This window comes from Citrobacter braakii (genome assembly GCF_002075345.1).
Taxonomy (GTDB): domain Bacteria; phylum Pseudomonadota; class Gammaproteobacteria; order Enterobacterales; family Enterobacteriaceae; genus Citrobacter; species Citrobacter braakii.
In genome coordinates this window covers 287,867-345,537 of sequence record NZ_NAEW01000003.1, presented here as the reverse complement: position 1 = coordinate 345,537, position 57,671 = coordinate 287,867, and the positions used below count along the sequence as shown (strand labels likewise).

Here is a 57,671-nt window from a genome sequence, read left to right as displayed (position 1 = left end):
GATAACGAAACAAATTTTGGCGGAACGTGTCCCTGCTTCGAGGGTTTCTTCGATATAGCCAAAATCCATCAACAGATGGCGAATGCCCATTACGGCGTGATATGCCAGCGCAATCAGGATCCCCCACAGAATTAACTCCACAAAGAAGTTATTCATAATGGATGACGCCGCGAGGAAACCTTCAGGGGAGGAAAGGCTGGTACCCAATAACCACAACAGAATCCCGACCGCCACGAAGGTGATCACTCCGGATACGCGATGGAGAATGGACGCTATCGCCGTGATTGGGAACCGGATCGTTTGTAGATCCAGATTGACAGGTCTTTGTTTTTTCACATTTCTTATCATGAATAACGCCCACATGCTGTTCTTATTATTCCCTTTGGACTTCGGGTACAGAAGATGAAGACACCTGTAGCCTGAAAGACGACGGGATTTCCTTCCTCCGGTCTGCGTGCGGGTCAGACAGCGTCCTTACTATAACTACGCGTCATATAAAACACTGCTTCCAGATGCTAAAACGACACGTTACAACGCTGGTTGGCTCGGGATTGCAGGGTATTCCGGAGACCTGGCGGCAGTATAGGACGTTCACAAAATCATTACAATTAACCTACATATAGTTTGTCGGGTTTTATCCCGAACAGTGACATAGGTCACGATAACAACATTATTTTAATTTTTAACCATCTAATTTGACAATCATTAAACAAAGTTGTTACAAACAACACCAGAAAAAGCATATAATGCGTAAAAGTTATGGGGTCACTCTTTCACCGGACATTTAGTTATGTAACAGTGTGGAAGTATTGACCAATACAGTCAGGACAGTTATTAGTGATAGACAGGTTTAATAATTCGGATTGCTAAGTTCTTGATTTGCAGTTTATTCGCCATGAAAAGACCGTTTTACCTGCAAGCGCCCATAGCTCTGTACCCAGGTTATCCCCTCTTTCGCAGAGCGGCGAGCCAAATAACAAACTGGTAACGGTTCATTGATGTACGAAGGCAAATGTGAGTTCCAGCAGTCTTAAGCAATAAGGCGCTAAGGAGACCGTAAATGGCTGATACTAAAGCAAAAATCACTCTAAATGGTGACTCTGCTATTGAACTGGATGTGCTGAAAGGTACGCTCGGTCAAGATGTTATTGATATTCGTAGTCTTGGCTCAAAAGGGATGTTTACTTTTGACCCAGGTTTCACCTCTACCGCATCCTGCGAATCCAAAATTACTTTCATCGACGGTGACGAAGGTATTTTGCTGCATCGCGGCTTCCCGATTGATCAGTTGGCGACCGAGTCAAACTATCTGGAAGTGTGTTATATCCTGCTGTACGGCGAAAAACCGACGCAGGAGGAGTACGACGAGTTCAAAACCACAGTCACTCGCCATACCATGATCCACGAACAGATCACCCGCCTGTTCCACGGTTTCCGCCGCGACTCTCACCCGATGGCCGTTATGTGTGGTGTTACCGGGGCGCTGGCTGCGTTCTACCACGACTCGCTGGATGTGAATAATCCGCGTCACCGTGAAATCGCCGCCTTCCGTCTGCTGTCCAAGATGCCGACCATGGCAGCGATGTGCTACAAATACTCCATCGGGCAGCCGTTCGTGTACCCGCGTAATGACCTCTCCTACGCCGGTAACTTCCTGAACATGATGTTCTCCACGCCGTGCGAAAAATACGAAGTGAATCCGATTCTGGAACGCGCAATGGACCGTATCCTGATCCTGCACGCTGACCACGAACAGAACGCCTCAACCTCTACCGTTCGTACCGCCGGTTCTTCTGGCGCTAACCCGTTTGCCTGCATCGCGGCCGGTATTGCTTCCCTGTGGGGACCAGCACACGGCGGCGCAAACGAAGCTGCGCTGAAAATGCTGGAAGAAATCAGCTCTGTTAAACACATTCCGGAATTTGTTCGCCGCGCGAAAGACAAGAATGATTCCTTCCGCCTGATGGGCTTTGGTCACCGTGTTTATAAAAACTATGACCCGCGCGCCACCGTCATGCGTGAAACCTGCCATGAAGTACTGAAAGAACTGGGCACCAAAGATGATCTGCTGGAAGTGGCGATGGAACTTGAACACATTGCGCTCAACGACCCGTACTTCATCGAGAAGAAACTCTACCCGAACGTAGATTTCTACTCCGGCATCATCCTGAAGGCGATGGGTATTCCGTCCTCCATGTTTACCGTTATCTTCGCCATGGCGCGTACCGTGGGCTGGATTGCACACTGGAACGAAATGCACACCGACGGCATGAAAATCGCTCGTCCGCGTCAGCTGTACACCGGCTACGATAAGCGCGATTTTAAGTCTGATATTAAGCGTTAATTGTCTGCCGGATGGCGCCAGCGCCTGTCCGGCTTACAGCCATTAATTCTCCCGGGTCGGACAAGGCATTGAAGCCAGAATCCGACCTGTTTTTTTTGATGCATATTATTTTATTCTCATCATGCTTTCTCTATGATTTACTGAGATTTCCGTCATTTCACTCAGGAGCATGGGATGCCTGTTTTGCAGTGGAGCCTGTTGTTTCTGCTATCGCTCCTTCTTTCCCTGTTCTTTTTGTTTATACACCTTCCAGGACCGCTGCTGCTCGGTTCGATGATCGTCGGCATCATATTCAGTATGCGCGGCATCTCACTGCACCCTCCCCGCTGCACATTTCTTGGCGCGCAGGCGATTCTCGGCTGCATGATTGCCCAAAACCTGACGGGCTCAATCTTAACGACCCTTACGGCCCACTGGCCGATGGTGATTATCATCCTGCTGGCGACCCTTATCAGCAGCGCGGTAATCGGCTGGCTGCTGGTTCGCTACAGTAACCTACCGGGAAACACCGGTGCATGGGGCTCGTCACCTGGCGGTGCGGCGGCAATGGTGGCGATGGCGCAGGAATATGGTGCCGACATCCGGCTGGTGGCGTTTATGCAGTATCTGCGCGTACTGTTGGTGGTTGGTGCGGCGGCACTGGTCACCCGAGTGATGATGGGCGACCAGGCCCAAACGGTCAGTGAGCAAATCGTCTGGTTTCCGCCGCTGAGCAGCAATCTGTTCAGTACCCTGGCGCTGGCCGCCGTTGCCGGTACGGCCGGGCGTCTATTGCGTATCCCCTCTGGCGTCATGTTGCTACCGATGCTGGCAGGCGCATTGCTGAATGCTGGTGGCGTGATGGTGATCGAACTGCCGGAATGGTTGCTGGCGATTGCCTATATGGCCATCGGCTGGCAAATCGGTCTGGGCTTTGACAAGCAGATCTTTTTAATGGCGTTGCGCCCCTTACCTCAAATCCTCTTGTCCATTTTTTCACTGATGGCGATCTGCGCCGCTATGGCCTGGGGACTGGCGCATTACATGCAGATAGATTTTCTTACCGCCTATCTGGCGACCAGTCCAGGCGGCGTGGATTCTGTTGCGGTGATTGCCGCGGGGAGTCACGCCGATATGGCGCTGATCATGGCGATGCAAACCCTGCGGCTATTCAGTATTTTATTGACTGGCCCGGCGGTGGCGCGGTTTATTTCGCTACACGCGCCAAAGCATCCCGCTTAGTGCTGACATCCTGGACACCAGTAAAAGGGTCGTGAAGAGAGCGTCGTTTTTTCGATGATTCCGCCACAGCGCTCACAGGCTTCACCATCCCGGTGAAAGACCTTAAAGCGAAACAGCGCGCCGTGATGTTTATTCTCATCCACCAGCCCGCGGGTGTTATAGGACAAACGAGGAATATCAAGCAGCGCATGCGCCAGCGCATCCAACTGCTCATCTCCGAGCGTCGACGCTTTATGCTGTCCGGTCAGCCCTACCTGCCAGAGAATCTCTACCCGCAGGTAGTTACCTAATCCCGCCAGAAACGCCTGGTCCAACAGAAGGCCAGAAAACTGGCGATTGCGAAAACGCGGGGATAACAGACGCGCTTTCACGTCATCGGGCGTTAAACGTAAATCCAGGACGTCCGGCCCAACCCGTTGCAGGAACGGGTGGGTAGCGAGCTGTTCCGGCGTCAGCATGTCGATATCAGAGGCGCTATAGAGCAGAATAGTTTTGTCGTGTGTTTGCAACCTGACACGCAGTACCCGCGAAGTCTGCGGTATTTTTCCGGTATCCACCACTCGCCACACACCATAGAGCTGATTGTGGCTGTACAGCGTCAATCCATTAGAAAAATGGGTCAGCAATGCTTTACCCCGCGTTTCAAGCTGGGTAACACTCTGCCCAATCAGTTGAGATTGATACGGTTTTAGCTGCTCAAAGGCAAACCAGACATCGGTCAGGGGTTTGCCTTTAACTGCCGCCTCCAGGTTATCCGCCGCGCGGCGGATCTCCGGGCCTTCAGGCATAATACTGTCCTTTTTTAATGTGTTGCACCGCCCGTCACTGCGATATCACTCTCCACCTGCAACGCGGTGGCAATCGCGACTTCCAGCGCCCGGCGCACCGTGTCCGCAGCCATACTTGGCGCCCCGGGGTGCTGTGCAGCCTGTTGCGGCAAATAAGGAATATGAATAAATCCTCCCTTCACCGCCGGAACGTCACGTAGTTTATGCAGCAGGCCATACATCACGTGGTTACACACGAAAGTGCCCGCGGTCTGGGAAACCGAAGCCGGAATTCCCGCGTTGCGCATGGCAACAACCATCGCTTTGATCGGCAACGAACTAAACCACGCCGCCGGACCATCGGCCACAATCGGCACATCTACCGGCTGTTGACCCTGATTATCCGCAATACGCGCATCGTCAACGTTGATCGCCACGCGCTCCACGGTGATATCCGTGCGCCCACCCGCCTGCCCCACCGCCAGCACCAGTGATGGCGACAGCGCGTCAATCGCACCATTGAGTACGGCAAGAGACTCGCCAAAGACGCACGGCAGTTGGCGAGCAACGATGCGGCATCCGCCGATGATAGCATTGTCGAGGCCCGAGACCACTTCCCAGGAAGGGTTAACTGACTCGCCGCCAAAGGGTTCAAATCCCGTGATGAGTACTGTTTTCATCCTGTCTCCTTACAAGAACATCAGGAAATACATCAGGAACACGTTGACCAGCAACAGCAGTATGCCGGTTGGCACCTGCGCTTTAATCACCGCGTTTTTATCCGGCAGCTCCAGCAGCGCTGCAGGAACAATGTTAAAGTTTGCCGCCATCGGCGTCATTAACGTCCCGCAATAGCCAGAGAACATACCAATTGCCGCCATTACTGCCGGATTGCCGCCGTGCTGCAGCACGAGGATCGGAATCCCAATTCCAGCGGTCACGATCGGGAAAGCGGCAAACGCATTGCCCATGACCATCGTCAGCAATGCCATGCCGAGGGTGTACACCGCCACTGCGATAAAGCGGCTATCCACCGCCAGGTATTCTTGCGTCAGCCAGGAAATACCGCTGCCTACGCCCGCTGCCGTAAACAACAGCCCGAGCGTGGCCAAAATCTGCGGCAGGATGAACGCCCAGCCGATGGAGTCCAGCAGACGGCGCGCCTCCTGAATCGGTTGATGAACCCGCTCATGGGTCATTTTTATCGCCATCGCCAGACCAATCAACGAGCCTGCGGTCATGGAAAAGAGCGTCACCAGCGTGGCGTGATTACCCGGCCCAAACAGCGCATCCTGTAAGCCCGGAATATGGTTGAACATCAGCACGCCAATAACCGTTACCACCGGAATTGCCAGCGCCGGGAAAAACAGGCGATTACCCAGGCGACTGGCGCTTTCTTCGCGCTGTTGCTGCGTTCGTTGATGGTAGCTTCCCAGCTTCACGCCGCCAAAACCGGCGATCAGGGCCAGCACGACTACCGCGACGCCAACGGCAATATGCACCGTGCGTTTGTCGCCAAACAGCGAGTATGTCCAGTCGCCAAGCAGAAACAGTACGCCGTATATGCCCCAAAACAGGCCGGTGGTGAAGCGACGCGGGTTCGCTTTGTCCTGCCAGGACATCAGCGCCACAATCAGTAATACCGCTCCCGCCAGCCAGTAGAGATAGCTTTGTTGAAAATTCATTTCGCTCCCCCTTTCGCTGCGGCATTCGCTTTCGCCACCTCACGTTGCAAATAGCTATCCAGACGCCACAGACGCGTACCGTGGATCAGGAATGCACAAATTGCCGTTGGGATCCCCCACAAGGCAATATGCAGCGGTTCGGTCTGGATCCCACCAGACTCCAGCATAAAGTTGTGCATAAAAATGATGGCGCCGAAGGCAACAAAGATATCTTCACCGAAGAACAGTCCGACGTTATCGGTCGCAGCTGACATGGCGCGCAGACGATAACGTACCACCCCAGGTATCTCGCCGTGATTTTTCTCTGCGGCTCCTTCCGCCATCGGCGCCAGCAGCGGACGCACCATCTGCGGATGCCCCCCCAGACTGGTCAACCCTAACGCAGCGGTCGCTTCGCGAATGAACAGATAGACAATAAGCAGACGACCACTGGTGGCGCTGCGGATTTTTGCAATCCACGCCTGAGCACGCTCTTTGAGTCCGTGGCGTTCCAGCAGGCCAATAACCGCCAGCGGGATCAGCAGGATAAATGGCAGGTTGCGGGTGTTAAGAAAACCTTCACCCAGCTTCTCAAGGATAGTGGCTACCGGCATATGCGCCGCCAGCCCCGTGACGATCCCGGCAATAATGACCACCAATACCGGGTTAAAACGTAAAAGAAATCCGACCACGATGACGGCGATCCCCGTCAATGGCCAGAGAGAAATTACCTCTCCCATAATTCAGTCCTGTATATGTTGTTGTGTAATATATTATTGTTTTGTATGAATAAATTTATGCGCTAATTTGAATATTGCATGCATTGAATGCGGCTCGCAAGCGACGGGCAAAAGCGAGTGCGTGCTCACCATCCCCGTGAATGCATACCGTCTGGGCTGTCACGCTCGCCCACGTTCCACTCTGGCTTTTTACTCTGCTGGATTGCACCATTTCTAGCGTTTGCGCCAGCGCCTGCTCTTCATCCTCAATCAATGCGCCCGGCTGGCTGCGCGGCACCAGACTGCCATCCGCCTGATAACCCCGATCGGCAAAAACCTCCTGACGTGTTACCAGACCATAGCGTTCTCCGGCACGAATCAGTTCGCTTCCCGCCAGTCCTACCAGAACCAGCGACGAATCGCAGGCATACACCGCTTTAGCAATAGCATCCGCCAACTGAGGATCTTTCGCCGCCTGGTTATAAAGCATACCGTGCGGTTTAACATGACGCATTACGCCGCCCTGCGCACGCGTGATGGCAGCCAGCGCACCAATTTGATACAGCGTCTGCGCATACACCGTTTCCACAGGCAGGGTCATGGCGCTACGGCCAAAATTTTCCCGATCCGGAAAACTCGGATGCGCGCCTATCGCTACGCCATTTTTTAGCGCTTCGCGCACGCTTAAAAGCATCGTCTGCGCATCACCGGCGTGAAACCCACAGGCGATGTTGGCTGATGACACCAGTTGCAGCAGCGCTGCATCGTTAGGGCATCCCTCACCGAGGTCTGCGTTGAGATCAATTTTCATTGTTAAGTCGCCATGTTAACTGTTCCAGATAACGCTGCCGATCGTGGCGCGCCTTAAGCGCTTCCTCCAGCGAACACTGCACAAAATGGATCGGCTGGCCGAGCGGGATCTGCGCCAGATGATACATATCTGCTTCGATGATACAGGCGATACGCGGATAGCCGCCCGTCGTCTGAGCATCGTTCATCAGCACGATGGGCTGACCATTATGCGGAACCTGCACTACGCCAGGGAGCAAACCATGCGACAATAGCTCGCGATCGGTCGTACGCGTCAGCGACTGCCCCTGCAAGCGATACCCCATACGGTTGCTTTGCGGACTCAGTTGCCACGGGGAGCGCCAGAAAGAAGCCTGCGATACTTCGTCAAACTCCTGGTATTCAGGCCCGGGCAGCGCACGAATATGGTTGCCCCACATCAGCTGTTTTACGCCCTGCGGCCCGCTGAATTGCCGGGTCGATGCGCCAATTGGCAGCCGATCGCCATCGCGCAGCAGACGCCCTTCCAGCCCGCCAATTCCGACTTTGAGATCGGTACTGCGCGAGCCCATTACTTCGGGCACATCAAAACCGCCCGCTACCGCCAGATAGCTGCGCATGCCGTGATGTGGACGTTTTAGCGTCAGACGCTGCCCGGCTTTCACCGGCAGCCGCCATCCGCTCCATACGGGAGTACGATCCAGGTGCGCTTCACATCCCGCACCGGTCAGGGCAAACCAGCCATCGGTTTCAAATTCCACCACCAACTGCCCCAGTGTGATTTCCAGCGCAGCGGCATTCGCATCATTACCCACCAGCAGATTAGCAACGTTCAGCGCCGGTTTATCCAGCGCGCCACAGTGACTGATTCCGGATTGACGAAAACTATGGCGTCCCCCGTCCTGTACTGAGGTGTACATGCCAGCGCGAATGATGTTTAACATATCCCCTCCTTCTGCGGGACAAAACGCACGGTATCGCCAGCCCTTAACAGAATCGGCTCCTGCCGTTTTGGATCAAATAACGCAACGGAGGTACGGCCAATCAATTGCCATCCGCCTGGCGTGGAAAGCGGATAGACCCCCGTTTGGGATCCGCCAATACCCACAGAACCTGCCGGAACAAGCAGACGCGGTTCCGCACGCCTCGGAGTATGGAGCGGTTCAGGTAAGCTCCCGAGATAGGGAAATCCCGGCTGAAAACCGATAAACCACACCACATAATCAACCGACGCATGAAGTTCGACGACCTGCTTGTCGCTTAATCCACTGTGCCGGGCGACCTCTGCCAGATCGGGGCCGAACTCACCGCCATAGGTCACGGGAATTTCAATAAAGCGCGAGTCCGGCTCCAGCGCCTCACTTTCTTCCCACCAGCGCTGCAGGCGTTCAATCGCATCCAGCGCCAGCGTTTTCGGGTCGCGCAGGGTAACCGTGATATTGTTCATTCCCGGAATAGCTTCCAGCACATTCGGGGCATCAACCAGACGCTGGGCCAGACGCCAGATGCGTTTCTGAGTCGCCAGCGTAATGGGAGGTTCCAGCTCAAGAACCACCGCACTTTCACCTAACAGATAACAACGCGCTCGCTGCACTTTCGTCCCTCTTTATTACGCTGGATTAGGAATATCGATAAAGGTTACGTCCAGATCGGTATTTTCATTCAGCCATTCGCTCAATGCGCGAATGCCGCCGCGTTCGGTCGCATGGTGACCAGCAGCATAAAAATGCAACCCTTGCTCGCGGGCTGAGTGAATGGTTTGCTCTGAAACCTCACCGGTGATAAAGGCATCGACACCAAACCGGGCTGCGCTATCAATGAAACTCTGACCGCCCCCTGTACACCAGGCGACGCGCTGAACTTTTTCCGGCCCGGTATCACCGCACCATAACGGTTTACGGCCTAAACGCGCTTCAATCCACGATGCCAGCTCCAGCCCCGGAACCGGCATGGAGAGTTCTCCCCATGGCACCAGCGGCTCGATTTCACCCATGACGGTGATCCCCAACAGCGCTGCCAGTTGCGCGTTATTACCCAGTTCCGGGTGAGCATCCAGCGGCAGGTGCCAGCCATACAGGTTGATATCATTTTCCAACAGCGTTTTCAGACGATGGCGCTTCATACCGCGAATAACCGGAGATTCGCCTTTCCAGAAATAACCGTGATGAACGATGACCGCATCCGCCTGCAGACGTACCGCCTCGTCCAGTAACGCCTGACTTGCGGTCACGCCGGTCACGATTTTATGCACCGTCTCTTTGCCCTCAACCTGCAAACCATTCGGCGCATAGTCGCTAATGGCGGCGCTGTTCAGTTTGTCGTTGATCAGTTGTTCCAGTTCGGTGTTTTTCATCATCGTCCTCGTAGTCATAAATTCTGCCTGCCCAATCAGCAACACAGCTTAGGTTAAAATAGCGTCCCCGCTTGCGTTCGTCGATAGACATTTCACTGACACATCAAGAAACAATCACACCCGATTTGAACGCAATTTGCTTACCCCCACGCGATCTAATTCATGTATATTTATGCAATCAGACAGCATATTGCAAAAATAATCAGATCTGTATCAAAGTTAAAACTTTAAGGAAACACACTCGCGCAGCACGTTCAGCCTGTCGCGAGGCATTTACTTCGAGAAAAGAATGAATAAACAAGCATCTCAACCACGGGCGATTTATTACGTCGTTGCGCTACAAATTTGGGAATACTTCAGTTTTTACGGCATGCGTGCATTGCTGATCCTGTATCTCACTAACCAGCTTAAGTACGACGATAATCACGCATATGAACTGTTCAGCGCCTACTGCTCGCTGGTCTACGTCACGCCCATTCTTGGGGGATACCTGGCCGATAAAGTGCTCGGCAATCGAATGGCGGTGATGATCGGCGCATTTTTAATGGCTGTGGGGCATCTGGTATTGGGCGCCAGCGAAATGGCCCCGGCGTTCCTTTATTTGTCGCTGGCGATTATTGTCTGTGGCTACGGTCTGTTTAAATCCAACATCAGTTGCCTGTTAGGCGAGTTGTATCAGCCTGAAGACCCTCGCCGTGACGGTGGATTCTCTCTGCTCTACGCTGCCGGTAATATTGGTTCAATCATCGCGCCTATTGCCTGCGGCTACGTGCAGGAAGAGTACAGCTGGGCGATGGGCTTTGCGCTGGCGGCGATTGGCATGCTGGCGGGGCTGGTGATTTTCGTATGCGGTAATCGCCATTTCGCCCATACCACCGGCGTCAACAAGGCCGTCTTGTGTGCGAAAAAATATATGCTGCCAAACTGGGCCTGGTTATTAGTTCTGCTGGTTGCAGCACCGCTGCTGATTACCGTTCTGTTCTGGAAAGAGTGGTCCGTTTACGCACTGATCGTTGCTACTGTTATTGGTCTGGCGGTTCTGGCGAAGATTTACCGCCAGGCGCAGACCCAGAAACAGCGTAAAGAACTGGGGCTTATCGTTACGCTGACCTTCTTCAGTCTGTTGTTCTGGGCCTTTGCTCAACAGGGCGGCAGTTCGATTAGCCTGTATATCGACCGCTTCGTTAACCGAGATATTCTGGGATATTCCGTCCCTACCGCGATGTTCCAATCGGTTAACGCCTTTGCCGTTATGCTGTGCGGTATCGTGCTGGCCTGGGTGGTCAAAGAAAGCGTTAGCGGTAATCGTACCGTCCGTATCTGGGGTAAATTTGCCCTTGGCCTCGGTTTAATGAGCGCCGGATTCTGTATTCTGACCTTGAGCGCCCGCTGGTCTGCGGCTTACGGTCACTCTTCCATGCCGCTGATGGTATTGGGGCTGGCGGTCATGGGCTTTGCCGAGCTGTTTATCGATCCGGTGGCTATGTCTCAGATTACACGTATCGAGATCCCAGGAGTGACCGGCGTATTAACGGGTATTTACATGCTGCTTTCCGGAGCCATCGCCAACTACCTGGCCGGCGTTATCGCCGATCAGACCTCACAAGGTTCGTTTGACTCAGCGGGCGCTATCAACTATTCCATCAATGCATATATTGATGTCTTTAGCGAAATAACCTGGGGCGCGCTGGCCTGTGTGGTGCTGGTGCTGCTGATTTGGCTGTACCAGTCGCTGAAGTTCAGAAATCGTCCGCTGGCGGTAGAGTCCTGAGTTTACAGGCCCGATGATGGGATAAGATTCGGGCCTGTTTTTCTGGAGATTATGAATGGTTTACAGCCAAATCCGCTTCTGAAACACCGGTCACCAGTTTTACCATTTCGCGTTCTATTCCCTGTTCCAACATGGTTTGCGCTATACGTAATGCCGCTTCTTGTTTTCCTTGTTGTAGTCCTTGTTGTAGACCTTCCTGTAATCCATCTAACCGTAACCGCTCTGCAATAGTCATCAGCCTCTCCTTGTGTTGGGGGATCCGTTGTGTCATCTCTTGCATAAACTCATTAAAGCGAGATTCATCGCCAGATTGTAGAATGTAATTAAACATCGCTTGTAATTGCGTGTCATTAGCGCATCCAGTAAGTAGCAGCGTGGTCAGTTGCTCTACAAGCGCTATCACCACATTCTCATTCTGCTGGAAGGCATTACGCTGAAATCCACCATGCCTACTCTTTACGCGCCGCCTCATAGGCCGCCAGCGTCGCCAGTCTTGCCTGTTTATGATCGACAATCGGACGAGGATAGTTAAGCGTAACCTGCGCTTTTTCAGCCCATGTCCACGGGTCATGAATGGCTTTACCCGGCACATCGCGCAGTTCCGGCAGCCACTGGCGGATAAACTCACCGTCGCGGTCAAATTTTTCGCCCTGAGTCGTGGGGTTAAAGATACGGAAATACGGTGCGGCGTCGGTCCCGGTTGAGGCCGCCCACTGCCAGCCGCCGTTATTGGCCGCCAGATCGCCATCGATCAGTTGCGACATAAAATATTGCTCGCCTTTACGCCAGTCGATCAGCAGATCTTTCACTAAAAAACTGGCCGTAATCATGCGTAATCGATTATGCATCCAGCCCGTGGCGTTGAGCTGACGCATCGCCGCATCCACAATCGGGTATCCCGTGTTCCCTGTTTGCCAGGCATGCAAATGTGCCGGATTATTCTGCCATTGCACGCGATCGGTCCAACGGATAAACGGTTGATGCCGACACAGCGCCGGATGGTAAGTCATCAGATGACGATAAAATTCACGCCAGATAAGTTCGTTCAGCCAGACGCTGCCTTCCCCTCCTTCAAGCGCCTGCGGCTGCTCCGCGAGCAGTCGATTCAGGCACTGGCGCGGCGACAATCCCCCTGTCGCCAGGCTCGCGGATAATCGACTGGTACCGTCAACCGCAGGGAAATCACGCTGTTGCTCATATTCTCTCGCGGCCTGCTGGCAAAACTGGCGTAATTGCGCGATAGCCAGTTTTTCTTCTGCCACAAACCGCTGCGTATCAAAATCTTGCTGCGGATAGCTCAGCGTTATTGATGTTAACAGAGCGTCAAGAGCGCCGCTTTCTCTCACCTTCGGCGCACTAACGCATTCTGGAACACCCTCTTTAATCCGCTTCAGCCAGGCATTTTTAAACGGTGTAAAGACTTTATACATCTCGTGATTGCCGGTCATGACCGCCCCTGGAGGCAGGATCACGCTGTCGTCAAACCCTTCACACACCACATGGGGTAGTACCTTCTCAACGGCGACATCACGCTGACGTTCGTTTATTTCGTATTGATAGTTATAAAACAATCGGCTGACGCTATGCTGTGCGCAGACGTTTTTGACGGTTTCCACGCTGGTCGCAAAATCTGCAACTTCATCAAACAGAAGCGGGATGCCTTTTTCCGCCAGCGCCGTCTGCAACGCATTCAACTGCGCACTCACAAATGCCGCCTGACGTGGGGCCATTTCGTGCGCCTTCCACTGCTCAGGAGTAGAGATATATAGCGCGATGACCTGCGCAGTACGATCCCGACAAGCCGCCGCCAGCGCGAGGTTGTCATGCAGACGTAAATCACGTCGAAACCAGACCAGATGGGTGGTCATAATACTCCCGGATATAAATTAATCATTGCCACTCGTTATCTATTACACCGACAAGTGTAGACGTCGGCGCATAAAAAAAACCGCCACATTACTGTGAGCGGTTTTCTTGAGCAAGAACGATAACTTAGTAGAAATCGCAGGTGGCTTTTTCAGCCTGCTCCATCCACACCGGTTTATCACTGGTTTTAGACCAGACGCGGTGCAGGTAGCTGTAAAAACGAGCGCGGTCTTTCCAGAACAGCATGACCGGTAGCGCCAGCACGCCCGCCACTACGGCAAAGGTACGGCGCAAGAAAACAATGTGTGCTGGATATTCTTTATAAAAGTCCATAATCCTCTCCCATATATCTGTTCGGTGAATAGCACCGGAAAAATAAATTTGGTTAACTGATGAAAATAATACCGCCTTGTGTGTAATTTTGCTACTCATCCGACCACTTATTTTTATCTATTGATGCTCCGTTTAGCATAAAACCGTAATTAAGTTACATAAAGGTTAAATTAATACTAACCATTAGTTAAATAATGGTTTTTGCCATTTTTATACTTTTTTTACACCCCACCCGCTGATTTTTGCGAAATCTTTGCAAGCAAAAACCTACGCTCTGGTTATCACATTTATGCCACTGGAGGTGCACTGTGAGTGCAGGCGTGATAACCGGCATTGTGCTGGTCTTTTTATTATTAGGTTACCTGGTCTATGCCCTGATCAATGCGGAGGCGTTCTGATGGCAGCCCAAGGATTTTTACTCATTGCCAGTTTCTTGCTGGTGCTATTTGTCATCGCCAGACCGTTGGGATTTGGGCTGGCTCGACTGATCAACAATACGCCCCTGCCGGGTCTGGTTGGCGCGGAGCATTTACTCTGGCGCGGTCTGGGCATCTCGCAGCAGGAGATGAACTGGCGGCAGTATCTGCTGGCTATCCTTGCTCTCAATGCGCTGGGCCTGCTGGTCCTGTTTTCGATGCTAATGGCGCAAAACTTGCTGCCGCTAAATCCCCAGCAACTGCCAGGGCTTTCGTGGGATCTGGCGCTCAACACGGCGGTGAGTTTTGTCACTAATACCAACTGGCAATCCTATGCTGGCGAAACCACCTTAAGCTATTTCAGCCAGATGGCTGGATTGACTGTGCAGAATTTCCTGTCTGCGGCGACCGGAATTGCGGTGATTTTTGCCCTGACCCGCGCTTTCACACGCCAGAGTATGAACACGCTGGGCAACGCTTGGGTCGATCTGGTTCGCATTACGCTGTGGATCCTCGTCCCTATTGCGTTGCTCATTGCCCTGTTCTTCATTCAGCAAGGTACGTTGCAAAACATATTGCCTTATCAGCCCATCACCACCCTTGAAGGGGTGAAACAGCTGCTGCCAATGGGGCCAGTCGCCTCACAGGAAGCGATTAAGATGCTCGGCACTAACGGAGGGGGATTCTTTAACGCTAACTCATCGCATCCGTTTGAAAACCCAACCGCACTAACCAATCTGGTACAGATGCTGGCTATTTTCTTAATTCCCACCGCGCTGTGTTTTGCCTTTGGTGATGTAGTGGGCGATCGTCGTCAGGGGCGGACCTTACTGTGGGCCATGTCACTGATTTTTGCGGTCTGCGTTGCCGTCGTGATGTGGGCCGAAGTTCAGGGCAACCCGCACCTGATGGCATTCGGTGCCGACAGCAATATCAACATGGAGGGCAAGGAGAGCCGCTTTGGCGTGCTGGCCACGAGTCTCTTTTCCGTCGTCACCACGGCAGCATCCTGCGGGGCTGTCGATGCGATGCATGACTCCTTTACCGCACTGGGCGGCATGGTACCTATGTGGCTGATGCAGATTGGTGAAGTGGTCTTCGGCGGTGTGGGTTCAGGTCTGTACGGCATGCTGCTGTTCGTGCTGCTGGCGGTATTTATCGCCGGGTTAATGATTGGCCGTACGCCGGAGTATCTGGGTAAGAAAATCGACGTGCGCGAAATGAAAATGACCGCGCTGGCGATTCTGGTCACCCCTACGCTGGTCCTGCTCGGGACAGCGATCGCCATGATGAGCGATGCCGGGCGCAGCGCCATGCTTAATCCAGGTCCTCACGGCTTTAGTGAAGTCCTGTATGCCGTGTCGTCTGCCTCGAACAACAACGGTAGCGCCTTTGCCGGATTAAGCGCCAATAGCCCGTTCTGGAACTGCCTGCTGGCCCTGTGCATGTTCTTCGGTCGCTTCGGCGTGATCATCCCCGTGATGGCTATTGCCGGGTCGCTGGTCAGTAAAAAGATCCAGCCAGCAAGCCCAGGCACGCTACCTACCCACGGCGCGCTGTTTGTCGGGTTGTTAATCGGTACGGTGTTACTGGTTGGCGCTCTCACCTTTGTTCCTGCCCTGGCGCTTGGCCCGGTCGCAGAATACCTGTCATTACACTGAGTGATGCGGAGCACATTACTATGAGTCGCAAGCAACTGGCGCTGTTCGAACCCTCTCTGGTCGCACAGGCGCTGATGGACGCAGTGAAAAAATTAAGCCCACATACCCAGTGGCGTAACCCGGTGATGTTCATCGTCTGGCTGGGCAGTTTGTTAACGACACTGTTAACGGTAGCGATGGCAACAAACCATATGCAGGGCAATCCGTGGTTTACCGGCGCGATAAGTCTGTGGCTGTGGATTACCGTACTGTTTGCCAACTTTGCTGAGGCGCTGGCGGAAGGTCGCAGTAAAGCTCAGGCTAATAGCCTAAAGGGAGTCAAAAAAACCGCCTTTGCCCGCAAACTTCGCGAACCCAAATACGGCGCGGCAATGGATCACGTTCCTGCCGATGATTTACGGAAAGGGGATATCGTGCTGGTGGAAGCTGGCGATATTATCCCGTGTGACGGCGAGGTCATTGAAGGTGGCGCATCAGTAGATGAAAGTGCCATTACCGGTGAATCCGCGCCTGTGATTCGTGAATCCGGTGGCGATTTCGCCTCCGTCACCGGCGGGACCCGCATCCTCTCCGACTGGCTGGTTATCGAATGCAGCGTAAACCCCGGTGAAACGTTCCTCGACCGGATGATCGCCATGGTTGAAGGCGCGCAGCGGCGTAAAACGCCCAATGAAATCGCCCTGACGATCCTGCTGATTGCCCTGACCATTATCTTTTTGCTGGCGACCGCCACGCTATGGCCGTTTTCCGCCTGGGGTGGTAGTGCGGTCAGCATCACGGTGCTGGTTGCCTTGCTTGTGTGCTTGATCCCTACAACGATAGGCGGACTGCTCTCAGCGATTGGCGTCGCCGGGATGAGCCGCATGCTGGGCGCGAATGTCATCGCTACCAGCGGACGTGCAGTAGAGGCGGCAGGTGACGTAGACGTACTGCTGCTGGATAAAACCGGCACCATTACGCTGGGTAACCGTCAGGCTTCGGATTTTCTGCCCGCCCACGGCGTGGACGAAAAAACGTTGGCCGACGCCGCACAGCTTTCATCGCTGGCCGATGAAACGCCGGAAGGCCGCAGCATCGTGATCCTGGCAAAACAGCGCTTTAATCTGCGTATTCGCGACGTGCAATCGCTGCACGCTACCTTTGTGCCGTTTACCGCCCAAAGCCGGATGAGCGGCATCAACATCGACAACCGAATGATCCGCAAAGGGTCGGTCGATGCCATTCGTCGGCACGTTGAAGCCAACGGCGGCCACTTTCCCGCCGATGTGGAGCAGAAGGTCGAAAGCGTCGCTCGCCTTGGCGCAACGCCGCTGGTGGTTGCCGAAGGCTCCCACGTACTGGGCGTGATTGCGCTGAAAGATATTGTGAAAGGCGGGATCAAAGAACGTTTTGCTCAACTGCGCAAAATGGGGATTAAAACGGTGATGATCACCGGCGATAACCGCCTGACCGCTGCCGCGATCGCCGCTGAGGCCGGAGTGGATGACTTCTTAGCTGAAGCCACGCCGGAAGCCAAGCTGGCGCTGATTCGTCAGTATCAAGCGGAAGGTCGTCTGGTGGCAATGACCGGCGACGGAACCAATGACGCTCCTGCCCTAGCGCAGGCCGACGTTGCGGTCGCCATGAACTCTGGAACCCAGGCAGCGAAAGAAGCAGGTAACATGGTGGATCTCGACTCCAACCCCACCAAGCTGATTGAAGTAGTGCACATTGGTAAACAAATGCTGATGACGCGCGGTTCGCTGACCACTTTCAGTATTGCCAACGACGTCGCGAAGTATTTCGCTATTATCCCGGCCGCCTTCGCCGCCACCTATCCGCAGCTCAATGCGCTGAACGTGATGGGACTGCATTCGCCAGACTCGGCGATCCTCAGCGCGGTTATCTTTAACGCGCTGGTTATCGTCTTTCTGATCCCCCTGGCGCTAAAAGGCGTGAGCTACAAACCTTTGTCCGCATCCGCGATGTTGCGCCGCAATTTGTGGATCTATGGTCTGGGCGGTTTGGTTGTGCCGTTTATCGGTATCAAAGCGATTGATTTACTGCTGACCCTGCTGGGTCTGGTGTGAGGTTTCAGATGAGTGGATTACGTCCTGCATTATCAACATTGATTTTCCTGATGCTTATCACCGGCGGGGCTTACCCGTTGCTGACGACCGCGCTGGGGCAGTGGTGGTTTCCCCACCAGGCTAACGGTTCGCTTCTTAGCGAAGGTCAGATTGTTCGCGGCTCTGAGCTCATCGGGCAACATTTTACCGCTGCCGGTTATTTTCAGGGGCGTCCGTCTGCCACAGCTGAAATGCCCTATAATCCAATGGCTTCAGGCGGCAGTAATCTGGCAGCCAGCAACCCGGAACTGGATAAACAGCTGCAAAGCCGGATTGCCGCACTGCGTGCCGCCAACCCGCAGGCCAGTCCTGCCGTCCCGGTAGAGCTGGTAACGGCTTCTTCCAGCGGGCTGGATAACAACCTGACGCCAGCCGCGGTGGCCTGGCAAATTCCCCGCGTGGCGCAGGCTCGCAACCTCAGCGTTGAAGAGGTTACGCGGTTGGTTGCACAATATACGCAAAAGCCGTTGGTCAGTTTTATCGGTCAGCCGGTGGTGAACCTGGTGGAACTTAATTTAGCGCTGGATAAGCACTGAGAAAAAGGACATGCATAACGAACCCTTACGCCCCGACCCCGATCGCCTGCTGGAGCAGACCACGGCCCCGCACCGGGGAAAACTGAAAATTTTCTTCGGTGCCTGTGCTGGCGTCGGCAAAACCTGGGCCATGCTGGCAGAGGCCCAGCGACTGCGGGCGCAAGGGTTAGATGTGCTGATTGGCGTGGTGGAAACCCATGGACGCAAAGAGACCGCCGCGTTGTTGGACGGCCTCAGCATCTTGCCGCTAAAGCGACAGGCGCGTCACGGCCGCCATATCAATGAGTTCGATCTCGACGCGGCGCTGGCCCGCCGTCCGGCGCTCATTTTGATGGATGAACTGGCGCACAGTAATGCGCCAGGCTCACGGCATCCTAAGCGCTGGCAGGACATTGAAGAGCTGCTGGAAGCCGGGATTGATGTCTTTACTACCGTTAACGTGCAGCACCTGGAAAGTCTCAATGACGTGGTCAGCGGCGTTACCGGCATTCAGGTTCGTGAAACCGTACCCGACCCTTTTTTCGATGCCGCCGACGATGTGGTGCTGGTCGATCTCCCCCCCGACGATTTGCGCCAGCGCCTGAACGAAGGCAAGGTTTATATCGCCGGTCAGGCAGAAAGAGCAATTGAGCATTTCTTTCGCAAAGGTAATCTGATCGCGCTACGTGAACTGGCCCTGCGCCGCACGGCTGATCGGGTAGACGATCAGATGCGCGCCTGGCGAGGACGTCCGGGAGAGGAGAAAGTCTGGCATACCCGCGACGCTATTTTACTGTGCATTGGGCACAATACCGGCAGCGAAAAACTGGTACGCGCCGCCGCACGTCTGGCGGCGCGTCTCGGCAGCGTCTGGCATGCGGTGTATGTCGAAACGCCAGCGCTGCACCGACTGCCCGAAAAACAACGCCGCGCAATTTTAAGCGCTCTGCGGCTGGCTCAGGAGTTAGGCGCAGAAACAGCTACCCTTTCCGACCCCGCCGAAGACAAAGCGGTCATCCACTATGCCCGTGAGCATAATCTGGGAAAAATTGTACTCGGGCGTCCGACTTCGCGTCGCTGGTGGCGTAGCGATTCCTTTGCCGACAAACTCGCTCATCGCGCACCGGATCTCGACCTGATGATTGTTGCGCTCGATGAGCCCCCTTCACGCCCTGTGCTGCAAACGGCTGATAGCCGCACCTTTAAGGATAAATGGCGGGTACAAATTCAGGGTTGTGTGGTTGCCGTTGCGCTGTGCGCCATCATTACGCTAATCGCCATGCAGTGGCTAATGGCCTTTGACGCCGCCAACCTGGTGATGATCTATTTATTGGGTGTGGTGGTTATCGCACTCTTTTACGGACGCTGGCCATCAGTGCTGGCAACCTTTATTAACGTCGCCAGCTTCGATCTCTTTTTTATTGCCCCACGCGGGACGCTGGCCGTTTCAGACGTTCAGTATCTGCTCACCTTTGCCGTAATGCTAACGGTAGGGCTGGTTATTGGTAATCTGACCGCCGGGGTGCGTTATCAGGCGCGGGTTGCGCGTTATCGTGAACAGCGTACGCGTCATTTGTATGAGATGTCGAAAGCGCTGGCCGTCGGTCGGAGTCAGACGGATATCGCCGCCACCAGTGAACAGTTTATCGCTTCAACGTTTCAGGCCCGCAGCCAGGTTTTACTGCCCGGTGAGAACGGCAAGCTGGCCCCGCTCACCCATCAACAGGGCATGACGCCGTGGGATGACGCCATTGCCCAATGGAGCTTTGACAAAGGGCAACCGGCCGGTGCAGGCACCGACACGTTACCGGGCGTGCCGTATCAGATTTTACCGTTAAAAAGCGCCGATAAAACGCATGGGCTGCTGGTAGTCGAACCGGGAAATTTACGCCAGCTTATGATCCCCGAACAGCAACGCCTGCTGGAAACCTTCACTCTACTGGTAGCCAGTGCGCTGGAGCGCCTGACGCTGACCGCCAGCGAAGAGCAGGCGCGGTTTGCCAGCGAGCGCGAAAGCATTCGCAACGCCCTGCTCGCTGCTCTGTCCCACGATTTGCGCACGCCGTTGACGGTGTTGTTCGGTCAGGCGGAAATCTTAACGCTGGATCTGGCCAGCGAGGGATCGCCGCACGCGCGCCAGGCCAGTGAGATTCGCCAGCACGTTCTGAATACTACCCGACTGGTTAATAACCTGCTGGATATGGCGCGAATTCAGTCTGGCGGCTTTAATCTTAAGAAGGAGTGGTTAACGCTGGAAGAGGTGGTCGGCAGCGCCCTGCAGATGCTGGAGCCCGGTCTCTCTGCCCCGATAAATCTGTCGTTACCTGAACCGTTAACACTGATTCACGTCGATGGTCCGCTCTTTGAACGGGTGCTGATTAACCTGTTGGAAAACGCCGTCAAATACGCGGGTCCACAGGCGCAAATCGGTATTGATGCCAGCGTCGATGGCGCACATCTGCAACTGGACGTCTGGGATAACGGGCCGGGTATTCCGTCGGGTATGGAACAGCGCGTTTTTGACAAATTTTCCCGGGGAAATAAAGAGTCATCGGTGCCCGGCGTTGGGCTGGGGCTGGCAATTTGTCAGGCTATTGTGGACGTGCACGGCGGTACTATTTCGGTCCACAATCGCGCGCAGGGAGGAGCCTGTTTTCGTGTTACACTGCCCCAGGAAATTCCCCCTGAACTTGAAGATTTTCATGAGGATATGTGACGAACGTACTGATTGTTGAAGATGAACATGCCATTCGCCGCTTTCTGCGCACCGCGCTGGAAGCCGATGGCCTGCGTGTATATGAAGCGGAAACGCTGCAACGTGGTCTGTTGGAAGCCGCCACGCGAAAACCCGATCTCATCATTCTCGATCTCGGCCTGCCGGACGGCGACGGCATTGATTTTATTCGCGACCTGCGACAATGGAGCGCGATTCCGGTGATTGTGCTTTCAGCCCGCAGTGAGGAAAGCGATAAAATTGCTGCGCTGGATGCCGGTGCCGATGACTATCTCAGTAAACCCTTTGGTATTGGCGAGCTACAGGCGAGATTGCGCGTGGCATTGCGTCGCCACGCCAGCGGTGCGTCTCCCGAACCGGTGGTACATTTTTCCAACGTCAAAGTGGATATTGCCGCGCGCCTCGTTCACCGTGGTGACGAGGAAATTCATTTGACGCCGATTGAGTTTCGTCTGTTAGCGGTTCTGCTAAATAATGCCGGGAAGGTACTGACGCAACGCCAGTTGTTAAATCAGGTTTGGGGACCAAACGCCGTCGAACATAGTCACTATCTACGTATTTATATGGGACACCTGCGCCAGAAGCTGGAACTGGACCCGGCCCGTCCGCGTCATTTTCTGACCGAAACCGGAATTGGCTATCGGTTTATGCCGTGAATTCTTATTCATTTTTTCTGATTAATTAATAAATATATTTTTCATTACTCACTCCACTGCATAATACTTATTATGCAGCCAGTAGAATATTGTAAAAAAATAATAAAATACAAATAAATAACATATAAACAACAAAACAGCATCTTGTCCCGCACTATGCATAAATGGCGACTAAATATTTTATAAACGATCGTTTTTTATTGATCTTCTTCACAGTTCATAGCCATTTCCTGGATAAAATACCCGCACCTTCCACTTATCCAGTAAAGGTAACTAAAATGGAAAATAATAGCCGTACAATGCCACATATAAGGCGAACAACGCATATTATGATGTTTGCCCACCGCAACAGTTTCGACTTTCATTTCTTTAATGCCCGTTAGTCTTCCGACTAAGGGCACTCAAGTATACAGGTCTTCCTGACTCTCTGTATCGCAGGCTAACGCCTGTATCCGCAGTGCTCTCCCTGCATAACCCTGTATTACCTGTGACCGGACCGGTTAGGGTTTATTGCATCTTCAAAAAAGCAATTTACTGATTTATTTATCAGCGGTATGACTTTGCTTTTTTTTCCGGAGTTATCAATTTCTCATTTGAGAAATTGAGGACCTGCTATTACCTAAAAATAAAGAGATGAAAATGTCAGAATTAAAAATTGCCGTAAGCCGTTCCTGTCCTGATTGTTTTTCTACGCAGCGTTCTTGCGTAAATATCGATGAAAGTAATTTTATTGATGTTGCTGCTATCGTGTTATCCATCAATGATATTGAACGTGGAAAACTCGATGAAATTGACGCCACCGGCTATGGAATTCCTGTTTTTATCGCCACCGAAAATGAAGAACGTGTTCCATCTGAACATCTGCCGCGGATCTCAGGTGTATTCGAATGTAATGAAGCCCGTACCGCCTTTTATGGCCGGCAGTTAGAAACCGCCGCCAGCCATTATGAAACGCAGTTACGTCCGCCGTTCTTCCGTGCGCTTGTCGACTATGTCAATCAGGGTAACAGCGCCTTTGATTGTCCTGGTCATCAGGGGGGCGAGTTTTTCCGTCGCCATCCTGCGGGTAATCAGTTTGTCGAATATTTCGGCGAAACACTTTTCCGCTCCGATTTGTGTAATGCCGATGTCGCAATGGGTGATCTGCTGATTCACGAAGGCGCTCCCTGCATCGCACAACAGCACGCAGCTAAAGTTTTCAACGCGGATAAGACCTACTTTGTACTGAACGGGACCTCCTCATCGAACAAAGTGGTGCTTAACGCATTGCTCACCCCAGGCGATCTGGTGTTATTCGACCGCAACAACCACAAGTCAAACCACCACGGCGCGTTATTGCAGGCCGGGGCAACGCCGGTATATCTGGAAACCGCGCGTAACCCGTACGGCTTTATCGGCGGGATCGACGCGCACTGCTTTGAAGAAGGCTATCTACGTGAACAGGTGAGTGAAGTTGCGCCACAACGTTCGAAAGATGAGCGTCCGTTCCGTCTGGCCGTGATTCAGTTAGGTACCTACGACGGCACAATCTATAACGCCCGTCAGGTGGTGGATAAGATCGGTCATCTGTGCGACTACATCCTGTTTGACTCCGCGTGGGTTGGCTATGAGCAGTTTATTCCGATGATGGCCGATTGCTCTCCGCTGTTGCTGGATCTTAACGAAAATGACCCCGGCATTCTGGTCACCCAGTCAGTGCACAAACAACAGGCAGGCTTCTCTCAGACTTCGCAGATCCACAAAAAAGACAGCCATATTAAAGGCCAGTCTCGCTACGTGCCTCATAAACGAATGAATAACGCGTTCATGATGCACGCCTCCACCAGCCCGTTCTATCCGCTCTTTGCCGCACTGGACATCAACGCCAAAATGCATGAAGGCGTCAGCGGGCGCAACATGTGGATGGACTGCGTCGTCAACGGAATTGATACTCGTAAGTTGATCCTGGAAAACTGCCACCATATCCGCCCGTTCGTGCCGGAGATAGTAGAAGGTAAACCGTGGCAGGCTTATCCCACCGCTGAAATCGCCAGCGACCTGCGTTTCTTCCATTTTGTCCCAGGTGAACACTGGCATGCTTTTGAAGGGTATGCCGAACACCAGTACTTTGTGGATCCATGCAAATTGCTGCTCACCACTCCGGGTATTAATGCGCGTAACGGCGAATACGATACCTTCGGCGTTCCGGCTACCATTCTGGCTAACTTCCTGCGCGAAAATGGTGTGGTGCCCGAAAAATGCGACCTCAACTCCATCCTGTTCCTGCTGACCCCCGCAGAAGATATGGCGAAGTTGCAGCAGCTTGTCGCCCTGCTGGTACGTTTCGAAAAACTGCTGGAAGCCGATGCCCCGCTAGCCGAGGTTCTGCCCTCGATCTACAAGCAGCATGAAGCCCGTTACGCCGGTTACACCCTGCGCCAGCTGTGCCAGGAGATGCACGATTTGTATGCGCGTCACAACGTGAAGCAGCTACAGAAAGAGATGTTCCGTAAGGCACATTTCCCGCGCGTCAGCATGAATCCCCAGGATGCCAATTATGCATATCTGCGTGGTGAAGTTGAACTGGTGCGTCTGCCGGACGCTGAAGGTCGCATCGCGGCAGAAGGCGCGCTGCCTTATCCTCCGGGCGTGCTGTGTGTGGTTCCGGGTGAAATCTGGGGCGGTTCAGTATTACGTTACTTCAGCGCACTGGAAGAAGGAATCAATTTGCTACCGGGTTTTGCGCCTGAACTCCAGGGTGTCTACATCGAAGAACACGACGGTCGTAAACAGGTGTGGTGCTACGTGATAAAGCAACAAAGCGCGCAACCCGCTCTGTTGAAAGGGGAAATGTTATGAGCAAAGCCAAATCCAACAAAATGGGCGTCGTCCAGCTCACTATCCTGACCATGGTTAATATGATGGGATCCGGAATCATCATGTTGCCCACCAAGCTTGCGGAAGTCGGTACTATCTCGATCATCTCGTGGCTGGTGACTGCTGTCGGTTCAATGGCGCTGGCCTGGGCCTTCGCAAAATGCGGTATGTTCAGCCGTAAATCTGGCGGTATGGGGGGTTACGCTGAATACGCCTTTGGCAAATCCGGTAACTTTATGGCGAACTACACTTATGGCGTTTCGCTGTTAATCGCCAACGTGGCTATCGCCATCTCCGCCGTTGGCTACGGTACCGAGCTGTTTGGCGCCACACTGACACCGGTGCAGATTGGCCTGGCAACCATTGGTGTACTGTGGATCTGTACCGTGGCTAACTTTGGCGGGGCGCGCATTACCGGGCAGATCAGCAGCATCACCGTTTGGGGCGTCATTATTCCGGTTGTCGGTCTGTGTATCATCGGCTGGTTCTGGTTCAGTCCGACGCTGTACGCTAACTCCTGGAATCCACACCACGTCCCGTTCTTCACGGCTGTCGGCTCTTCCATTGCGATGACCTTGTGGGCTTTTCTGGGTCTGGAATCGGCCTGCGCCAACGCTGAAGTGGTAGACAATCCGGAACGCAACGTGCCCATCGCCGTATTGGGCGGTACGCTGGGCGCGGCGGTGATTTACATCATCTCCACCAACGTGATAGCCGGGATTGTGCCGAATATGGATCTGGCTAACTCTACGGCGCCGTTCGGTTTAGCCTTTGCACAAATGTTCACCCCGGAAGTCGGTAAGGTGATCATGGCGCTGATGGTGATGTCCTGCTGCGGTTCACTGCTGGGCTGGCAATTCACTATCGCTCAGGTATTCAAATCGTCGGCTGATGGGGGTTACTTCCCTAAAATCTTCTCTCGCGTGACCAAAGTAGACGCGCCGGTACAGGGGATGCTGGCTATCGTGATCATCCAGAGTGGTTTATCGCTGATGACTATCAGCCCGTCACTGAACAGTCAGTTCAACGTGCTGGTCAACCTGGCGGTGGTAACGAACATCATTCCGTATATTCTGTCGATGGCCGCGCTGGTAATTATTCAAAAAATGGCGAATGTTCCGTCGTCAAAAGCGAAACCGGCAAACTTCGTGGCGTTTGTTGGCGCATTGTACAGCTTCTATGCGCTCTACTCCTCTGGCGAAGAAGCAATGCTTTATGGTTCTATCGTGACCTTCCTCGGCTGGACGCTGTATGGCCTGGTATCACCGCGTTTTGAACTGAAAAATAAGCATAGTTAAATCCTGGCATAAAAAAGCCCGGTAGCGCTAACGCTTACCGGGCCTACAAAACGCGTCAGTACAAACAAGACTTACGCGTTTTTCAGCACTTCGCTGACAATCTCAACGGCTTCTTTTTCGATCTGCTTGCGATGTTCTTCACCAAGGAAGCTCTCACAGTAGATTTTATAGGCGTCTTCAGTACCTGACGGACGCGCAGCAAACCAGCCGTTATCAGTCATCACCTTCAGACCGCCGATAGAAGCACCGTTACCCGGTGCCGCCGTCAGACGTGCCGTGATCGGGTCTCCCGCCAGCGTGCTGGCACTCACCATTTCCGGAGACAGCTTAGACAGCGCCGCTTTCTGCGCGGAGGTCGCGCTTGCCTGCAGGCGGTTGTAGCTTGGCGCGCCGAAGCGGGCTGCCAGTTCGTTGTAGTGCTCTTGCGGATTCTTACCAGTCACTGCAGTAATTTCTGCCGCCAGCAGGCACATGATGATGCCGTCTTTGTCGGTCGACCACGGTGTACCGTCAAAGCGCAGGAAAGAAGCGCCCGCGCTCTCTTCACCACCAAAGCCAAAGCTGCCGTCAAACAGACCGTCAACGAACCACTTAAAGCCAACCGGAACTTCGACCAGTTTACGCCCTAAATCATTCACTACGCGGTCAATCATCGCCGAAGAGACCAGCGTCTTACCAACGGCAACGTCTTTGCCCCACTGCGGACGATGCTGGAACAGGTAGTTGATCGCCACTGCCAGGTAGTGGTTCGGATTCATCAGGCCAGCCGGGGTGACGATACCGTGACGGTCATAGTCCGGATCGTTGGCAAAGGCCAGATCGAACTTGTCACGCAGCGCCAACAGTCCCGCCATCGCGCACTCAGAGGAGCAGTCCATACGGATTGCGCCATCTTTGTCGAGATGCATAAAGCGGAAAGTCTGATCAACGTGATCGTTAACGATAGTCAGGTTCAGGTTGTAGTGCTTGGCAATACGCTTCCAGTATTCGATACCGGAACCGCCAAGCGGATCGACGCCCAGCGTCAGGCCCGCTTTCTGGATCGCCGCCATGTCGACGATGTCGGCCAGTCCTTCAACAAACGGCTGAACCAGGTCCTGCTCTTTTACATGACCAGATGCCAGCGCAGCGTCCAGCGACATACGCTTCACGCCTTGCAGACCGTCAGCCAGCAGAGCGTTAGCCCTGTCTTCCACCACTTTGGTGACGTTAGTATCTGCCGGACCACCGTTTGGCGGGTTGTATTTAATGCCACCATCTTCCGGCGGGTTGTGGGATGGCGTGATCACAATGCCGTCAGCCAGCGGGCCGCCTTTTTTGTTGTGGACCAGGATAGCATTCGACACAGCAGGGGTTGGCGTAAAGCCGTTATTTTCCTGCACGATGACGTCCACGCCGTTCGCTGCCAGCACTTCCAGTACAGAGATAAAAGCCGGTTCAGACAGCGCGTGGGTATCCTTGCCCACGTAGCACGGGCCAGTGATCCCGTTTTTCGCACGTTCTTCAGCAATCGCCTGAGCGATAGCCAGAATATGCGGCTCGTTAAAACTATGACGACCTGCACTGCCGCGATGTCCGGACGTACCGAACTTGACGGCGTGCTCAGCGTTCCCTGCTGTTGGTTTCAGTACATAGTACTGTGCCGTCAGTTGGGCGACGTTAATCAAATCACTCTGTTGCGCAGGTTGACCTGCACGGTTGTGGATTGCCATTGCCTGGTCCTTCTAATGCAAGGATTAAATTGTTCCGCAAACCTTTTCAATCAATTCCGCAGGGAATTGCATTGACTGCATGATGTGCTCAACCATGCTGCATTTACGGCCGGTATTGGTATTGGTGATCACCCAGTACGGCGTGCCTGGCACGTGTTTCGGTTTGGTTTGATTACCATTTTTCAGCAGCGTCTGTTCATCTGCTGCAAAATAAACGCGCGTACGACCATGCAACGATTCCGTTGCTTCGGCGAACGCGTTTTGATCCAGTGAATAGAGTGTAGACAGCACCAGCATAAAGCGATTTACTGCTTTCTTCTGCTCCGCATACTCGTCGGACAGCAGCAGTTCACGCATCGCGCGCACTTTATCTTTTACGGGGTTAACCGGCTTCGCTTCCACGACAGCTTGCACAGCGCGGACTTCTTTTACTACCGGAGTGACAGGCTGTGATGCGGCGGAAAACTTCAACATACGCCGTAAAATGTCGGATGCGCTCTCGCCGATATGCTTGGTGTGGCTGGCAATATAGCTATAGAGTTCATCATCAACTTCAATCGTTTTCATCTTAATCCAGTGCAGTGTTTAGCTGAATACAAGTTGTTGGGGTCAACACGCTTAGTGTAAAGGCAAATCCCAACAGCGGATAGCGTCAAGCCTGGTGGCTGGCAAAACTCAGAGTAACCGTAGTTGTTGCAGCCATGTGGCAGAATGGTCAACATGATACCCTAACCCGTGAGTGTGAAAAAAAGAACTTTGCCATGAAATTGAATATCCGAGCGCAATCTGCGCAAAACCTGCACAATAATTCTCCCATCGTCCTGGTGCACGGCCTGTTTGGCAGTCTGGATAACCTGGGGATCCTGGCGCGCGATCTGGTGGCCGATCACGATATCATCCAGGTTGATATGCGAAATCATGGCCTCTCCCCGCGTTCACCTGTGATGAATTATCCGGCCATGGCGCAAGATCTGCTGGATACGCTGGACGATCAACAGATCGAAAAAGCGATCTTTATTGGTCACTCGATGGGGGGCAAAGCCGTCATGGCGTTAACCGCGTTGGCCCCGGAACGTGTCGAACGGTTGGTAGCCATCGACATTGCTCCCGTTGACTATCATGTTCGCCGTCACGATGAGATTTTTGCTGCCATTAACGCAGTAACTGACGCGCAGTCCTCTTCGCGTCAGCAGGCGGCGAGCGTCATGCGCCAGCATCTGCAAGAGGAAGGCGTGATCCAGTTTCTGCTCAAATCCTTCGTGGACGGCGAATGGCGCTTTAATGTTCCCGTGCTGTGGGAGCAATATCCTCATATTGTCGGCTGGGAGACCATCCCGGCGTGGGAACACCCGGCGCTGTTTATCCCCGGAGGCAACTCACCTTATGTAACCGAAGCGTATCGCGAACAGCTGCTGGCGCAATTCCCGCAGGCTCGGGCGCACGTTATTGCAGGCGCGGGCCATTGGGTGCATGCGGAAAAACCGGAGGCGGTACTGCGCGCCATCCGTCGTTATCTGAGCGAACAGGCTAACTGATTAAAAACTCAGCGTCTGCGCGTGATTACGCGCGTGGGCGTTGGCGTGTCTCCCCTGCTGATGTATTATGGCGGGCTATCCATCCGGGCAGACGCCTGGCTGATTGTTTCCCCGAAGTCACCAAGATCATGGCCAAAGAACAAACGGACCGTACGACATTAGATCTGTTCGCGCAGGAGCGTCGCCCGGGACGACCCAAAACTAATCCGCTCTCGCGTGATGAACAGTTACGTATTAACAAACGTAATCAGCTTAAACGCGATAAAGTTCGCGGGCTTAAGCGTGTCGAACTGAAACTGAACGCTGATGCCGTTGACGCTCTGAACGAGCTGGCCGAGGCGCGCAACATGAGTCGCAGTGAACTCATCGAAGAGATGCTGATGAACCAACTCAGCGCATTGCGCGGTCAGGCTTAGTCTGAATTTCTGCTCTAAATCATAAATCGTGTAGCACAGAGTGCAGTCCTGCGTGTTTGCTGTTTCCGCATGCCTGACTGTTCTGCTATGATTGCCCTTATCCGTGGGCAATGCGCCACCACCATTTCAATAAGTTTCAAGAGGTTATTTTACTCATGGCAATCACTGGCATCTTTTTCGGCAGCGACACCGGTAACACCGAAAACATCGCAAAAATGATTCAAAAACAGCTTGGTAAAGACGTTGCCGATGTACATGACATTGCAAAAAGCAGCAAAGAAGACCTCGAAGGGTATGACATTTTGCTGCTCGGCATTCCAACCTGGTACTACGGTGAAGCGCAGTGTGACTGGGACGATTTCTTCCCTACCCTCGAAGACATTGATTTTAACGGCAAACTGGTTGCATTGTTCGGCTGCGGCGACCAGGAAGATTACGCAGAATATTTCTGCGATGCGTTGGGTACAATTCGCGACATCATCGAACCGCGCGGCGCAACCATCGTTGGTCACTGGCCAACGGCGGGTTATCACTTTGAAGCGTCCAAAGGCCTGGCTGACGACGACCACTTTGTGGGTCTGGCCATTGATGAAGATCGCCAGCCTGAATTGACCGCCGAACGCGTAGAAAAATGGGTTAAGCAGATCTCTGAGGAGCTGCACCTCGACGAAATCATCAATGCCTGATTTTGTGTGGCGCAGATTTCCATCTGCGCCACATCAATAGATAAAACCAATCAAAATAATTGCTACAAATTTGTAACTTTTTCGTCTGACCCTGTACAATGGCCGGATGCCAATCGGGTATTGCACAGTGTGTTTGTCGGCGATACCACGTTTTGATTAACAATATATGCCAGAGACTTGCAGTTTTCATTTAGCCATGGCAGTTCTATAATGAATCGCATTATCTCAAGTGCAATTTCTGTCACTTCTGTTAATGAAGTGAATCGTTTAGCTACAGGACAGATTCCGCATGACTGACAACAATACCGCATTAAAGAAGGCTGGCCTGAAAGTAACGCTTCCTCGTTTAAAAATTCTGGAAGTTCTTCAGGAACCGGATAACCATCACGTCAGTGCGGAAGACTTATACAAACGTCTGATCGATATGGGTGAAGAAATTGGTCTGGCGACCGTGTATCGCGTGCTGAACCAGTTTGATGATGCCGGTATCGTGACCCGCCATAATTTTGAAGGTGGTAAATCCGTCTTCGAACTGACTCAACAGCATCATCACGATCACCTCATCTGTCTCGACTGCGGCAAAGTGGTCGAATTCAGCGATGATTCCATCGAGGCGCGCCAGCGTGAGATTGCGGCTAAACATGGTATTCGTTTAACCAACCATAGCCTCTATCTTTACGGTCACTGCGCCGAAGGCGATTGCCGCGAAGATGAGCATGCTCACGACGGTAAATAATGTAATGCTTTCTGAAAAGCCAACCATTCGGTTGGCTTTTTTTATGGGCGACTATCACCCCTTTTCCCCTTCCCTCCACTCCTGTGTTGCTTTAATGTAAAATCAATTGTCCCTTCCCGGAGAGTCGAAATGGAACTTCGCCAGCTACGCTATTTTGTTCGCATTGTAGAAACCGGCAGCATGGGTAGCGCGGCGCTCGATCTCAATATTGGGGTTTCGGCACTCAGCCAGCAAATGTCCCGCCTGGAAAACGAACTCGCTATTCGACTGCTGCAGCGCACCTCGCGTGGCGTGACGCCCACCAGCGCCGGACTGGCTTTTTACTCCCAGGCGCAGCTGGCGCTCCGCCACGCAGACGATGCAATCCTCGCCGCGCGCGAGTCCCGGCTTTCCGGGCACGTCAGCGTCGGTATGGCCCCCAGTACCGCTTCCGTTCTCGGCATGCCTTTTATTAACGCCATGCGGGAAAGCTATAGTGATGTCCGCCTGCATGTGGTGGAAAGCCTCTCTGGCAACCTGGAACGGATGATTAATACCCGCCAGATTGATCTGGCCGTGGTATTTCAAAAAGAAAAGATCCTGCGCTGGAGCGCCAGACCGATTCTCGAAGAGCGCCTGTTTTTGATTGGGACTCATGCCTTACTGGCCGATATTGCCGATGACAATATTGCGCCAGCCCAGCTGGCAAGTATCCCATTGATAATGCCCAGCCCAGGCCACGGTCTGCGCGGCAGGCTGGAAGCAATTTGTCAGGAACACGCACTGCGCATTGAGATCGCCACAGAAATTGATGGTCTGGCGCTGCTAATGCGCGCCGTTCGCAGTGGAATCGGCGCTACTCTCCAGCCCGGCGCGGCGATTTCCCATCTCGATAAAGAGACGCTAAGAGTGATCGGTGTCCATAATCCAATACTGAGTCGCCCCAACTTTCTGGTCAGCCTTTCTGATGATGAGCTCACCCCCGCGGGCCTCGCCGCCCGCGTGGTGTTAACAAAAGTGATGCATCAACTGGTGGAAGCAGGAAGCTGGCCAGGCGCCATCCTTTACAATAACTAAAGCCCTCTTTAGCACTTCGTCATAGCGCCCGCACAAGCTGTGCGTATACATTTCAATTACAAATTTAACAATTAGTTAAATGGTAATGGAGTATACGATGGTTGATGTTCTGGTGATTGGCGGTGGCAATGCCGCGTTATGTGCTGCCCTAACCGCCCGGGAGCAAGGAGCTTCGGTACTCCTGCTCGAAGCGGCTCCACGGGAATGGCGCGGGGGAAATTCTCAACACACGCGTAATCTGCGCTGTATGCATGACGCGCCGCAGGATGTACTGGTGGAAAGCTATCCTGAAGAGGAGTTCTGGCAGGATCTGCGGCGCGTCACCGAGGGAAATACTAACGAAGCCCTGGCGCGTCTGGTGATCCGCACCTCTTCACAATGCCGCGACTGGATGCGCCAACACGGCGTTAATTTTCAACCTCCTCTTTCCGGCGCTTTACACGTAGCGCGAACCAACGCCTTTTTTATGGGGGGCGGGAAAGCCCTCGTGAATGCCTATTATCGCAGCGCAGAAAAGTTAGGCGTGCAAATCCGCTATAACACACCAGTGCAGGCGCTTGAACTGCATAACGGTGAGTTTGTGGCAGCGCTGGCAGGCGAAGAGCGCATAACCGCTAAGTCCTGCGTGCTTGCCGCTGGCGGATTTGAGTCAAACCGCGAATGGCTGCGCGAAGCCTGGGGAGAGAACGCCCGCGGCGAGTGGCCTGCGGATAACTTCCTGATTCGCGGCACGCGCTTTAATCAGGGCGTACTGCTTAAATTTATGATGGATGCCGGGGCGGACATCATCGGCGACCCCTCCCAGTCACACTGCGTCGCCATTGATGCCAGAGCGCCATTATATGACGGCGGGATTTGCACCCGCGTGGACTGCGTTTCACTCGGCATAGTAGTCAACCGTGACGCAGAACGTTTTTATGATGAAGGCGAAGATTTCTGGCCCAAACGCTACGCCATTTGGGGACGCCTGGTCGCCCAACAGCCAGGACAGATTGGCTATTCCATTATCGACAGTAAAGCCATCGGCCACTTTATGCCACCGGTATTCCCCGGCGCACAGGCGAATACGCTGGCGGAGTTGGCGCATCAGTTGGGGCTGGATACCGAACGCTTTACCCACACCGTGACGGCGTACAACAACGCCTGCCAGCCAGGTCAGTTCGACCATACCGTCCTGGACAACTGCGCGACGAAGAAGTTATCCCCCGCGAAAACACACTGGGCGCGACCGCTGGACCAGCCACCTTACTACGGCTATGCCCTGCGGCCAGGGATCACCTTCACCTATCTTGGGTTAAAAGTGAACGAACGCGCTGCCGTGCACTTTGCCGGGCAGCCAAGCCGCAACCTGTTCGTCGCCGGAGAGATGATGGCGGGCAACGTGTTGGGCAAGGGTTACACCGCTGGCGTGGGCATGTCGATCGGGACAACCTTTGGCCGCATTGCCGGAAAAGAAGCCGCGCTGGCAGCACGTAAGGAGGCACGTCATGAAGCAGCTTGAGAAACTGATCATCGAAGCACAAATTATCACCGAGCCGGAAGCAGAAGTTGAACGTGTGATGCAGGTCTGTAACGCCTGCCGCTATTGTGAAGGTTTTTGCGCCGTGTTCCCGGCAATGACTCAGCGCCTGGAATTCGGTAAAGCGGATATCAATTATCTGGCTAACTTGTGCCATAACTGCGGCGCCTGCCTGCACGCGTGTCAGTATGCCCCACCCCATGAATTTGCCATCAACGTACCGAAGGCGATGGCGGAAGTGCGGCTCGAAACCTATCAGCACTACGCGCAACCCGCCGCCTTTGGCGCGCTTTATCGTCGCGCAGGCATCACTGTGACGCTGACGCTGGTTTTCGGTCTGATCCTGTTTTTACTCCTCGCCATGAGTTTAAAGGGCTCGTTATTCCATCCTCCGCTGGCCGGGGATTTTTATCAGATTTTCCCGCATAACCTGCTCGCATGGATGTTTGGTTCGGTATTTATTCTGGCGATAGGTCTGCTGATGGCGGGCGTTCTGCGCTTCTGGCGCGAAATCTCTCCGGGTGTGCCGCGTTCCGCTGAAATTGCTGAAGCCTCACACAATGCGCTGACGCTGAAGTATCTCGATGGTGGGCATGGCAAAGGTTGTAACGAAGCAGATGATGCATTCACCCTGATGCGCCGCCGTTTCCATCACTTCACCTTCTACGGTTTTATGCTCTGCTTTGCCGCCACCGTGGTGGCAACGGGCTATCACTACTTTGCAGGTATAGAAGCGCCCTATCCGTTCTTCAGCGTTCCGGTAATGCTGGGCACGTTGGGCGGCATTGGCCTGGTTGTCGGCCCGGCTGGCTTGCTATGGCTCAATTTTAAGCGCTCACCGCTGCATGGCGACGCACGGCAAAAACCGATGGATCGCGGTTTTATTTTGCTGCTGCTCCTGACCAGTCTGACCGGTTTAGCGCTGCTGGCGGGAAGAAACACCTCCTGGATGGCTATTTTGCTCGCCATTCACCTCGGCGTGGTCATGGCGCTCTTTCTGACCATTCCTTATGGAAAATTTGCCCACGGATTTTACCGCTGCGCAGCCTTACTCAAGTGGGCGATTGAGAAACGGCGCGGCAAACAGGCGGGGGTCACAGGCGACTAACCCGCAAACTCTTACCTCTATAAATATTATGATAAGACAGTGGAGCAAACCCAATGACACAACAACCATCGCGCGCCGGAACTTTCGGCGCAATACTGCGGGTAACCAGCGGTAATTTCCTCGAACAGTTTGACTTTTTTCTGTTCGGTTTTTACGCCGCCTATATCGCAAAGACCTTCTTTCCTGCAGAGAGTGAATTTGCCGGGCTAATGTTAACTTTCGCCGTGTTTGGTTCAGGTTTCTTAATGCGGCCTGTTGGCGCAATTGTGCTGGGTGCTTACATCGACAGAATTGGTCGCCGTAAAGGACTGATGGTGACGCTGGCGATTATGGGCTGCGGTACCCTGCTGATTGCCCTGGTACCCGGTTATCACAGTATTGGTCTGCTGGCCCCTGTCCTGGTATTACTCGGCCGATTATTACAGGGCTTTTCTGCAGGGGTGGAACTGGGCGGCGTCTCGGTTTATCTTTCTGAAATCGCCACCCCTGGCAATAAAGGCTTCTACACCAGCTGGCAGTCCGCCAGTCAACAGGTCGCCATTGTGGTGGCGGCTCTGATTGGTTACGGCCTGAACGCCACCCTGGGACACGATGAGATCTCTGAATGGGGCTGGCGTATTCCATTCTTTATTGGTTGCATGATTATTCCTTTGATCTTCGTGCTCCGCCGCTCGCTTCAGGAAACAGACGCCTTTTTACAACGTACACACCGTCCCGACACCAGGGAAATTTTTACTACTATCCTCAAAAACTGGCGTCTCATCGCTGCGGGTACGCTGCTGGTGGCGATGACCACAACGACGTTCTACTTTATTACCGTCTACACACCGACCTACGGTAGGGCTGTACTTCACCTGAGCGCTCGCGACAGCCTGATCGTCACCATGCTGGTCGGTATTTCTAATTTTATCTGGCTGCCGATTGGCGGGGCGATTTCTGACCGAATTGGTCGTCGTCCGGTGTTGATGGGGATTACCATCCTTGCACTGATCACCACCTGGCCGGTTATGCACTGGCTCACCGCCGCGCCAGATTTCACGCGCATGACGCTGGTTCTGCTTTGGTTCTCGTTCTTTTTTGGTATGTACAACGGGGCAATGGTCGCCGCACTCACTGAGGTGATGCCTGTCTATGTGCGTACGGTGGGTTTTTCACTGGCATTCAGTCTTGCCACGGCGATTTTTGGCGGCCTTACGCCAGTCATATCCACAGCGCTGGTCCAGCTAACCGGGGATAAAAGCTCACCGGGGTGGTGGCTGATGTGTGCGGCACTTTGCGGGCTCGCCGCCACGGCAATGCTGTTTGTCCGGCTGAGTCGTAATTATCAACCGGTGGAATATAAACCCTGAAATGCAAACGGGCGGAAAACTCTCCGCCCGTTGTCTGTTTCATTTTTCGATTTACTGCGCAGTATTCTTGCTACGAATTTCCTGCCAGACCTTGTCGCAATCAGCATTAACGGACTGACCATTACCTGTGCGCGTAGCCTGGATGCATTGCTGATAATCCAGTACGCGTACGCTTTCTTCATTGGCAAACTGCTGATGCTGCTTTTCTTTCTTCAGCACATTCAACACGCTTTGGCAGGCTTCGATTTTCTCCGGCGATCCTTGCGCGGTAGTAATGCACGCGCTGTAGGCTTCTTTCAGACGACTGTCTTCTTTTGGTGCCGGGGATTGCGCGCAAGCCACCAGCCCGGATGCCATAACAGCGATGAGTATCAGTTTTTTCATAGCACTTTCCTCAACGATGCGGCAGGCGCCCGGCCTGCCGCTGTTGGCATTAGAAGATGGTGAACGGAGCAATAACGATGAATTTCACGTCGCGCTCATCCTGGAAGATGTTGCCGTAACCACCGCCCCAGCTCGGAATGTCTGAATGGTTGTCGTACTGGGTGAAGTGCAGTTTAAACATGGTGCCCTTCGCACGCCCCTCTTGCAGGGTATAGACCGCATCCAGGCTGTAAGAAGATTCTTCGATAGTCCGGTTTTTGTCGTAGTACGCATCCGGATTGATCTGCCAGGTTGATGGCTTGGCATCCCATGCGTAAACGTAGGACGCGCCCACTGCCCAGCCCGGCAAATTCCAGTTCTTCAGGTCATACATTGCGCCGAAGAAGACAGCCTTTTCGCCGTTGGCGTTGAAGTCGGAACGGTTATCCCACCAGATATCCAGGCGACCGTTTGATGAGGCGTAGGTCGGGGTCATACGCTGCAGGAAGTACCCCTGCTGCCCGTCCGCTTTAACCCAGGTCCCTTCCAGACGCAGGTCAACCACTTCCGCCACTTTGTAGCCAAAGGTCAGCGCCTGCAGCCAGGCCGTACCGTCATAAATATCGTTCACGGTGCGATCATCAACTTTGTCGCGCGCGCCGTAGAACTGATAGCTGGTGGTAAACGGGTTACCGCCTAAATCGAATTTATAGCTGGCTTTTGCGAAGTACTGATCGACGTAGCCTTCAGACTGACCAAATGCGGCTTCCAGCAACAGGTTATTTTTAAAGTCATATTTCGCGCCGATTGAGTGCAGATAATCTACGCTGGTCTTCTTATCAGCCTGATAGAATTTATCGACTTCAGTGTGCCATGGTGCTTTATATTCGTTGGCCCACATATAGGAGAAGCTCAGTGCACCAGCATCACCATAGTCGAAGTTGGCTCCGGCTTCAGCACCCTGATAGGTACCTGGCATAAAGCTCCAGTGCGGAGCCAACAGAGTCTGTCCGGTTGGTTGAATGTAACCGGCGCGCGCCCAGGTTGGGCCGAATTTAAATTTGGCTGCTGCTTTATAAAGGCTAATTCCGCTCTTATCGCCGGAGTAATCTTCATCATAGCCTTTATTTTTTGACGAGAATGCAATTTCGTTTGGATGGCCGCTTTCGCTACTTTCGTTCATTTCAATAGCGGTAAATGCTGCGATATCAATACCAAACATATCAGCCGCATAACCGGACTGGAAGTCGAGGTTAGCGTTCCAGGTGGAGTGAGAAAGGTTGGTTTTGTATTTGTCGTGATCGGTCACATCTTTACGGTCACGCTCACGCTGCCAGTAATAGATGCCGCCGGTTAAGGTTGAGTCATCAATAAATCCCTCGGCGTGTACCTGGGGAGCGACAACGAAACCCGACATTGCTGTGATACCGGCGATAGCCAGCGCCAGCGTACTACGTTTGCCACTAAACGTACGCATATGTTAATCCTCTTTGACGTATAACCCTTCGTTTTTCAAGCTGCATCGGTGTTGGCTTTACTCGGCCTTTGGCCTCGCCCCTTCGGGGACAGCGCACGCGCTGCGTCTCCGCCTTGATACAACTCGAAATCCATTGGGTATAAAATGCTGCCGACAAAAGCGGACAGCGAAAAAACAAAAATTAAAAAAGTAGCGCTGAGAAAACCTCAGTGACTACAATGAATAGACTATTTTTCGCGACGCGAATTATCAATCTCTTTCTGTAACGAGTATGTAATAGTATGAGCAACCGCACATATTTTCTTGTTTTCTGTTACATTTTGCTTTGGGAGTAAAAAAAGTCACAAAAACAAGAAAAAACACTTTATATACATATAGATATCTTCAATTTTATTATTATATATATAATTCAACCCTTAATAATTGTCTTTGCATTCGCAAAACAAATTAATTCTCGAACGTCATTAATTCGCTCTGCAAACAGAACGTTCGAGCTCCTGAATTCACTCTCCGTCGTTGATGTGACCGTCCTCGGATTTTCCACACAAATACACTCACTTTATAAGGTTTTTATTGACAGCTACCGGGTGTCCCATTATTCAAAGATGCAGGTTATACGTATAAGTTGATAAATAAATGACAAAACGCATCACACAGAAAGACGTCGCGGCCCTGGCTGGCGTTTCACAGGCGGTGGTATCCGTGGTACTCACCAAAGGAAATCACACCTACCCACAGGAGACAGTGATCCGGGTTGAGCAAGCGGCTAATCAGCTGGGATATATACCGAACCGTTTTGCACAAGCGCTGAAAACCAATAAAACCATGTCGATCGCCTGCATCGTGCCGGATATCGCCAACCCTTTTTATGCCTCGCTCGTCCGTGGTGTCCAGTCGGTGACGGATAGGTATCACTACGATGCGATCGTGGCCAGCACCGATGGATTACGGGAAAGAGAGCTGCATTTTTTGCGCTGGTCAGCGCAGGGGCGGGTCGACGCCGTGGTAGGGACATTTTTTAACGTCGGGATGAAAGATTTTGCCCCGTATCTTCAGGCAGGGATCCCGATTGCACGTATTGAAGCCAGGATGAAAAAAAGCGGCCCGCTACCGCTGCATAATGTTTATATCGACAACGCCGCTGCCGCGCGCAGCGCCGTCGAATATCTGCTGGCACAGGGGCACCAAAATATCACGATGATCGCCAGCGCTGGCGGTCCTGAGCCTGCCAGAGTGGAAGGATATCGCCAGGCGATGACCCAGGCCGGCCGCCTTCCGCGCATCAAAATTCTGCCAGGTTTTAACGAACAGAGCGGCTATCAGATCGCGATGCAGCTGATTAATGACGGCACGCTCCCGGATGCGATTTTCGCCGCCAACGATTTAATGGCTATCGGCGTGATGCGTGCCGCAAGGGAGAAAGGCATCACGATCCCGGAGCAGCTTGCGGTGATGGGGTTCGATGATATTCCCGCCGCCGGGCTGGTGACCCCTTCCCTGACCACTATCGCCCAGTACCCGGAGCAGCTTGGGCAAAAAGCGGCCGCCCTCCTCCTGACACAAACCGATATCACCGCGCCGCTCCAGGGCAGCACCACAGAAATGCCCTGGGGCCTGGTAAAAAGAGAATCCGCCTGAACGGCTGATAAAAAACCACACAAGGATCAAACAGATGGAATTGCCTTCAGATTATGAGTCGCGCGTTTATGCAGGGGTGTTAGGGAAATTAATCGGCGTCTACCTTGGCCGCCCTTTCGAAGGGTGGACCTACGAAAAAATTATGCAGGAGCTGGGGCCGATCCAGTATTACGTCCACGAAAAATTTAACCGTCCGCTGGTTGTCACCGACGATGATGTCGCCGGAACCTTTACCTTTATCCGCGCACTGGAAGATTATGCCCTGCCGCCGGATCTGAGCGCGGAACAGATGGGGCACTGCTGGCTTAATTACATCATTGATAAGCGCACCATTCTCTGGTGGGGCGGCAACGGTAATTCGACGGAACACACCGCCTGGCTGAATCTCAAAAAAGGCATTCCGGCTCCGCTAAGCGGAGCCATTGCGACCAACGGGAAAACGATTGCCGAACAGATTGGCGCACAAATCTTTATTGATAGCTGGGCGCTTGTCGCACCGGGACAACCCCGTCTGGCGGCAGAACTTGCCAAAAATGCCGCCAGCGTGAGCCATGACGGTGAAGCGGTGTATGCCGCTATGCTCTGGGCGGCGATGGAATCACAGGCCTTTATCTGCCAGGAGATCGAACAGCTTATTGACGTTGGACTATCCGTGATCCCGGCAGAGTCGCAAATAGCCCAGCTGGTTGGCGATATCCGTCGCTGGCGACGGGAAGATAACGACTGGCAGACGACCCGCCAGCGAATCGACGACAACTATGGCTATCACAAATATCCCAGCAATTGCCACATCATTCCTAATCATGCGCTGATGATTATGGCGATCCTTTACGCGCCGGACGACTTCCAGCAGGCCCAGTGCATTGTCAATACGTCAGGATGGGACACCGACTGCAATGCGGGGAATGTCGGCTGTCTGTCCGGCATTATGCTGGGACTCCAGGGTATTGACGCAGGCCCGGACTGGCGCGGGCCGCTGGCGGACAGAATGCTGATCTCCTCAGCCGACGGGGGGTTCTCCATAAACAACGCCGTGCGGATCACCGATTACCTGGTCGGGCTGGGACACCAGATTGCCGGTCTGCCGCGCCCTGAAGCCAAAAAATCCGGCGCGCAGTACCATTTCTCACTACCGGGCAGCGTGCAGGGTTTCCGCTGGCTTAATGAAGAAAATGCGGCCGCGGTTGAGGTTAAGAATGAGGCACACCTGGGGCGGCAGATGTTGAGTCTGCACTATCGCCATCTTGCGCCCGGACTTCACGCCAGCGTGACCACGCAAACCTTTACCCCGCCTGAAATCGTGGAAATGCGCAGCTACGATTTAATGGCTACCCCACTTATCTACCCAGGCCAGCGTCTTCAGGCCACCCTAATTGCGCCACCGGATAACACATCCGCGTTAAACGTGCGGCTCTGCTACCGGGTTTATGATGACAACAATCAGCTGACGCCCCAGTACGGCGACGCGCAGAGTATAGCCCCGGGTGAATCGCTAACGCTGGCGTTGGATCTCCCGGACTGCCAGGGCCAACCAATCGGCGAGATTGGCGTAACAATCAGCACCGATGCCCGCGTTGCCCGCGGTCGCCTGCTCATCGACAGTATGCGCTGGGACGGCGCACCTGAGCTGACCCTGCGTAAACCCACAGGGGAAAATAATTTCTGGTGGCGAGCCTGGGTAAACGGCGTGGATCTCTTTTCACGCCACTATCCCACCAGCTTTCGCATCTCCAAAGAGTACGACGAGGGATTGATTATTCACGGAACGCGGCAGTGGGATAACTACCGCGTTCAGAGTGACATTACGCTGCATTCAGGGGAGTACGGCGGTCTGGCTTTTCGGGTGCAGGGGATGAGGCGCTATTACGCCGCGCGCATCCTGCGCGACGGAAAATTACAGATCGTCCGCGTGCGCGACACCAGCACCAAAGTTCTGGCAGAAGCGGCTTTGTCCGACGTGTACGAGCGCCCTGTGTCGTTCGATATCAGCGTCAACGGGCAGATTATCTCCGCGACCGTTGACGGTAAAACGCTGCGCGTGGAGGACGCTGAACGCGAAGCCTTGATGGATGGCGGGATCGGTTTACTGATTTGTGCGGGTGCGCTGTCGACGGACGCTATCCATATCAGCGCCAGTTGTTAATCAACGGAAATGGACGACAACAAGGGATTAAAAATGAACATATCAAAAACAATGCTGGCGCTGATGACCGCCGTTTTGCTTTCAGGCTGTGAGGATAAACCGCAGCAGGTGAGCATCGAATTTATGCACTCCGCCGTTGAGCAGGAGCGCCAGACTGTCATTGCCGGGATCATTAACCGCTTTCAGCAAGAGAATCCGGATATTATTGTGAAGCAGGTTCCCGTAGAAGAGGATGCCTATAATACCAAAATCATTACCCTTGCCCGCTCAGGATCACTGCCGGAAGTCGTCGAGGTCAGCCATGACTATGCCAAAGTCATGGATAAAGAGCAGCTTATCGACCACAAAGCGGTGAAAACGCTGATCGACAGGCAAGGCGAAAGCGCCTTCTACGACGGCGTGCTGCGTATTGTTCGTACCGAAGACGGAACGGCCTATACCGGCGTGCCGATCAGCGCCTGGCTACAGGGAGTCTGGTATCGGAAATCGGTACTGGCTAAAGCAGGAATCGACGAACCCAAAAACTGGACGCAGCTGCTGGAAGCGGCACGCAGGCTGACCGACAGCACCAGTAAAAAATATGGCATCGCGCTGCCGACGGCTGAAAGCGTCATGAGCGAACAAACCTTCTCCCAGTTCGCACTTTCAAACGGTGCCAATGTGTTCAACGCAAACGGCGACATCACGGTTAACTCAGCGGAAATGCAGGCCTCGCTGAACTATTATCGCGAACTGGCCCGCTATACCATGCCTGGCTCGAACAACGTAACAGAGATCAAAGACGCCTTTATGAACGGCACCGCGCCGATGGCGGTCTATTCGACCTACATCCTGCCAGCGATTTATCAGGATGGTTCACTGGCGGATTTAGGCTTTGTCGTGCCGAGCGAAAAATCACCTGCCGTATTTGGCGTTATCACATCATTAACGCTCACAGCCGGTCAGACTGAGGCAGAAACGAAAGCCGCCGAAAAATTTGTCAGCTTTATGGGACAGGCGCAGAACGCGGCTGACTGGGTATTGATGTCGCCGGGGGCGATGCTGCCAGTAACGAAGGCCGCCGCGCAAAACGTCAGCTGGAAGGACAACCCTGCCGTCAAAGTCTTTGGAACTCTCCCTGAACAGCTGATTGCCCAGTACCCGAATATGCAGGTCTTTGGATCGGTCGGCGAGAAGAACTTTACGCGGATGGGGGATATTACCGGCTCCATGATCCTCAGTGAAATGGTCAATCAGGCGACGGTGGGTAAGCAGGAGACATCGGTGGTGCTGGAACGCAGCCAGCAGCGGGTTCAGGCGTTAATGCGGCATAAGTAAAACAGAAAAATCCGCCTCAAACGTCGCGTTGGCGGCGTTTGAGGCAGTGTGACAGCAATTACTCGCCGACTTTAGCCCACGTATCGCGCAGACCTACAGTGCGGTTAAATACCAGCTTGTCAGCCGTTGCATAGCGGCTGTCCAGGCAGAAATAGCCTTCACGCTCAAACTGGAACGCTTTACCTGCAATCGCAGCCTGCAGTGACGGCTCACCGTAGCCCTGCTTAATGACCAGCGATTCCGGGTTGATAACGGACAGGAAGTCTTCCGCCGCACCTGGGTTTGGCACGCTAAACAGACGATCGTACAAACGGATTTCAATCGGCAGCGCATGGGACGCGCTCACCCAGTGAATAACACCTTTTACTTTACGACCATCAGCCGGATCTTTGCTCAGGGTGTCGGCATCGTAGGTGCAGAAAATGGTGGTGATATTCCCTTCTGCATCTTTCTCTACACGTTCAGCCTTGATCACGTAAGCATTGCGCAGACGTACTTCTTTGCCCATCACCAGACGCTTGTACTGCTTGTTCGCTTCTTCGCGGAAGTCTGCGCGATCGATCCAAATTTCACCGCTAAACGGCACTTCACGGCTGCCCATTTCCGGTTTGTTCGGATGGTTAGGCATGGTAACCAGCTCGCTTTCGCCCTGCGGGTAGTTTTCGATAACCAGTTTCACCGGATCGATAACTGCCATCGCGCGCGGGGCGTTTTCGTTCAGATCTTCGCGAATGCAGGACTCCAGAGAAGCAATCTCAATGGTGTTATCCTGCTTGGTCACGCCAATGCGTTTGCAGAACTCACGAATAGCGGCAGCAGTATAACCACGACGACGCAGGCCAGAAATCGTCGGCATACGCGGATCGTCCCAGCCTTCAACGTGCTTGTCGGTCACCAGCAGGTTCAGCTTACGCTTGGACATCACGGTGTATTCCAGATTCAGGCGCGAGAATTCGTACTGGCGCGGGTGAACCGGAATGGTGATGTTGTCCAGCACCCAGTCGTACAAACGACGGTTATCCTGGAACTCCAGCGTACACAGTGAATGCGTAATGCCTTCCAGCGCATCGCTGATGCAGTGGGTAAAATCGTACATCGGGTAGATGCACCACTTGTTGCCGGTCTGGTGGTGTTCGGCGAACTTAATACGGTACAGCACCGGATCACGCATCACGATAAACGGCGAAGCCATATCGATTTTCGCGCGCAGGCAGGCTTTACCTTCTTCAAAACCACCGGTACGCATTTTTTCGAACAGTGCCAGGTTCTCTTCGACGCTACGATCGCGGAACGGGCTGTTTTTACCCGGCTGCGTCAGAGTGCCGCGGTATTCGCGGATCTCCTCCGCTGACAGTTCATCAACGTACGCCAGGCCTTTATTAATAAGTTCAACCGCATAGGCGTGAAGCTGATCGAAGTAATCCGAAGAGTAGCGAATATCGCCAGTCCAGTGGAAACCTAACCATTCAACGTCGTTTTTAATCGACTCAACGTACTCGATATCTTCTTTAACCGGGTTCGTATCATCAAAACGCAGGTTGCACTGGCCCTGGTAATCTTGCGCAATGCCAAAGTTCAGACAAATGGATTTCGCGTGGCCAATGTGCAGATAGCCATTTGGCTCCGGCGGAAAACGTGTATGGATAGTGGTGTGCTTACCACTGGCCAGATCTTCATCGATGATCTGACGAATAAAGTTACTCGGGCGGGCTTCAGCCTCACTCATCGTGGATTCCTCAAAGCGTAAACAACGTATAACGGAACATGATCTTATAAGCGACGTCAGGAGACAACTATTAGTTGCACAAAAAAGGTGTTTCAACAGGATATATGAGGGTATTTGCTGCAAAAAAAAGCGGCGGAGGAATATCCCCCGCCGCTTAAGGCACTTAACTCACTTTACTCAGGAGCAGTTATTTACCTTTAATCTCATACAGTGGTGTTTGACCAGCAACCACATGACCTTCGGCTTTAATGACCAGAGCACCGAAATCATCGCTGTTGCTGCACACAACCGGGCTAATCATGGAACGTGCGTTAGCGTTCAGGAACTCCAGATCCATTTCCAGAATCGGTTGACCTGCAGTCACTTCCGCACCTTCTTCAACCAGACGCTTAAAGCCTTTACCTTCCAGCGCTACTGTATCGATACCCATGTGGACCACGATTTCCGCGCCTTTAACGGTTTCCAGACAGAACGCATGGTTAGTGTTGAAGATTTTCACGATGGTGCCGGCAGCCGGAGCAACCACGATTTTATCCGTTGGCTTCACCGCCACGCCGTCGCCTACAGCTTTGCTGGCGAAGGCTTCATCAGGCACCTGCTCCAGCGCAACCACGTCACCGGTAATCGGAGAAACTAAAGTTTCAACGGTTACAGCGTTCGCTACAGCTTGCGGTTTAGCAACTGGAGCCGCTGCTGCTGGCGCACTTTCACCAGACGCTGCAGCCACCGGGCCACGCGCGACAACTTTCTTCATTTCGTCGCCGATAGATTCGGCCTTCGCACCCACGATGACCTGGATAGTTTGCTTGTTCAGCTTAACCACTCCAGATGCGCCTAAACGTTTACACATCGCATCATTTACGCGACCGGAGTCGGCAACGGTCAGACGCAGACGAGTGATACAGGCATCAATCGCTTTCAGGTTATCGGTACCGCCAACTGCTGCAATGTAGTTGGTTGCCAGTTGAGCCAGACCTTCTTCAGTGTTGCTGTTCGCTTCTTCAGTAACGATATCGTCTTCTTTATCTTCACGGCCCGGCGTTTTCAGGTTAAACATACGAATAACCGCGCTGAACAACACAAAGTAAATGACGAAGAACACCAGACCCATCACGACTAGCATCCAGACGTTCTGACTCGCCGCCGGCAGGTTGTACATCAACACGTAGTCGATAGCACCTGCGGAGAAGGAGAAGCCCGCGTGGATCCCCAGCAGTGTTGCAACGAACAGGCTGATACCCGTTAACAGTGCGTGCAGGAGGTACAGCAATGGCGCCAGGAACATGAACAGGAATTCCAGCGGCTCGGTAACACCGGTCAGGAACGCGGTGATCGCAACGGACAGCAGCATACCGCCAACCATCGGACGACGTGCTTTCGGAGCGGCGAAGTACATTGCCAGCGCCGCACCCGGCAGACCAAACATCATGATCGGGAAGAAGCCAGACATAAACATACCCGCAGTGCCGTCACCCGCGTAGAAGCGGTTGATGTCACCGTGGAATACGGTACCTGCAGCGTTAGTGAATTCACCAATCTGGAACCAGGCGATGGTGTTCAGCACCTGATGCAGACCGGTTGGGATCAGCAGACGGTTGATGAAACCAAAGATACCGGAACCCAGCGCGCCAGCGCCCACGATCCACTCACCTCCCGCATGGATGGCGTTCTGCACCGGCGGCCACACGTAGCCGAAGATAGCAGCCAGCACCAGACAGAAGAAGCCAGTGGCGATCGGCACGAAGCGTTTGCCGCCAAAGAAGCTCAGGAAGTCAGGTAGTTTGATACCAGACCAACGGTTATATACCGCACCGCCGACCAGACCAGTGATGATACCTGCCAGCACGCCCATGTTGATGGCCGGGTTAATGGTAACCATTGCTTTGGTCAATATGAAATAACCGACCGCACCCGCCAGCGCTGCAGCACCCGCGCTGTCTTTTGACCAGCTGGAAGCCACACCGATAGCGAAAATTAACGCCAGGTTATCAAAGATGGCCCCACCCGCTTGCGCGATGAAGGGTACGTTAAGTAAATCTGGTTGGCCGAATCGCAGCAGCAGTGCCGCGACTGGCAGCACAGCGATGGGGAGCTGTAACGCCCTACCCAGCCGCTGGAAAAAACCTAAAATATTCATTTTATTCCCCCTACGAGACCCCGATTAGGCTTCTTTGAAGCCATATTTTTATTGTGCGACCATTCCTGACAGCAAGATTCTGGAACAACAATATTAACCATTCATCTACATTCAGAGTGTGTGAAAATTTAATTCGTATCGCAAATTAAATGCGTGTTTTTTGTGATTCCAGTCACCAAATATCGTTATTAACCCTCCCTTCCACTGGCTAACTACGAAAACTTATTTTATCATTCAAAAAATCGAAACGGATTGATCCTTACCGATGCAAAACCAGGTTACGCTTAATACTGCACAGAGACTCAATCCGCCAATTGCTTACATTTACTTTTGAGGTGAAGAATGAGACTGATCCCCCTGAATACCGCTGAACAAGTCGGCAAATGGGCTGCTCGCCATATCGTTAACCGTATTAACGCGTTCAAACCAACGGCTGATCGTCCGTTCGTTTTGGGCCTGCCGACTGGCGGTACTCCGCTGACAGCCTACAAAGCATTGGTTGAAATGCACAAAGCGGGCCAGGTAAGCTTCAAGCATGTTGTGACGTTCAATATGGACGAATATGTTGGCCTGCCGAAAGAGCATCCGGAAAGCTACCATAGCTTCATGCATCGCAACTTCTTTGATCACGTTGATATTCCAGCAGAAAACATCAACCTCCTCAATGGTAACGCACCGGATATTGATGCAGAATGCCGTCAGTATGAAGAGAAAATCCGTTCTTACGGTAAAATCCACCTGTTTATGGGCGGCGTAGGCAACGATGGTCACATCGCGTTCAACGAACCAGCCTCTTCTTTGGCTTCCCGTACCCGCATCAAAACGCTGACTCACGACACGCGTGTTGCGAACTCACGCTTCTTTGACGGCGACGTAAGCCAGGTGCCTAAATATGCGCTGACCGTTGGCGTGGGCACCCTGCTGGATGCCGAAGAAGTGATGATCCTGGTACTGGGCCACCAGAAAGCGCAGGCGCTGCAAGCCGCCGTTGAAGGCAACGTTAACCATATGTGGACCATCAGCTGTCTGCAGCTGCATCCGAAAGCCGTTGTGGTCTGCGATGAGCCTTCCACCATGGAACTGAAAGTGAAGACGCTGAAATACTTTAACGAGTTAGAAGCGGAAAATATTAAAGGTCTGTAATTGATGTCTCCGCCCTGTCGATAAGTTGCAGGGCGGCATTTTTTGAAATCGGGGGTCGGAATGTATGCTTTAACCCAGGGCCGGATTTTTACCGGTCACGAAATTCTTGATGACCATGCGATTGTTGTCGCCAATGGCCTGATTGACAGCGTTTGCCCACTGGCTGAGTTACCGTCAGGAATTGAACAGCGCTCACTGAATGGGGCCATTGTTTCCCCCGGTTTTATCGATGTACAGCTAAACGGCTGCGGCGGCGTACAGTTTAACGATACGGCAGAAGCCGTGACTGTTGAAACGCTGGAAATCATGCAGAAAGCCAATGAAAAATCTGGCTGCACCAGCTACCTGCCAACGCTTATCACCACCAGCGATGACCTGATGAAACAAGGCGTTCGCGTCATGCGTGAATACCTGGCGAAACACCCGAATCAGGCACTAGGGCTTCATCTGGAAGGTCCGTGGCTGAATCTGGTGAAAAAAGGCACCCATAATCCGGGATTTGTCCGTCAACCGGACGCTGCGCTGGTTGATTTCCTGTGCAATAATGCCGATGTGATCACCAAAGTAACGCTGGCGCCAGAAATGGTCCCGGTAGAGGTCATTACCAAACTGGTGAATGCGGGTATTGTGGTTTCTGCGGGTCACTCAAATGCAACGGTAAAAGAAGCAAAAATCGGGTTCCGCGCAGGCATCACCTTTGCGACGCATCTGTTTAACGCGATGCCGTACATTACCGGCCGCGAACCTGGTCTGGCGGGCGCTATTCTTGATGAAGCCGATATCTACTGCGGCATCATCGCCGATGGCCTCCACGTTGATTACGTTAACATTCGTAATGCCAAACGCCTGAAAGGCGACAAGCTGTGCTTGGTCACCGACGCAACCGCACCAGCAGGTGCAAACATTGAACAGTTCATTTTCGCTGGTAAAACAATATACTACCGTAATGGATTGTGCGTTGATGAGAACGGTACACTGAGCGGCTCATCATTAACCATGATTGAAGGCGTACGCAATCTGGTCGAACATGCGAATATCGCTCTCGACGAAGTCTTACGTATGGCAACGCTCTACCCTGCTCGCGCCATTGGCGTCGACAAACAACTCGGCAGCATCGCGCCAGGCAAAGTAGCCAACCTGACTGCGTTCACGCACGACTTTAAAATTATCAAGACCATCGTTAATGGCAACGAGGTCGTTACTGAGTAAGAGAAAGAATGACACCAGGCGGACAAGCTCAAATAGGTAATGTTGATCTCGTAAAACAGCTTAACAGCGCGGCGGTTTATCGCCTGATTGACCAGCATGGGCCAATCTCGCGAATTCAAATTGCCGAGCAAAGCCAGCTTGCCCCCGCCAGCGTAACGAAAATTACGCGTCAATTGATTGAACGCGGGCTAATCAAAGAAGTCGATCAGCAGGCCTCCACCGGGGGCCGCCGCGCTATCTCTATCGTCACCGAAACCCGCAATTTCCACGCGATTGGCGTACGCCTGGGCCGCCACGATACTACGCTCACGCTCTATGATATGAGCAGTAAAGTGGTCGCTGAAGAGCATTATCCCCTCCCGGAGCGCACCCAGGAAACGCTGGAGTATGCGCTGCTCAACACCATTGCCACCTTTATTGAGAACTGCCAGCGGAAAATCCGCGAGCTGGTTGCGATTTCCGTCATTCTGCCAGGCCTTGTTGATCCTGAAAGCGGCGTCATCCGCTATATGCCGCACATTCAGGTCGAAAACTGGGGGCTGGTCGAAGCACTCGAAAAACGCTTTAAGGTCACCTGCTTTGTCGGTCACGATATTCGCAGTCTGGCGCTGGCCGAGCACTATTTCGGGGCAAGCCAGGATTGCGAGGACTCCATTTTGGTGCGTGTTCACCGCGGAACCGGGGCGGGAATCATCTCCAATGGCCGAATTTTTATTGGTCGCAATGGCAACGTGGGTGAGATTGGCCATATTCAGGTAGAGCCGCTGGGTGAGCGCTGTCACTGCGGTAATTTCGGCTGTCTGGAAACAATTGCCGCTAATGCCTCTATTGAACACCGCGTGCAGAACTTATTGAAACAGGGTTATCCAAGCCGACTCACGCTGGATGATTGCGGCATTAAAGCCATCTGTAAGGCGGCTAATAAAGGCGATAACCTGGCATCAGAAGTCATTGAGCACGTTGGTCGTCACCTGGGTAAAACCATCGCCATCGCCATCAACCTGTTTAACCCACAAAAAATCGTCATTGCGGGCGAAATTACCGAGGCTGATAAAGTGCTGCTGCCTGCTATAGAAAGCTGTATCAACACGCAGGCGTTGAAAGCGTTTCGCCACAATTTACCGGTGGTTCGTTCCACGCTGGATCACCGTTCAGCTATTGGCGCCTTTGCGCTGGTGAAGCGTGCGATGCTCAACGGTACATTGCTGCAACGTTTGCTGGAAAGCTAATACCAAGCTGCATCTGCTCACCCCAGTCACTTACTTCAGTAAGCTTCCGGGGTTCTCAGACTTGCCGCCTTGATGCAACTCGAATGATTTAGTGTATTTTGTGTATAGTAATGCCTTCTTTTTTTGATGTCGGATTGTCCATGGCCATTAAGAATGTAATTTGTGATATCGACGGCGTGCTGATGCACGACAATGTTGCCGTACCGGGTGCGGCAGAATTTCTGACTGGGATCCTGGAAAAAGGCCTGCCGTTAGTTTTGCTGACTAACTATCCTTCACAGACCGGGCAGGATTTGGCAAACCGCTTCGCCACCGCGGGTGTGAATGTCCCTGATAGCGTCTTTTATACTTCCGCCATGGCTACCGCTGATTTTCTTCGCCGCCAGGAAGGGAAAAAGGCCTACGTGGTAGGTGAAGGTGCGTTAATTCACGAGCTGTATAAAGCCGGGTTTACTATTACTGACGTGAACCCCGATTTTGTGATTGTTGGCGAGACGCGATCCTATAACTGGGACATGATGCATAAAGCAGCATATTTTGTGGCCAACGGCGCGCGTTTCATCGCCACAAACCCGGATACTCACGGACGCGGCTTTTATCCCGCCTGTGGTGCGCTGTGCGCCGGTATCGAAAAAATCTCTGGCCGCAAGCCGTTTTATGTGGGCAAACCCAGCCCGTGGATTATTCGCGCGGCGCTCAACAAAATGCAGGCGCATTCGGAAGAGACCGTTATCGTTGGCGACAACCTGCGTACCGATATTCTGGCGGGCTTCCAGGCGGGTCTCGAGACCATCCTGGTATTGTCTGGCGTTTCGACGCTCGACGACATTGACAGCATGCCGTTCAGACCAAGCTGGATTTACCCGTCCGTTGCAGAAATTGATGTGATTTGATGCGTAAGCCGGATAAGACGCCCCCGCGTCATATCCGGCCAGAAGAAGTTCTTCCATTTAATAAAACCGCCATAAAATTATCGATTCATTAATAAACCCGTCTATTCTGTAATCTTTTTTCACCAATCCACAATGACCATTGCGTTTTTTATTTTCTGACCCGTAATTCACTTGCGCCCTCTCCAGCTTTGCGGCATTTTCTTTATCAAGCAAACATAAAAAGCATCACGCAACAGGTTAACGGAGAAGGTTATGTGTTCTATTTTTGGCGTATTCGATATTAAAACTGACGCAGTTGAACTGCGTAAAAAAGCCCTGGAATTGTCTCGTCTGATGCGCCATCGCGGCCCGGACTGGTCGGGTATTTACGCCAGTGATAACGCCATTCTGGCGCACGAACGTCTGTCCATCGTCGACGTCAACGCCGGTGCTCAGCCGCTGTACAACGTGAAGAAAACGCATATCCTGGCGGTTAACGGTGAAATTTATAACCATCAGGCGCTGCGCGCTGAATACGGCGATCGCTATCAGTTCCAGACCGGTTCCGACTGCGAAGTTATCCTTGCGCTGTATCAGGAAAAAGGCCCAGAGTTTCTGGATGACCTGCAAGGCATGTTTGCTTTTGCTCTGTACGACAGCGAGCAGGACGCTTACCTGATCGGTCGCGATCATATCGGGATCATCCCGCTGTATATGGGTTACGACGAACACGGTAACTTCTACGTTGCGTCTGAAATGAAAGCCCTGGTTCCCGTGTGTCGCACGATCAAAGAATTCCCGGCCGGTAGCTATTTATGGAGTAAAGACGGCGAAATTCGTCAGTACTATCAGCGCGACTGGTTTGAATACGATGCGGTAAAAGACAACGTTACCGATAAAAACGAGTTGCGTCAGGCACTGGAAGATGCAGTGAAAAGCCACCTGATGTCAGATGTTCCTTATGGTGTATTGCTGTCCGGCGGTCTGGATTCATCCGTCATTTCCGCAATCACCAAAAAATACGCCGCGCGTCGTGTTGAAGATCAGGAGCGTAGCGAAGCCTGGTGGCCGCAGTTGCACTCCTTCGCCGTAGGCCTGGAAGGCGCACCGGACCTGAAAGCCGCGCAAGAGGTGGCGAACCATCTGGGTACTGTACACCATGAGATCCACTTCACCGTGCAGGAAGGTTTGGATGCTATCCGCGACGTGATTTATCACATCGAAACTTACGATGTTACGACGATTCGCGCCTCGACCCCGATGTACTTAATGTCGCGTAAAATTAAAGCGATGGGCATTAAAATGGTGCTGTCGGGCGAAGGTTCTGACGAAGTATTTGGCGGCTATCTCTATTTCCACAAAGCACCAGATGCAAAAGAGCTGCACGAAGAGACCGTGCGTAAGCTGCAGGCGCTGCATATGTTCGACTGTGCCCGTGCCAACAAAGCTATGTCGGCCTGGGGAGTGGAAGCTCGCGTGCCCTTCCTGGATAAGAAATTCCTTGATGTGGCGATGCGCATCAACCCGCAGGACAAAATGTGCGGCAACGGCAAAATGGAAAAACATGTTCTGCGTGAATGTTTTGAATCCTACCTGCCAGCAAGCGTTGCATGGCGCCAGAAAGAGCAGTTCTCCGATGGTGTCGGTTACAGTTGGATTGATACCCTGAAAGAGGTGGCCGCTGAGCAAGTTTCTGACCAACAACTGGAAACCGCCAGCTTCCGTTTCCCTTACAACACGCCATCATCTAAAGAAGCGTATTTGTACCGTGAGATTTTCGAAGAGCTGTTCCCGGTTGCGAGCGCTGCGGAATGTGTGCCTGGCGGGCCGTCTGTTGCCTGTTCTTCTGCCAAAGCAATCGAATGGGATGAGGCGTTTAAAACCATGAACGATCCTTCTGGTCGTGCGGTTGGCGTACATCAGTCCGCTTATAAATAAGTTAATCCTTAGAAAAGGGCCCTGCGGGGCTCTTTTTTATGTCTATTTTCTGTGCAAAAAAACAATTAATAACTAATAATTGCCGAATATTGCGTCATGCTGTTCGCAACCTAACCAAACAGTCACATTCCAGCTATTTTCAATGAAAAAGGGGTTGACGCTTCAAGGCTCAATACGCATAATGCGCCCCGCAACGCCGATAAGGTTACGCGAAAAAAAGATGGCTACGTAGCTCAGCTGGTTAGAGCACATCACTCATAATGATGGGGTCACAGGTTCGAATCCCGTCGTAGCCACCATCTTTTTTGCGGGAGTGGCGAAATTGGTAGACGCACCAGATTTAGGTTCTGGCGCCGCAAGGTGTGCGAGTTCAAGTCTCGCCTCCCGCACCATTCACCCGTAAGCGTTGCACGGATGGGGTATCGCCAAGCGGTAAGGCACCGGTTTTTGATACCGGCATTCCCTGGTTCGAATCCAGGTACCCCAGCCATTTTTTCTTCGATGTAGCGGTTCACCGCAACGGTCATTGGGGTATCGCCAAGCGGTAAGGCACCGGTTTTTGATACCGGCATTCCCTGGTTCGAATCCAGGTACCCCAGCCATCGAAGAATATGATAATATCTGGCTACGTAGCTCAGCTGGTTAGAGCACATCACTCATAATGATGGGGTCACAGGTTCGAATCCCGTCGTAGCCACCATATTAAGGACGTATCGACTCGTTCGGTAAATCCAAAAAATTGTTGGGGTATCGCCAAGCGGTAAGGCTCTGGTTTCTGATACCAGCATTCCGAGGTTCGAATCCTCGTACCCCAGCCAATTTCAAAAAGTCGTCCATTCTGTGGATGCGCCCGTTGGGGTATCGCCAAGCGGTAAGGCTCTGGTTTCTGATACCAGCATTCCGAGGTTCGAATCCTCGTACCCCAGCCATATTAAAAAAGCTCGCTTCGGCGAGCTTTTTGCTTTTCTGCATTTATTATCTGATGGCACTACGCTTACCAGGCCTACAACGTTCTCTGTAGGCCTGTCTGAATTACAATCCTAACGCGTACTTGAGTGCCTGGCGTTTCAGCACGCCGGCGCGCTCTGCGGCCATTAGCCCAAGATTACGCATGATACGCAGCGGCTGCAGGTTGTTGCTAAATCCTGCGTAGAACAGATCCATGCCGCTTTGCATGATGAAATTGTCAGTCATGCGACGGTTCTGATAGCGCTTCAGCACCGGCTGACTTGCCCAGGACTCACCGTAGCTGCGCGCATTCACCAGCACGTCAATCAGCGCATCCACATCACGGAACCCCAAATTAACGCCCTGCCCCGCCAGCGGATGAATGGTATGCGCGGCGTCACCCACCAGCGCCAGTCCTGGCTGCACATATTGCAGCGCGTGACGGCGCGTTAGCGGGAATGCCCCCGCTGCCACAGGCGTAACGTTACCGAGTCGCGATGGGAAATGTTTGGCGATCTCCGCCTGCAGTTGCGACATATTCAAACCTTGCAACTGACGGATACGCGCCGGTGAGTCGTACCACACCAGCGAGGCCCAGTTATCAAACAGCGGTAAAAATGCGCGCGGACCGTCAGGGGTGAATTGCTGCCAGGTGCTGTCTCCCGGAGAATTCTCGCATTGTACGGTTATCAACATACAGGACTGCGCATATTGCCAGGCATGGATACCAATCCCGGCCATTTTCCGCACCTGAGAATTTGCGCCATCGGCGCCGATGACCAGCTTCGCGCTGATTTTTTCGCCACCAGCCAGCTCAAGCTCATGCCGATCGTTATGTTGATGCAGAGAGATCAGCGACGCAGGCACGCGCAGCGTGACTTTGGGGTGAACGTCCAGAGCCTGCCAGAGCGCCTGTTGCAGGACTGTGTTTTCCACCATATAGCCCAGCAAGGGCAGCTTAAGCTCGGCGGCATCAAACATCACATGGGCATTTTCCCATTCCCACGTTTCCAGACGACGGTAAGGGTGGCTGCGCATCCCCTGAACCGTATCCCAGACGCCCAGCCCTTTTAGCAACGACACGGAGGCGGAGCTGATAGCCGAAATTCTGACATCTGGCTGTCCGTCAGCCACAAACGGCGCGGGAACGGCATGTTCAATGACCGTTACCGTAAATCCATGCTGCGCCAGTCCTAGCGCCAGCGCGCCGCCGACCATCCCCCCACCGACAATGGCAATTTCCGTTGGTTGATTTGTCATGGTCAATTATCCTGTTACATGTATTGTGTAAGTTTACAGGATTTTTTACCCCTTGAGGCTGACATCCGTCATACTGGTCACAACCGCGCCAAAGCAGTACACTATGCGCCCTGCATTTCAGCCACAATTTCGCAAGAGCAAGTCGATGACCAAAAAACTCCATATTAAAACCTGGGGCTGTCAGATGAACGAATACGATTCATCGAAGATGGCCGATCTGCTGGATGCCACCCATGGGTATCAACTGACCGACGTGGCCGAAGAAGCGGATGTGCTGCTGCTGAATACCTGCTCTATCCGTGAGAAGGCTCAGGAAAAAGTCTTCCATCAGTTGGGCCGCTGGAAGCTGTTAAAAGAGAAAAACCCCAAGCTGATCATCGGTGTCGGTGGCTGTGTTGCGTCTCAGGAAGGCGACCATATTCGCCAACGCGCGCACTATGTCGATATTATTTTTGGGCCGCAAACCCTGCATCGTCTGCCGGAAATGATTAACAAAGTGCGTGGAAGTACCACCCGTAGCCCGGTGGTTGATATCAGTTTCCCGGAGATCGAAAAATTCGACCGCCTACCGGAACCGCGTGCTGAAGGTCCAAGCGCTTTCGTGTCAATCATGGAAGGTTGTAATAAATATTGTACTTACTGCGTGGTGCCATACACCCGCGGTGAGGAAGTAAGCCGTCCGGCGGACGATATCCTGTTTGAAATCGCCCAGCTTGCGGCGCAAGGCGTGCGTGAAGTGAACCTGCTGGGACAAAACGTGAACGCCTGGCGCGGTGAGAACTACGACGGCACGATCGGATCTTTTGCCGATCTGCTGCGGCTGGTCGCGGCGATCGATGGCATTGACCGTATCCGCTTCACCACCAGCCATCCGATCGAATTCACCGATGATATCATTGAAGTGTATCGTGACACGCCAGAACTGGTGAGCTTCCTGCACCTGCCGGTACAGAGCGGTTCAGATCGCGTACTGAACCTGATGGGACGCACCCATACCGCGCTGGAATATAAAGCGATCATCCGCAAACTGCGCGCAGCGCGTCCGGATATCCAGATTAGCTCCGACTTCATCGTTGGCTTCCCAGGCGAAACCACGCAGGATTTCGAGCAGACCATGAAGTTGATTGCAGACGTCAATTTTGACATGAGCTACAGCTTTATCTTCTCTGCGCGTCCAGGCACCCCTGCCGCCGATATGGTTGACGACGTGCCGGAAGAAGAGAAAAAACAGCGCCTGTATATTCTGCAAGAGCGTATTAACCAGCAAGCTATGGCCTGGAGCCGTCGCATGGTCGGCACGACCCAGCGCATTCTGGTTGAAGGCACATCGCGTAAAAGCATCATGGAACTGTCTGGCCGTACCGAAAATAACCGAGTGGTGAACTTTGAAGGCAACCCGGAGATGGTCGGTAAGTTCGTGGATGTAGAAATTACCGATGTCTGGACGAACTCCCTGCGCGGTAAAGTGGTGCGCACCGAAGACGAAATGGGTCTGCGCATCGCTGAATCCCCTGAGTCGGTTATTGCGCGTACCCGCAAAGAAAACGATCTGGGCGTCGGTATTTATCAGCCTTAATCTTCAATGCCCGATGGCGCTACGCTTATCGGGCTTACTCTTCTGGGCTCGCTGCCCCGGCGGGCCTTGTAATCTACCTCATCATCCCCATATTTATCGCAATGCTTGCGCCTTTCCCCCATGGCGTGAATAATTTCCTTAGATGCCGGTAAATGTTCAGCGTCCGGCAAGACATGCAAAAGAGGAACAGTTTGAACATAGACACTCGTGAAATCACCCTTGAACCCGCAGACAATGCCCGCCTGTTGAGCCTTTGCGGCCCATTTGATGACAACATCAAGCAGCTGGAACGTCGCCTCGGCATCGAAATTAACCGCCGTGATAACCACTTTAAGCTGACCGGTCGCCCAATTTGCGTCACCGCGGCGGCAGATATTTTACGTAGCCTGTACGTCGATACTGCCCCAATGCGTGGTCAGACGCAGGACATTGAGCCTGAACAAATTCATCTGGCAATTAAAGAAGCGCGAGTGCTTGAGCAAAGCGCAGACAGCGTGCCGGAATTTG

General features: G+C 53.1%; 50 protein-coding genes, 7 tRNA genes and 1 pseudogene (2 of these 58 running past the window's edge). 39 read left to right on the top strand and 19 right to left on the bottom strand.

The features are described from left to right. On the bottom strand, nt 1–363 hold the 5' portion of the coding sequence (sdhC, locus tag BZK42_RS08830) for a succinate dehydrogenase cytochrome b556 subunit (RefSeq protein ID WP_016152282.1). It extends 42 nt beyond the left edge of the window; the window shows 363 of its 405 coding nt (coding positions 1–363); its start codon is at nt 361–363; its stop codon lies beyond the left edge, outside the window. Between the two features lie 437 nt (nt 364–800). Between sdhC and BZK42_RS29655 the strand changes: the two genes are divergently transcribed. The 3 genes from BZK42_RS29655 to BZK42_RS08815 all read left to right on the top strand — a co-directional run bounded on the left by BZK42_RS29655 (nt 801) and on the right by BZK42_RS08815 (nt 3,565). Next, nucleotides 801–854: a hypothetical protein gene (locus tag BZK42_RS29655; protein ID WP_418135082.1), complete on the top strand. Its 54-nt coding sequence runs from the start codon at nt 801–803 to the stop codon at nt 852–854. A 206-nt stretch (nt 855–1,060) separates the two neighbouring features. Continuing rightward, nucleotides 1,061–2,344: a citrate synthase gene (locus BZK42_RS08820; protein ID WP_016152281.1), complete on the top strand. Its 1,284-nt coding sequence runs from the start codon at nt 1,061–1,063 to the stop codon at nt 2,342–2,344. A gap of 174 nt (nt 2,345–2,518) precedes the next feature. Then, nucleotides 2,519–3,565 carry an AbrB family transcriptional regulator gene (locus BZK42_RS08815; protein WP_016156000.1) on the top strand — a complete coding sequence of 349 codons (1,047 nt, stop codon included), beginning with the start codon at nt 2,519–2,521 and terminating at the stop codon, nt 3,563–3,565. Here the strand turns inward: BZK42_RS08815 and nei are convergent. The 8 genes from nei to ybgI are packed head-to-tail and all read right to left on the bottom strand — an operon-like array spanning nt 3,562 to nt 9,857. Next, nucleotides 3,562–4,353 (bottom strand): endonuclease VIII, encoded by a 792-nt coding sequence (gene nei, locus BZK42_RS08810; protein ID WP_049269262.1) that lies wholly within the window; start codon nt 4,351–4,353, stop codon nt 3,562–3,564. The two genes, BZK42_RS08815 and nei, sit on opposite strands and share 4 nt — an antisense overlap. A gap of 14 nt (nt 4,354–4,367) precedes the next feature. After that, nucleotides 4,368–5,012 carry a pyroglutamyl-peptidase I gene (gene pcp, locus BZK42_RS08805; protein WP_049269260.1) on the bottom strand — a complete coding sequence of 215 codons (645 nt, stop codon included), beginning with the start codon at nt 5,010–5,012 and terminating at the stop codon, nt 4,368–4,370. Between the two features lie 9 nt (nt 5,013–5,021). Further along, on the bottom strand, nt 5,022–6,017 hold the full coding sequence (locus BZK42_RS08800) for a DUF979 domain-containing protein (RefSeq protein WP_016152277.1): 996 nt from the start codon (nt 6,015–6,017) through the stop codon (nt 5,022–5,024). After that, entirely contained in the window at nt 6,014–6,736 is a 723-nt protein-coding gene (locus BZK42_RS08795) for a DUF969 domain-containing protein (protein ID WP_049269259.1), read from the bottom strand. Before BZK42_RS08795 ends, BZK42_RS08800 begins: the two co-directional genes overlap by 4 nt. A gap of 55 nt (nt 6,737–6,791) precedes the next feature. After that, nucleotides 6,792–7,526, bottom strand: coding sequence for a 5-oxoprolinase subunit PxpA (gene pxpA / locus BZK42_RS08790; protein ID WP_080859010.1), 735 nt, complete (start codon nt 7,524–7,526; stop codon nt 6,792–6,794). Then, the gene (pxpC, locus tag BZK42_RS08785; RefSeq protein WP_016152275.1) at nt 7,516–8,448 is read right to left on the bottom strand and encodes a 5-oxoprolinase subunit PxpC; all 933 of its coding nucleotides are present in this window, start codon (nt 8,446–8,448) and stop codon (nt 7,516–7,518) included. The genes pxpA and pxpC overlap by 11 nt, the downstream gene beginning before the upstream one ends. Next, nucleotides 8,442–9,098, bottom strand: a complete 657-nt coding sequence (gene pxpB / locus BZK42_RS08780; RefSeq protein ID WP_046274709.1) for a 5-oxoprolinase subunit PxpB — start codon at nt 9,096–9,098, stop codon at nt 8,442–8,444. Before pxpB ends, pxpC begins: the two co-directional genes overlap by 7 nt. A 15-nt stretch (nt 9,099–9,113) precedes the next feature. Continuing rightward, a complete protein-coding gene (gene ybgI, locus BZK42_RS08775) occupies nt 9,114–9,857 on the bottom strand; it encodes a radiation resistance protein YbgI (protein WP_016152273.1) in 744 nt (247 codons plus the stop codon). A gap of 289 nt (nt 9,858–10,146) precedes the next feature. Here ybgI and dtpD point away from each other — a divergent pair, with 289 nt between their 5' ends. After that, nucleotides 10,147–11,628 carry a dipeptide permease DtpD gene (gene dtpD / locus BZK42_RS08770; RefSeq protein ID WP_016152272.1) on the top strand — a complete coding sequence of 494 codons (1,482 nt, stop codon included), beginning with the start codon at nt 10,147–10,149 and terminating at the stop codon, nt 11,626–11,628. 49 nt (nt 11,629–11,677) lie between these two features. Here the strand turns inward: dtpD and BZK42_RS08765 are convergent. The 3 genes and pseudogenes from BZK42_RS08765 to BZK42_RS08755 form a co-directional block, all read right to left on the bottom strand. Continuing rightward, a pseudogene (locus BZK42_RS08765) lies at nt 11,678–12,031 on the bottom strand (Rpn family recombination-promoting nuclease/putative transposase); the annotation flags it as partial. A gap of 46 nt (nt 12,032–12,077) precedes the next feature. After that, nucleotides 12,078–13,496, bottom strand: coding sequence for a deoxyribodipyrimidine photo-lyase (gene phrB, locus BZK42_RS08760; protein ID WP_080859009.1), 1,419 nt, complete (start codon nt 13,494–13,496; stop codon nt 12,078–12,080). Between the two features lie 124 nt (nt 13,497–13,620). Next, nucleotides 13,621–13,827 (bottom strand): YbfA family protein, encoded by a 207-nt coding sequence (locus BZK42_RS08755; RefSeq protein ID WP_003022870.1) that lies wholly within the window; start codon nt 13,825–13,827, stop codon nt 13,621–13,623. Between the two features lie 308 nt (nt 13,828–14,135). On the opposite strand from BZK42_RS08755, the gene kdpF reads away from it, so the two are divergent. From kdpF to potE, 9 genes are all read left to right on the top strand, one after another. Further along, nucleotides 14,136–14,225 carry a K(+)-transporting ATPase subunit F gene (kdpF, locus tag BZK42_RS08750; protein ID WP_001670793.1) on the top strand — a complete coding sequence of 30 codons (90 nt, stop codon included), beginning with the start codon at nt 14,136–14,138 and terminating at the stop codon, nt 14,223–14,225. Further along, nucleotides 14,225–15,904, top strand: coding sequence for a potassium-transporting ATPase subunit KdpA (gene kdpA, locus BZK42_RS08745; protein ID WP_046274707.1), 1,680 nt, complete (start codon nt 14,225–14,227; stop codon nt 15,902–15,904). Before kdpF ends, kdpA begins: the two co-directional genes overlap by 1 nt. A 20-nt stretch (nt 15,905–15,924) precedes the next feature. Continuing rightward, entirely contained in the window at nt 15,925–17,973 is a 2,049-nt protein-coding gene (kdpB, locus tag BZK42_RS08740) for a potassium-transporting ATPase subunit KdpB (RefSeq protein WP_080859008.1), read from the top strand. An 8-nt stretch (nt 17,974–17,981) separates the two neighbouring features. Next, nucleotides 17,982–18,548, top strand: a complete 567-nt coding sequence (kdpC, locus tag BZK42_RS08735; protein WP_080859007.1) for a potassium-transporting ATPase subunit KdpC — start codon at nt 17,982–17,984, stop codon at nt 18,546–18,548. Between the two features lie 10 nt (nt 18,549–18,558). After that, on the top strand, nt 18,559–21,243 hold the full coding sequence (kdpD, locus tag BZK42_RS08730) for a two-component system sensor histidine kinase KdpD (protein WP_080859006.1): 2,685 nt from the start codon (nt 18,559–18,561) through the stop codon (nt 21,241–21,243). Then, entirely contained in the window at nt 21,240–21,917 is a 678-nt protein-coding gene (gene kdpE / locus BZK42_RS08725) for a two-component system response regulator KdpE (protein ID WP_016152265.1), read from the top strand. Before kdpD ends, kdpE begins: the two co-directional genes overlap by 4 nt. 278 nt (nt 21,918–22,195) lie before the next feature. After that, complete coding sequence (gene speFL, locus BZK42_RS28270; RefSeq protein ID WP_114149115.1) at nt 22,196–22,300, top strand: leader peptide SpeFL; 105 nt, start codon at nt 22,196–22,198, stop codon at nt 22,298–22,300. Nucleotides 22,301–22,556: 256 nt separating this feature from the next. Then, nucleotides 22,557–24,755: an ornithine decarboxylase SpeF gene (gene speF / locus BZK42_RS08720; protein ID WP_016155988.1), complete on the top strand. Its 2,199-nt coding sequence runs from the start codon at nt 22,557–22,559 to the stop codon at nt 24,753–24,755. Next, nucleotides 24,752–26,071 (top strand): putrescine-ornithine antiporter, encoded by a 1,320-nt coding sequence (potE, locus tag BZK42_RS08715; protein WP_016155987.1) that lies wholly within the window; start codon nt 24,752–24,754, stop codon nt 26,069–26,071. The genes speF and potE overlap by 4 nt, the downstream gene beginning before the upstream one ends. A 71-nt stretch (nt 26,072–26,142) precedes the next feature. Here potE and pgm read toward each other — a convergent pair whose 3' ends face one another. Beyond that, nucleotides 26,143–27,783: a phosphoglucomutase (alpha-D-glucose-1,6-bisphosphate-dependent) gene (gene pgm / locus BZK42_RS08710; protein ID WP_016152262.1), complete on the bottom strand. Its 1,641-nt coding sequence runs from the start codon at nt 27,781–27,783 to the stop codon at nt 26,143–26,145. Nucleotides 27,784–27,807: 24 nt separating this feature from the next. After that, nucleotides 27,808–28,350: a replication initiation negative regulator SeqA gene (gene seqA, locus BZK42_RS08705; RefSeq protein WP_016152261.1), complete on the bottom strand. Its 543-nt coding sequence runs from the start codon at nt 28,348–28,350 to the stop codon at nt 27,808–27,810. A 194-nt stretch (nt 28,351–28,544) separates the two neighbouring features. Here seqA and ybfF point away from each other — a divergent pair, with 194 nt between their 5' ends. The 9 genes from ybfF to tcuC all read left to right on the top strand — a co-directional run bounded on the left by ybfF (nt 28,545) and on the right by tcuC (nt 36,188). Continuing rightward, entirely contained in the window at nt 28,545–29,318 is a 774-nt protein-coding gene (ybfF, locus tag BZK42_RS08700; RefSeq protein ID WP_032947058.1) for an esterase, read from the top strand. A 128-nt stretch (nt 29,319–29,446) separates the two neighbouring features. Continuing rightward, nucleotides 29,447–29,734, top strand: a complete 288-nt coding sequence (ybfE, locus tag BZK42_RS08695; RefSeq protein ID WP_003022842.1) for a LexA regulated protein — start codon at nt 29,447–29,449, stop codon at nt 29,732–29,734. Nucleotides 29,735–29,889: 155 nt separating this feature from the next. Further along, the gene (gene fldA, locus BZK42_RS08690; RefSeq protein ID WP_003022839.1) at nt 29,890–30,420 is read left to right on the top strand and encodes a flavodoxin FldA; all 531 of its coding nucleotides are present in this window, start codon (nt 29,890–29,892) and stop codon (nt 30,418–30,420) included. A 210-nt stretch (nt 30,421–30,630) separates the two neighbouring features. Then, nucleotides 30,631–30,717: a ryhB-regulated fur leader peptide gene (locus BZK42_RS28265; RefSeq protein ID WP_049259739.1), complete on the top strand. Its 87-nt coding sequence runs from the start codon at nt 30,631–30,633 to the stop codon at nt 30,715–30,717. Then, nucleotides 30,710–31,156 carry a ferric iron uptake transcriptional regulator gene (fur, locus tag BZK42_RS08685; RefSeq protein WP_003022836.1) on the top strand — a complete coding sequence of 149 codons (447 nt, stop codon included), beginning with the start codon at nt 30,710–30,712 and terminating at the stop codon, nt 31,154–31,156. Before BZK42_RS28265 ends, fur begins: the two co-directional genes overlap by 8 nt. Before the next feature lie 129 nt (nt 31,157–31,285). Beyond that, nucleotides 31,286–32,212 (top strand): tricarballylate utilization LysR family transcriptional regulator TcuR, encoded by a 927-nt coding sequence (gene tcuR, locus BZK42_RS08680; protein WP_019076276.1) that lies wholly within the window; start codon nt 31,286–31,288, stop codon nt 32,210–32,212. Nucleotides 32,213–32,309: 97 nt separating this feature from the next. Next, nucleotides 32,310–33,713: an FAD-dependent tricarballylate dehydrogenase TcuA gene (gene tcuA, locus BZK42_RS08675; protein WP_080859005.1), complete on the top strand. Its 1,404-nt coding sequence runs from the start codon at nt 32,310–32,312 to the stop codon at nt 33,711–33,713. Next, complete coding sequence (tcuB, locus tag BZK42_RS08670; RefSeq protein WP_080859004.1) at nt 33,700–34,839, top strand: tricarballylate utilization 4Fe-4S protein TcuB; 1,140 nt, start codon at nt 33,700–33,702, stop codon at nt 34,837–34,839. Before tcuA ends, tcuB begins: the two co-directional genes overlap by 14 nt. A 53-nt stretch (nt 34,840–34,892) precedes the next feature. Continuing rightward, nucleotides 34,893–36,188 (top strand): MFS transporter, encoded by a 1,296-nt coding sequence (gene tcuC, locus BZK42_RS08665; protein ID WP_080859003.1) that lies wholly within the window; start codon nt 34,893–34,895, stop codon nt 36,186–36,188. Nucleotides 36,189–36,239: 51 nt separating this feature from the next. On the opposite strand, the gene BZK42_RS08660 is transcribed toward tcuC, so the two are convergent. Both BZK42_RS08660 and chiP read right to left on the bottom strand, forming a co-directional pair. After that, entirely contained in the window at nt 36,240–36,572 is a 333-nt protein-coding gene (locus BZK42_RS08660) for a ChiQ/YbfN family lipoprotein (RefSeq protein ID WP_016155980.1), read from the bottom strand. A gap of 49 nt (nt 36,573–36,621) precedes the next feature. Further along, nucleotides 36,622–38,028 (bottom strand): chitoporin ChiP, encoded by a 1,407-nt coding sequence (chiP, locus tag BZK42_RS08655; RefSeq protein ID WP_016152254.1) that lies wholly within the window; start codon nt 38,026–38,028, stop codon nt 36,622–36,624. Between the two features lie 636 nt (nt 38,029–38,664). Here chiP and BZK42_RS08645 point away from each other — a divergent pair. Genes BZK42_RS08645 through BZK42_RS08635 form a run of 3 tightly spaced genes read left to right on the top strand, consistent with a single transcriptional unit; the run spans nt 38,665 to nt 43,126 of the window. After that, a complete protein-coding gene (locus tag BZK42_RS08645) occupies nt 38,665–39,666 on the top strand; it encodes a LacI family DNA-binding transcriptional regulator (RefSeq protein ID WP_080859002.1) in 1,002 nt (333 codons plus the stop codon). A gap of 34 nt (nt 39,667–39,700) precedes the next feature. Beyond that, nucleotides 39,701–41,809 carry an ADP-ribosylglycohydrolase family protein gene (locus tag BZK42_RS08640; RefSeq protein WP_080859001.1) on the top strand — a complete coding sequence of 703 codons (2,109 nt, stop codon included), beginning with the start codon at nt 39,701–39,703 and terminating at the stop codon, nt 41,807–41,809. A gap of 33 nt (nt 41,810–41,842) precedes the next feature. Then, on the top strand, nt 41,843–43,126 hold the full coding sequence (locus BZK42_RS08635; protein WP_080859000.1) for an ABC transporter substrate-binding protein: 1,284 nt from the start codon (nt 41,843–41,845) through the stop codon (nt 43,124–43,126). Between the two features lie 58 nt (nt 43,127–43,184). Here BZK42_RS08635 and glnS read toward each other — a convergent pair whose 3' ends face one another. Beyond that, the gene (gene glnS / locus BZK42_RS08630) at nt 43,185–44,852 is read right to left on the bottom strand and encodes a glutamine--tRNA ligase (RefSeq protein WP_016152250.1); all 1,668 of its coding nucleotides are present in this window, start codon (nt 44,850–44,852) and stop codon (nt 43,185–43,187) included. Between the two features lie 187 nt (nt 44,853–45,039). Next, nucleotides 45,040–46,989, bottom strand: coding sequence for a PTS N-acetyl glucosamine transporter subunit IIABC (gene nagE, locus BZK42_RS08625; RefSeq protein WP_016152249.1), 1,950 nt, complete (start codon nt 46,987–46,989; stop codon nt 45,040–45,042). Nucleotides 46,990–47,331: 342 nt separating this feature from the next. Here nagE and nagB point away from each other — a divergent pair, with 342 nt between their 5' ends. The 12 genes from nagB (at nt 47,332) to BZK42_RS08560 (ending at nt 54,309) form a co-directional block, all read left to right on the top strand. Next, the gene (gene nagB, locus BZK42_RS08620) at nt 47,332–48,132 is read left to right on the top strand and encodes a glucosamine-6-phosphate deaminase (protein ID WP_003022803.1); all 801 of its coding nucleotides are present in this window, start codon (nt 47,332–47,334) and stop codon (nt 48,130–48,132) included. Nucleotides 48,133–48,192: 60 nt separating this feature from the next. Then, nucleotides 48,193–49,341, top strand: coding sequence for an N-acetylglucosamine-6-phosphate deacetylase (nagA, locus tag BZK42_RS08615; RefSeq protein WP_032931096.1), 1,149 nt, complete (start codon nt 48,193–48,195; stop codon nt 49,339–49,341). Nucleotides 49,342–49,349: 8 nt separating this feature from the next. Then, the gene (gene nagC / locus BZK42_RS08610; RefSeq protein ID WP_016152247.1) at nt 49,350–50,570 is read left to right on the top strand and encodes a DNA-binding transcriptional regulator NagC; all 1,221 of its coding nucleotides are present in this window, start codon (nt 49,350–49,352) and stop codon (nt 50,568–50,570) included. A 140-nt stretch (nt 50,571–50,710) separates the two neighbouring features. After that, entirely contained in the window at nt 50,711–51,463 is a 753-nt protein-coding gene (nagD, locus tag BZK42_RS08605; RefSeq protein WP_005121413.1) for a ribonucleotide monophosphatase NagD, read from the top strand. Between the two features lie 252 nt (nt 51,464–51,715). Then, entirely contained in the window at nt 51,716–53,380 is a 1,665-nt protein-coding gene (gene asnB / locus BZK42_RS08595; RefSeq protein WP_003835552.1) for an asparagine synthase B, read from the top strand. 222 nt (nt 53,381–53,602) lie between these two features. Further along, nucleotides 53,603–53,679: transfer RNA gene (locus tag BZK42_RS08590), tRNA-Met, on the top strand. Between the two features lie 8 nt (nt 53,680–53,687). After that, nucleotides 53,688–53,772: transfer RNA gene (locus tag BZK42_RS08585), tRNA-Leu, on the top strand. A 23-nt stretch (nt 53,773–53,795) separates the two neighbouring features. Beyond that, nucleotides 53,796–53,870: transfer RNA gene (locus tag BZK42_RS08580), tRNA-Gln, on the top strand. 37 nt (nt 53,871–53,907) lie between these two features. Further along, nucleotides 53,908–53,982 (top strand) — tRNA-Gln (locus BZK42_RS08575). A 21-nt stretch (nt 53,983–54,003) separates the two neighbouring features. Then, nucleotides 54,004–54,080, top strand: a tRNA-Met gene (locus BZK42_RS08570). Nucleotides 54,081–54,123: 43 nt separating this feature from the next. After that, nucleotides 54,124–54,198 (top strand) — tRNA-Gln (locus BZK42_RS08565). A 36-nt stretch (nt 54,199–54,234) separates the two neighbouring features. Continuing rightward, nucleotides 54,235–54,309: transfer RNA gene (locus tag BZK42_RS08560), tRNA-Gln, on the top strand. Between the two features lie 103 nt (nt 54,310–54,412). On the opposite strand, the gene ubiF is transcribed toward BZK42_RS08560, so the two are convergent. Next, nucleotides 54,413–55,588 carry a 3-demethoxyubiquinol 3-hydroxylase gene (gene ubiF, locus BZK42_RS08555; protein WP_047415148.1) on the bottom strand — a complete coding sequence of 392 codons (1,176 nt, stop codon included), beginning with the start codon at nt 55,586–55,588 and terminating at the stop codon, nt 54,413–54,415. 145 nt (nt 55,589–55,733) lie between these two features. Between ubiF and miaB the strand changes: the two genes are divergently transcribed. After that, nucleotides 55,734–57,164 carry a tRNA (N6-isopentenyl adenosine(37)-C2)-methylthiotransferase MiaB gene (gene miaB, locus BZK42_RS08550; RefSeq protein WP_016152245.1) on the top strand — a complete coding sequence of 477 codons (1,431 nt, stop codon included), beginning with the start codon at nt 55,734–55,736 and terminating at the stop codon, nt 57,162–57,164. A 191-nt stretch (nt 57,165–57,355) separates the two neighbouring features. Then, on the top strand, nt 57,356–57,671 hold the 5' portion of the coding sequence (locus tag BZK42_RS08545) for a PhoH family protein (protein ID WP_019076268.1). 731 nt of this gene lie beyond the right edge of the window; only the first 316 of its 1,047 coding nucleotides appear in the window; the start codon lies at nt 57,356–57,358; the stop codon falls past the right edge of the window.

What these genes read in the sequence shown, in the direction of transcription:
- BZK42_RS08820 (WP_016152281.1), top strand. Translation starts at nt 1,061, where the DNA reads ATGGCTGATACTAAAGCAAAAATCACTCTAAATGGTGACTCTGCTATT.
- BZK42_RS08815 (WP_016156000.1), top strand. Translation starts at nt 2,519, where the DNA reads ATGCCTGTTTTGCAGTGGAGCCTGTTGTTTCTGCTATCGCTCCTTCTT.
- nei (WP_049269262.1), bottom strand. Translation starts at nt 4,353, where the DNA reads ATGCCTGAAGGCCCGGAGATCCGCCGCGCGGCGGATAACCTGGAGGCG.
- pcp (WP_049269260.1), bottom strand. Translation starts at nt 5,012, where the DNA reads ATGAAAACAGTACTCATCACGGGATTTGAACCCTTTGGCGGCGAGTCA.
- BZK42_RS08800 (WP_016152277.1), bottom strand. Translation starts at nt 6,017, where the DNA reads ATGAATTTTCAACAAAGCTATCTCTACTGGCTGGCGGGAGCGGTATTA.
- BZK42_RS08795 (WP_049269259.1), bottom strand. Translation starts at nt 6,736, where the DNA reads ATGGGAGAGGTAATTTCTCTCTGGCCATTGACGGGGATCGCCGTCATC.
- pxpA (WP_080859010.1), bottom strand. Translation starts at nt 7,526, where the DNA reads ATGAAAATTGATCTCAACGCAGACCTCGGTGAGGGATGCCCTAACGAT.
- pxpC (WP_016152275.1), bottom strand. Translation starts at nt 8,448, where the DNA reads ATGTTAAACATCATTCGCGCTGGCATGTACACCTCAGTACAGGACGGG.
- ybgI (WP_016152273.1), bottom strand. Translation starts at nt 9,857, where the DNA reads ATGAAAAACACCGAACTGGAACAACTGATCAACGACAAACTGAACAGC.
- dtpD (WP_016152272.1), top strand. Translation starts at nt 10,147, where the DNA reads ATGAATAAACAAGCATCTCAACCACGGGCGATTTATTACGTCGTTGCG.
- phrB (WP_080859009.1), bottom strand. Translation starts at nt 13,496, where the DNA reads ATGACCACCCATCTGGTCTGGTTTCGACGTGATTTACGTCTGCATGAC.
- BZK42_RS08755 (WP_003022870.1), bottom strand. Translation starts at nt 13,827, where the DNA reads ATGGACTTTTATAAAGAATATCCAGCACACATTGTTTTCTTGCGCCGT.
- kdpA (WP_046274707.1), top strand. Translation starts at nt 14,225, where the DNA reads ATGGCAGCCCAAGGATTTTTACTCATTGCCAGTTTCTTGCTGGTGCTA.
- kdpB (WP_080859008.1), top strand. Translation starts at nt 15,925, where the DNA reads ATGAGTCGCAAGCAACTGGCGCTGTTCGAACCCTCTCTGGTCGCACAG.
- kdpC (WP_080859007.1), top strand. Translation starts at nt 17,982, where the DNA reads ATGAGTGGATTACGTCCTGCATTATCAACATTGATTTTCCTGATGCTT.
- kdpD (WP_080859006.1), top strand. Translation starts at nt 18,559, where the DNA reads ATGCATAACGAACCCTTACGCCCCGACCCCGATCGCCTGCTGGAGCAG.
- speFL (WP_114149115.1), top strand. Translation starts at nt 22,196, where the DNA reads ATGGAAAATAATAGCCGTACAATGCCACATATAAGGCGAACAACGCAT.
- speF (WP_016155988.1), top strand. Translation starts at nt 22,557, where the DNA reads ATGTCAGAATTAAAAATTGCCGTAAGCCGTTCCTGTCCTGATTGTTTT.
- potE (WP_016155987.1), top strand. Translation starts at nt 24,752, where the DNA reads ATGAGCAAAGCCAAATCCAACAAAATGGGCGTCGTCCAGCTCACTATC.
- pgm (WP_016152262.1), bottom strand. Translation starts at nt 27,783, where the DNA reads ATGGCAATCCACAACCGTGCAGGTCAACCTGCGCAACAGAGTGATTTG.
- seqA (WP_016152261.1), bottom strand. Translation starts at nt 28,350, where the DNA reads ATGAAAACGATTGAAGTTGATGATGAACTCTATAGCTATATTGCCAGC.
- ybfF (WP_032947058.1), top strand. Translation starts at nt 28,545, where the DNA reads ATGAAATTGAATATCCGAGCGCAATCTGCGCAAAACCTGCACAATAAT.
- ybfE (WP_003022842.1), top strand. Translation starts at nt 29,447, where the DNA reads ATGGCCAAAGAACAAACGGACCGTACGACATTAGATCTGTTCGCGCAG.
- fldA (WP_003022839.1), top strand. Translation starts at nt 29,890, where the DNA reads ATGGCAATCACTGGCATCTTTTTCGGCAGCGACACCGGTAACACCGAA.
- BZK42_RS28265 (WP_049259739.1), top strand. Translation starts at nt 30,631, where the DNA reads ATGAATCGCATTATCTCAAGTGCAATTTCTGTCACTTCTGTTAATGAA.
- fur (WP_003022836.1), top strand. Translation starts at nt 30,710, where the DNA reads ATGACTGACAACAATACCGCATTAAAGAAGGCTGGCCTGAAAGTAACG.
- tcuR (WP_019076276.1), top strand. Translation starts at nt 31,286, where the DNA reads ATGGAACTTCGCCAGCTACGCTATTTTGTTCGCATTGTAGAAACCGGC.
- tcuA (WP_080859005.1), top strand. Translation starts at nt 32,310, where the DNA reads ATGGTTGATGTTCTGGTGATTGGCGGTGGCAATGCCGCGTTATGTGCT.
- tcuB (WP_080859004.1), top strand. Translation starts at nt 33,700, where the DNA reads ATGAAGCAGCTTGAGAAACTGATCATCGAAGCACAAATTATCACCGAG.
- tcuC (WP_080859003.1), top strand. Translation starts at nt 34,893, where the DNA reads ATGACACAACAACCATCGCGCGCCGGAACTTTCGGCGCAATACTGCGG.
- BZK42_RS08660 (WP_016155980.1), bottom strand. Translation starts at nt 36,572, where the DNA reads ATGAAAAAACTGATACTCATCGCTGTTATGGCATCCGGGCTGGTGGCT.
- chiP (WP_016152254.1), bottom strand. Translation starts at nt 38,028, where the DNA reads ATGCGTACGTTTAGTGGCAAACGTAGTACGCTGGCGCTGGCTATCGCC.
- BZK42_RS08645 (WP_080859002.1), top strand. Translation starts at nt 38,665, where the DNA reads ATGACAAAACGCATCACACAGAAAGACGTCGCGGCCCTGGCTGGCGTT.
- BZK42_RS08640 (WP_080859001.1), top strand. Translation starts at nt 39,701, where the DNA reads ATGGAATTGCCTTCAGATTATGAGTCGCGCGTTTATGCAGGGGTGTTA.
- BZK42_RS08635 (WP_080859000.1), top strand. Translation starts at nt 41,843, where the DNA reads ATGAACATATCAAAAACAATGCTGGCGCTGATGACCGCCGTTTTGCTT.
- glnS (WP_016152250.1), bottom strand. Translation starts at nt 44,852, where the DNA reads ATGAGTGAGGCTGAAGCCCGCCCGAGTAACTTTATTCGTCAGATCATC.
- nagE (WP_016152249.1), bottom strand. Translation starts at nt 46,989, where the DNA reads ATGAATATTTTAGGTTTTTTCCAGCGGCTGGGTAGGGCGTTACAGCTC.
- nagB (WP_003022803.1), top strand. Translation starts at nt 47,332, where the DNA reads ATGAGACTGATCCCCCTGAATACCGCTGAACAAGTCGGCAAATGGGCT.
- nagA (WP_032931096.1), top strand. Translation starts at nt 48,193, where the DNA reads ATGTATGCTTTAACCCAGGGCCGGATTTTTACCGGTCACGAAATTCTT.
- nagC (WP_016152247.1), top strand. Translation starts at nt 49,350, where the DNA reads ATGACACCAGGCGGACAAGCTCAAATAGGTAATGTTGATCTCGTAAAA.
- nagD (WP_005121413.1), top strand. Translation starts at nt 50,711, where the DNA reads ATGGCCATTAAGAATGTAATTTGTGATATCGACGGCGTGCTGATGCAC.
- asnB (WP_003835552.1), top strand. Translation starts at nt 51,716, where the DNA reads ATGTGTTCTATTTTTGGCGTATTCGATATTAAAACTGACGCAGTTGAA.
- ubiF (WP_047415148.1), bottom strand. Translation starts at nt 55,588, where the DNA reads ATGACAAATCAACCAACGGAAATTGCCATTGTCGGTGGGGGGATGGTC.
- miaB (WP_016152245.1), top strand. Translation starts at nt 55,734, where the DNA reads ATGACCAAAAAACTCCATATTAAAACCTGGGGCTGTCAGATGAACGAA.